The 56449-nt window shown below is 43.9% G+C and carries 63 protein-coding genes and 1 pseudogene (1 of these 64 cut by a window edge); 15 read left to right on the top strand and 49 right to left on the bottom strand.

Annotated elements, in window-relative coordinates; all coding sequences use genetic code 11:
- A protein-coding gene (locus ACIFOT_RS26505) for an SWIM zinc finger family protein (RefSeq protein ID WP_430070139.1) crosses the window boundary here: on the top strand, positions 1-144 show its 3' end. The gene continues 1497 nt to the left of window position 1, outside the view; the window shows 144 of its 1641 coding nt (coding positions 1498-1641); its start codon lies off the left edge, out of view; the stop codon is at positions 142-144.
- Between the two features lie 392 nt (positions 145-536).
- The gene (locus ACIFOT_RS26500) at positions 537-3440 is read left to right on the top strand and encodes a DEAD/DEAH box helicase (RefSeq protein ID WP_430070136.1); all 2904 of its coding nucleotides are present in this window, start codon (positions 537-539) and stop codon (positions 3438-3440) included.
- 32 nt (positions 3441-3472) lie between these two features.
- Here ACIFOT_RS26500 and ACIFOT_RS26495 read toward each other — a convergent pair whose 3' ends face one another.
- Positions 3473-4384 carry a DMT family transporter gene (locus ACIFOT_RS26495; protein ID WP_430070134.1) on the bottom strand — a complete coding sequence of 304 codons (912 nt, stop codon included), beginning with the start codon at positions 4382-4384 and terminating at the stop codon, positions 3473-3475.
- A 115-nt stretch (positions 4385-4499) separates the two neighbouring features.
- Between ACIFOT_RS26495 and ACIFOT_RS26490 the strand changes: the two genes are divergently transcribed.
- Positions 4500-5891, top strand: a complete 1392-nt coding sequence (locus ACIFOT_RS26490) for a PLP-dependent aminotransferase family protein (RefSeq protein ID WP_430070131.1) — start codon at positions 4500-4502, stop codon at positions 5889-5891.
- A 4-nt stretch (positions 5892-5895) separates the two neighbouring features.
- On the opposite strand, the gene ACIFOT_RS26485 is transcribed toward ACIFOT_RS26490, so the two are convergent.
- The 4 genes from ACIFOT_RS26485 to ACIFOT_RS26470 form a co-directional block, all read right to left on the bottom strand.
- Positions 5896-6384 carry a DinB family protein gene (locus tag ACIFOT_RS26485; RefSeq protein ID WP_430070129.1) on the bottom strand — a complete coding sequence of 163 codons (489 nt, stop codon included), beginning with the start codon at positions 6382-6384 and terminating at the stop codon, positions 5896-5898.
- A gap of 96 nt (positions 6385-6480) precedes the next feature.
- On the bottom strand, positions 6481-7254 hold the full coding sequence (locus tag ACIFOT_RS26480; protein WP_430070126.1) for a class I SAM-dependent methyltransferase: 774 nt from the start codon (positions 7252-7254) through the stop codon (positions 6481-6483).
- Positions 7255-7580: 326 nt separating this feature from the next.
- The gene (locus ACIFOT_RS26475) at positions 7581-8417 is read right to left on the bottom strand and encodes an aldo/keto reductase (protein ID WP_430070124.1); all 837 of its coding nucleotides are present in this window, start codon (positions 8415-8417) and stop codon (positions 7581-7583) included.
- Positions 8418-9626, bottom strand: a complete 1209-nt coding sequence (locus tag ACIFOT_RS26470; RefSeq protein WP_430070122.1) for an MFS transporter — start codon at positions 9624-9626, stop codon at positions 8418-8420.
- 153 nt (positions 9627-9779) lie between these two features.
- Between ACIFOT_RS26470 and ACIFOT_RS26465 the strand changes: the two genes are divergently transcribed.
- Positions 9780-10151: a winged helix-turn-helix transcriptional regulator gene (locus ACIFOT_RS26465; RefSeq protein ID WP_430070119.1), complete on the top strand. Its 372-nt coding sequence runs from the start codon at positions 9780-9782 to the stop codon at positions 10149-10151.
- Positions 10152-10300: 149 nt separating this feature from the next.
- Here the strand turns inward: ACIFOT_RS26465 and ACIFOT_RS26460 are convergent, their stop codons facing one another.
- The 4 genes and pseudogenes from ACIFOT_RS26460 to ssb all read right to left on the bottom strand — a co-directional run.
- Positions 10301-11413, bottom strand: coding sequence for a 3D domain-containing protein (locus tag ACIFOT_RS26460; RefSeq protein WP_430070116.1), 1113 nt, complete (start codon positions 11411-11413; stop codon positions 10301-10303).
- 151 nt (positions 11414-11564) lie between these two features.
- A complete protein-coding gene (locus ACIFOT_RS26455; RefSeq protein ID WP_430070113.1) occupies positions 11565-11993 on the bottom strand; it encodes a hypothetical protein in 429 nt (142 codons plus the stop codon).
- A 270-nt stretch (positions 11994-12263) separates the two neighbouring features.
- Complete coding sequence (locus ACIFOT_RS26450; RefSeq protein WP_430070110.1) at positions 12264-12491, bottom strand: hypothetical protein; 228 nt, start codon at positions 12489-12491, stop codon at positions 12264-12266.
- A 184-nt stretch (positions 12492-12675) separates the two neighbouring features.
- Positions 12676-12996 (bottom strand): annotated as a pseudogene (ssb, locus tag ACIFOT_RS26445) (single-stranded DNA-binding protein); the annotation flags it as partial.
- Positions 12997-13238: 242 nt separating this feature from the next.
- On the opposite strand from ssb, the gene ACIFOT_RS26440 reads away from it, so the two are divergent.
- Both ACIFOT_RS26440 and ACIFOT_RS26435 read left to right on the top strand, forming a co-directional pair.
- Positions 13239-13673, top strand: a complete 435-nt coding sequence (locus tag ACIFOT_RS26440) for a YwpF-like family protein (RefSeq protein WP_430070106.1) — start codon at positions 13239-13241, stop codon at positions 13671-13673.
- An 88-nt stretch (positions 13674-13761) separates the two neighbouring features.
- Positions 13762-14019: a hypothetical protein gene (locus ACIFOT_RS26435; RefSeq protein ID WP_430070103.1), complete on the top strand. Its 258-nt coding sequence runs from the start codon at positions 13762-13764 to the stop codon at positions 14017-14019.
- A gap of 33 nt (positions 14020-14052) precedes the next feature.
- On the opposite strand, the gene ACIFOT_RS26430 is transcribed toward ACIFOT_RS26435, so the two are convergent.
- From ACIFOT_RS26430 to spoIIID, 5 genes are all read right to left on the bottom strand, one after another.
- Positions 14053-14400 (bottom strand): hypothetical protein, encoded by a 348-nt coding sequence (locus tag ACIFOT_RS26430; RefSeq protein WP_430070101.1) that lies wholly within the window; start codon positions 14398-14400, stop codon positions 14053-14055.
- A 122-nt stretch (positions 14401-14522) separates the two neighbouring features.
- Positions 14523-14957 carry a 3-hydroxyacyl-ACP dehydratase FabZ gene (gene fabZ / locus ACIFOT_RS26425; RefSeq protein WP_223594799.1) on the bottom strand — a complete coding sequence of 145 codons (435 nt, stop codon included), beginning with the start codon at positions 14955-14957 and terminating at the stop codon, positions 14523-14525.
- A 93-nt stretch (positions 14958-15050) separates the two neighbouring features.
- A complete protein-coding gene (locus tag ACIFOT_RS26420) occupies positions 15051-15365 on the bottom strand; it encodes a DNA-directed RNA polymerase subunit beta (RefSeq protein WP_430070098.1) in 315 nt (104 codons plus the stop codon).
- Between the two features lie 270 nt (positions 15366-15635).
- Positions 15636-16637, bottom strand: a complete 1002-nt coding sequence (locus ACIFOT_RS26415; RefSeq protein WP_430070095.1) for a rod shape-determining protein — start codon at positions 16635-16637, stop codon at positions 15636-15638.
- Positions 16638-16911: 274 nt separating this feature from the next.
- Positions 16912-17184 carry a sporulation transcriptional regulator SpoIIID gene (spoIIID, locus tag ACIFOT_RS26410; protein ID WP_007086083.1) on the bottom strand — a complete coding sequence of 91 codons (273 nt, stop codon included), beginning with the start codon at positions 17182-17184 and terminating at the stop codon, positions 16912-16914.
- Between the two features lie 695 nt (positions 17185-17879).
- On the opposite strand from spoIIID, the gene ACIFOT_RS26405 reads away from it, so the two are divergent.
- Positions 17880-18194 carry an MGMT family protein gene (locus tag ACIFOT_RS26405; RefSeq protein WP_430070091.1) on the top strand — a complete coding sequence of 105 codons (315 nt, stop codon included), beginning with the start codon at positions 17880-17882 and terminating at the stop codon, positions 18192-18194.
- 122 nt (positions 18195-18316) lie between these two features.
- Here ACIFOT_RS26405 and ACIFOT_RS26400 read toward each other — a convergent pair whose 3' ends face one another.
- The 9 genes from ACIFOT_RS26400 to ACIFOT_RS26360 form a co-directional block, all read right to left on the bottom strand.
- Entirely contained in the window at positions 18317-20338 is a 2022-nt protein-coding gene (locus ACIFOT_RS26400) for a penicillin-binding transpeptidase domain-containing protein (RefSeq protein ID WP_430070088.1), read from the bottom strand.
- A 124-nt stretch (positions 20339-20462) separates the two neighbouring features.
- Entirely contained in the window at positions 20463-20918 is a 456-nt protein-coding gene (locus ACIFOT_RS26395; RefSeq protein ID WP_430070085.1) for a hypothetical protein, read from the bottom strand.
- Between the two features lie 114 nt (positions 20919-21032).
- Positions 21033-21866, bottom strand: a complete 834-nt coding sequence (locus ACIFOT_RS26390; protein ID WP_430070082.1) for a peptidoglycan DD-metalloendopeptidase family protein — start codon at positions 21864-21866, stop codon at positions 21033-21035.
- A gap of 306 nt (positions 21867-22172) precedes the next feature.
- Positions 22173-23210, bottom strand: a complete 1038-nt coding sequence (spoIID, locus tag ACIFOT_RS26385; protein WP_430070079.1) for a stage II sporulation protein D — start codon at positions 23208-23210, stop codon at positions 22173-22175.
- A gap of 323 nt (positions 23211-23533) precedes the next feature.
- Positions 23534-24844, bottom strand: coding sequence for a UDP-N-acetylglucosamine 1-carboxyvinyltransferase (gene murA / locus ACIFOT_RS26380; protein WP_430070076.1), 1311 nt, complete (start codon positions 24842-24844; stop codon positions 23534-23536).
- Positions 24845-24876: 32 nt separating this feature from the next.
- Positions 24877-25695: a YwmB family TATA-box binding protein gene (locus ACIFOT_RS26375; protein WP_430070073.1), complete on the bottom strand. Its 819-nt coding sequence runs from the start codon at positions 25693-25695 to the stop codon at positions 24877-24879.
- A 236-nt stretch (positions 25696-25931) separates the two neighbouring features.
- Positions 25932-26165: a DUF1146 family protein gene (locus tag ACIFOT_RS26370; protein ID WP_430070070.1), complete on the bottom strand. Its 234-nt coding sequence runs from the start codon at positions 26163-26165 to the stop codon at positions 25932-25934.
- A gap of 156 nt (positions 26166-26321) precedes the next feature.
- Positions 26322-26507: a hypothetical protein gene (locus tag ACIFOT_RS26365; RefSeq protein WP_430070067.1), complete on the bottom strand. Its 186-nt coding sequence runs from the start codon at positions 26505-26507 to the stop codon at positions 26322-26324.
- Positions 26508-26588: 81 nt separating this feature from the next.
- Positions 26589-26915 (bottom strand): general stress protein, encoded by a 327-nt coding sequence (locus tag ACIFOT_RS26360; protein ID WP_430070198.1) that lies wholly within the window; start codon positions 26913-26915, stop codon positions 26589-26591.
- A 183-nt stretch (positions 26916-27098) separates the two neighbouring features.
- On the opposite strand from ACIFOT_RS26360, the gene ACIFOT_RS26355 reads away from it, so the two are divergent.
- Both ACIFOT_RS26355 and ACIFOT_RS26350 read left to right on the top strand, forming a co-directional pair.
- On the top strand, positions 27099-27449 hold the full coding sequence (locus tag ACIFOT_RS26355) for an IDEAL domain-containing protein (protein ID WP_430070064.1): 351 nt from the start codon (positions 27099-27101) through the stop codon (positions 27447-27449).
- Between the two features lie 64 nt (positions 27450-27513).
- Positions 27514-27768 (top strand): GlsB/YeaQ/YmgE family stress response membrane protein, encoded by a 255-nt coding sequence (locus ACIFOT_RS26350; protein WP_430070061.1) that lies wholly within the window; start codon positions 27514-27516, stop codon positions 27766-27768.
- A 21-nt stretch (positions 27769-27789) separates the two neighbouring features.
- Here the strand turns inward: ACIFOT_RS26350 and ACIFOT_RS26345 are convergent, their stop codons facing one another.
- The 11 genes from ACIFOT_RS26345 to ACIFOT_RS26295 form a co-directional block, all read right to left on the bottom strand.
- On the bottom strand, positions 27790-28920 hold the full coding sequence (locus tag ACIFOT_RS26345; protein WP_430070058.1) for an AI-2E family transporter: 1131 nt from the start codon (positions 28918-28920) through the stop codon (positions 27790-27792).
- 62 nt (positions 28921-28982) lie between these two features.
- Positions 28983-29582 (bottom strand): PP2C family serine/threonine-protein phosphatase, encoded by a 600-nt coding sequence (locus ACIFOT_RS26340; protein WP_430070055.1) that lies wholly within the window; start codon positions 29580-29582, stop codon positions 28983-28985.
- Entirely contained in the window at positions 29569-30372 is an 804-nt protein-coding gene (gene sigB / locus ACIFOT_RS26335; protein WP_430070052.1) for an RNA polymerase sigma factor SigB, read from the bottom strand. The genes ACIFOT_RS26340 and sigB overlap by 14 nt, the downstream gene beginning before the upstream one ends.
- The gene (rsbW, locus tag ACIFOT_RS26330) at positions 30335-30820 is read right to left on the bottom strand and encodes an anti-sigma B factor RsbW (protein WP_430070049.1); all 486 of its coding nucleotides are present in this window, start codon (positions 30818-30820) and stop codon (positions 30335-30337) included. The genes sigB and rsbW overlap by 38 nt, the downstream gene beginning before the upstream one ends.
- Before the next feature lie 13 nt (positions 30821-30833).
- Positions 30834-31148, bottom strand: coding sequence for an anti-sigma factor antagonist (locus ACIFOT_RS26325; protein ID WP_430070046.1), 315 nt, complete (start codon positions 31146-31148; stop codon positions 30834-30836).
- 59 nt (positions 31149-31207) lie between these two features.
- The gene (locus ACIFOT_RS26320) at positions 31208-32215 is read right to left on the bottom strand and encodes a PP2C family protein-serine/threonine phosphatase (RefSeq protein ID WP_430070043.1); all 1008 of its coding nucleotides are present in this window, start codon (positions 32213-32215) and stop codon (positions 31208-31210) included.
- Positions 32216-32229: 14 nt separating this feature from the next.
- The gene (locus ACIFOT_RS26315; protein WP_430070040.1) at positions 32230-32631 is read right to left on the bottom strand and encodes an anti-sigma regulatory factor; all 402 of its coding nucleotides are present in this window, start codon (positions 32629-32631) and stop codon (positions 32230-32232) included.
- On the bottom strand, positions 32610-32996 hold the full coding sequence (locus ACIFOT_RS26310; protein WP_430070037.1) for an STAS domain-containing protein: 387 nt from the start codon (positions 32994-32996) through the stop codon (positions 32610-32612). Before ACIFOT_RS26310 ends, ACIFOT_RS26315 begins: the two co-directional genes overlap by 22 nt.
- Before the next feature lie 2 nt (positions 32997-32998).
- Positions 32999-33820: an STAS domain-containing protein gene (locus ACIFOT_RS26305; RefSeq protein WP_430070034.1), complete on the bottom strand. Its 822-nt coding sequence runs from the start codon at positions 33818-33820 to the stop codon at positions 32999-33001.
- A 197-nt stretch (positions 33821-34017) separates the two neighbouring features.
- Entirely contained in the window at positions 34018-34347 is a 330-nt protein-coding gene (locus ACIFOT_RS26300; protein WP_430070031.1) for a KGG domain-containing protein, read from the bottom strand.
- 100 nt (positions 34348-34447) lie between these two features.
- The gene (locus tag ACIFOT_RS26295; RefSeq protein ID WP_430070029.1) at positions 34448-35383 is read right to left on the bottom strand and encodes a magnesium transporter CorA family protein; all 936 of its coding nucleotides are present in this window, start codon (positions 35381-35383) and stop codon (positions 34448-34450) included.
- A gap of 130 nt (positions 35384-35513) precedes the next feature.
- On the opposite strand from ACIFOT_RS26295, the gene ACIFOT_RS26290 reads away from it, so the two are divergent.
- Positions 35514-35783 carry a hypothetical protein gene (locus ACIFOT_RS26290; RefSeq protein WP_430070026.1) on the top strand — a complete coding sequence of 90 codons (270 nt, stop codon included), beginning with the start codon at positions 35514-35516 and terminating at the stop codon, positions 35781-35783.
- A 50-nt stretch (positions 35784-35833) separates the two neighbouring features.
- Complete coding sequence (locus ACIFOT_RS26285; RefSeq protein WP_430070023.1) at positions 35834-36538, top strand: TrkA C-terminal domain-containing protein; 705 nt, start codon at positions 35834-35836, stop codon at positions 36536-36538.
- 22 nt (positions 36539-36560) lie between these two features.
- Here the strand turns inward: ACIFOT_RS26285 and ACIFOT_RS26280 are convergent, their stop codons facing one another.
- A complete protein-coding gene (locus tag ACIFOT_RS26280; RefSeq protein ID WP_430070020.1) occupies positions 36561-37841 on the bottom strand; it encodes a hemolysin family protein in 1281 nt (426 codons plus the stop codon).
- Between the two features lie 70 nt (positions 37842-37911).
- A complete protein-coding gene (locus tag ACIFOT_RS26275; RefSeq protein ID WP_430070017.1) occupies positions 37912-39411 on the bottom strand; it encodes a mechanosensitive ion channel in 1500 nt (499 codons plus the stop codon).
- 235 nt (positions 39412-39646) lie between these two features.
- On the opposite strand from ACIFOT_RS26275, the gene ACIFOT_RS26270 reads away from it, so the two are divergent.
- The 3 genes from ACIFOT_RS26270 to ACIFOT_RS26260 all read left to right on the top strand — a co-directional run bounded on the left by ACIFOT_RS26270 (position 39647) and on the right by ACIFOT_RS26260 (position 40817).
- A complete protein-coding gene (locus tag ACIFOT_RS26270) occupies positions 39647-39880 on the top strand; it encodes a hypothetical protein (RefSeq protein ID WP_430070014.1) in 234 nt (77 codons plus the stop codon).
- A gap of 66 nt (positions 39881-39946) precedes the next feature.
- Positions 39947-40117, top strand: a complete 171-nt coding sequence (locus ACIFOT_RS26265) for a CsbD family protein (RefSeq protein WP_430070011.1) — start codon at positions 39947-39949, stop codon at positions 40115-40117.
- A gap of 64 nt (positions 40118-40181) precedes the next feature.
- On the top strand, positions 40182-40817 hold the full coding sequence (locus ACIFOT_RS26260) for a general stress protein (RefSeq protein ID WP_430070008.1): 636 nt from the start codon (positions 40182-40184) through the stop codon (positions 40815-40817).
- An 88-nt stretch (positions 40818-40905) separates the two neighbouring features.
- Here ACIFOT_RS26260 and nuoN read toward each other — a convergent pair whose 3' ends face one another.
- The 13 genes from nuoN to ACIFOT_RS26195 form a co-directional block, all read right to left on the bottom strand.
- Entirely contained in the window at positions 40906-42417 is a 1512-nt protein-coding gene (nuoN, locus tag ACIFOT_RS26255) for an NADH-quinone oxidoreductase subunit NuoN (protein WP_430070005.1), read from the bottom strand.
- A gap of 6 nt (positions 42418-42423) precedes the next feature.
- Positions 42424-43929 (bottom strand): complex I subunit 4 family protein, encoded by a 1506-nt coding sequence (locus tag ACIFOT_RS26250; protein WP_430070002.1) that lies wholly within the window; start codon positions 43927-43929, stop codon positions 42424-42426.
- Entirely contained in the window at positions 43926-45797 is a 1872-nt protein-coding gene (gene nuoL / locus ACIFOT_RS26245) for an NADH-quinone oxidoreductase subunit L (RefSeq protein ID WP_430069999.1), read from the bottom strand. The genes ACIFOT_RS26250 and nuoL overlap by 4 nt, the downstream gene beginning before the upstream one ends.
- Before the next feature lie 75 nt (positions 45798-45872).
- Positions 45873-46187, bottom strand: coding sequence for an NADH-quinone oxidoreductase subunit NuoK (gene nuoK / locus ACIFOT_RS26240; protein WP_223594854.1), 315 nt, complete (start codon positions 46185-46187; stop codon positions 45873-45875).
- Positions 46184-46702, bottom strand: coding sequence for an NADH-quinone oxidoreductase subunit J (locus ACIFOT_RS26235; protein ID WP_430069996.1), 519 nt, complete (start codon positions 46700-46702; stop codon positions 46184-46186). The genes nuoK and ACIFOT_RS26235 overlap by 4 nt, the downstream gene beginning before the upstream one ends.
- On the bottom strand, positions 46699-47118 hold the full coding sequence (nuoI, locus tag ACIFOT_RS26230) for an NADH-quinone oxidoreductase subunit NuoI (RefSeq protein ID WP_223594858.1): 420 nt from the start codon (positions 47116-47118) through the stop codon (positions 46699-46701). The genes ACIFOT_RS26235 and nuoI overlap by 4 nt, the downstream gene beginning before the upstream one ends.
- 93 nt (positions 47119-47211) lie before the next feature.
- Entirely contained in the window at positions 47212-48216 is a 1005-nt protein-coding gene (gene nuoH / locus ACIFOT_RS26225; RefSeq protein WP_430069993.1) for an NADH-quinone oxidoreductase subunit NuoH, read from the bottom strand.
- The gene (locus ACIFOT_RS26220) at positions 48216-49316 is read right to left on the bottom strand and encodes an NADH-quinone oxidoreductase subunit D (protein WP_430069990.1); all 1101 of its coding nucleotides are present in this window, start codon (positions 49314-49316) and stop codon (positions 48216-48218) included. Before ACIFOT_RS26220 ends, nuoH begins: the two co-directional genes overlap by 1 nt.
- Positions 49317-49319: 3 nt before the next feature.
- Positions 49320-50720 (bottom strand): NADH-quinone oxidoreductase subunit C, encoded by a 1401-nt coding sequence (locus ACIFOT_RS26215; protein ID WP_430069987.1) that lies wholly within the window; start codon positions 50718-50720, stop codon positions 49320-49322.
- A gap of 3 nt (positions 50721-50723) precedes the next feature.
- Entirely contained in the window at positions 50724-51233 is a 510-nt protein-coding gene (locus ACIFOT_RS26210; protein WP_223594862.1) for a NuoB/complex I 20 kDa subunit family protein, read from the bottom strand.
- Entirely contained in the window at positions 51224-51598 is a 375-nt protein-coding gene (locus tag ACIFOT_RS26205; RefSeq protein ID WP_223594863.1) for an NADH-quinone oxidoreductase subunit A, read from the bottom strand. Before ACIFOT_RS26205 ends, ACIFOT_RS26210 begins: the two co-directional genes overlap by 10 nt.
- Before the next feature lie 444 nt (positions 51599-52042).
- Positions 52043-53464, bottom strand: a complete 1422-nt coding sequence (locus ACIFOT_RS26200) for an aldehyde dehydrogenase family protein (protein WP_430069982.1) — start codon at positions 53462-53464, stop codon at positions 52043-52045.
- A complete protein-coding gene (locus ACIFOT_RS26195) occupies positions 53461-54795 on the bottom strand; it encodes an aspartate aminotransferase family protein (protein WP_430069979.1) in 1335 nt (444 codons plus the stop codon). Before ACIFOT_RS26195 ends, ACIFOT_RS26200 begins: the two co-directional genes overlap by 4 nt.
- A gap of 182 nt (positions 54796-54977) precedes the next feature.
- Here ACIFOT_RS26195 and ACIFOT_RS26190 point away from each other — a divergent pair, with 182 nt between their 5' ends.
- Positions 54978-56372, top strand: coding sequence for a sigma-54 interaction domain-containing protein (locus tag ACIFOT_RS26190; RefSeq protein WP_430069976.1), 1395 nt, complete (start codon positions 54978-54980; stop codon positions 56370-56372).
- Positions 56373-56449 lie beyond the last annotated feature (77 nt).

The following is a 56449-nucleotide window of genomic DNA, read 5'->3' as shown; positions in this document are numbered from 1 at the left end:
AAACTCCGGACCCTATATAAAAAGCTGAAACGCGTCGACGACTGGCAATACTTTTTGGATACCCTGATGGAACGCACCAAAAGATTGCGGGCATTTCATGAAGAATGCCAGCGGAGCAAGTTAATTGAGGTTTCAACCGAATAGTGCCACGTGGTGTCAGGCACCGTTCGTGGACATTTTTGTCGTTTTGTCCGCGTGGAGTGGACATGATGAATAGATTATTTTGATTCGCAAAGAAGATACCCGAAGTCACCTATTTTTTATGAAAAAAGTAGTTTGGGGTGTGTTTCTAGAGGATTTTTCTACAAAACTTGGATAGATGATTTTTTACTTTATTGAGGTTTTGTCTATTTTTTGAAGGGTTTTGTCTATTTTTTCAGTGGTTTTGTCTATTTTTTTGGTGACTTTGTCTATTTTTTAATAGCTTTTGTCTATTTTTCAATGTGTTTTGTACATTTAGACATTATTTGGAAAATCCATCCCCTCCAAATAGCCGTCTATGATGTCCTTCCCAACTTAAAGGAGTTTACATATCGATGCTTAAAACAAGGTTTATGAAATTGCTGACAACTAAATTAGGTGAAGACCGATTTTTCCTTACGGCTCAGGATGAGCATGGCAACAACATGGACCCATCCATCTGGAAGAATCTCGTTTTCAGCAGCCATGCGGAAAGCTTCTTCGGAACACTCCTTGAGACTGAGACAGTTGACGATGCCCACGGTGTGGCGGTCAGCGGCTGGCAGCTGGTCTCCCTTTTTGCCAAGGAGTCGTTCAACCGCTTTATTGAATGGGACTGGAATGAGCAATCCGAGATTTGCCTGGCCGCGGCTCATTCCCTGCATGAAGGCATCTTGGAAAAAGACTGGCTCCCCGACTTCTCGGTCTGGGAGAACGGTGATTTCCGCTGGAAGCTGCCAGAACGGGTCCAGGATGAGTTTGATCCGTCTTTTTGGGAACAAGAGGTCGAACCAAATGCATCACAATCCACACGCACCTACATTTCTGATTTGTACAATAGCGCGCTCGATGCCTATCTCACTAGGAATTCAGCAATGAAAGAGCTATTCGGACCAAAGCTCGACCTCCTGAAAAAGCAAAATATCTCTGGCGGTGAGCTGGCCCGCTATTTTGATGAAGAAAGCTGGCTCGAGTGGGTGGGTATTAAGGAAAGCGACACCCCCTTCACCATCGGCCTCCGTCTGGATGAACCAATTGAAGGCGAAGGCGCCTGGACGCTGGATGTCTTTTTGCGCGGTAAGAAAAATACCGATGAGGTTTATGATATTGAAGGAGTCGCGAAAATCCCGGCGAAGTGGCGGCCATTTTTAGAAAAAGTGGACCGCGAACAAGGGCGCTGGATTAAGCTGATTCCATGGCTTAGCGAGGACGGTTATTTCAAAACACACCTTACCGAGGAAGAAGCGTGGATGTTTTTAACGGAGGCAAGTGAGACGCTGCTTGCGCTCGATGTCGAGATTCTCCTCCCTTCCTGGTGGCAGGCAATGAAAAATGCCAACCTCAAGGTGAAAGCGTCGCTGAAAGGAACGTCCAGCCACCGTCCTTCGTTCGTCGGGCTGCAGGCCATGCTTGACTTTAACTGGCGCTTTTCGATGAATGGAGTCGATCTGTCCGAAGAAGAGTTCGGCAAGCTGGTCGAGGAAAAAAGACGGCTCGTGTATATCCGCGGCCGCTGGGTGAAGCTCGATCCGCAGTTTATTCGCCAAATTCAAGATTTGATGAAACGGGCTGAAAAAGAAGGCCTGCATGTCCGCGATTTGCTGGAGCAAGAGCTGGTTGAAGCGGGTGAATCAGAGGATGAACTGGAAAATCCGAAGGCGTTTGCGAAAATTCAAATTGAGCTGAACCGTCAATGGAAACAAATGATGAAGCAGCTGTCCGAGGTGCACGAAATACCGCTTGTAGACGTGCCTGCCGGGCTGAACGGCGAGCTCCGCCCTTACCAGCAGCTCGGAATGAGCTGGCTTTGGTTTCTACGTCAATACGGATTTGGCGCCACTCTCGCCGACGACATGGGCCTCGGCAAAACCGTCCAGCTCATCTCCTATTTATTGAAAGTAAAGGATGAGGAGGCCGTGGTGCCTGACAAGCTTGACGCCGTTCCCACTGCACGGAGCAGAAAAACGAAGGACGAGGCACCTGCGAAAACTCCGACAAAGGCGGCGCTGATCATCTGTCCGACCTCTGTGCTTGGAAACTGGCAGAAGGAGCTCGAGCGCTTTGCTCCGGAGATGAACGTCTACCTCCACTACGGTTCGAATCGCCTGAAAGAGGAGGCTTTTTCCGAAAAAGTCCAAGATGCCGACGTCGTGCTCACTTCCTATGGTTTGAGCCACCTCGATTCCGAGGAGTTCGAGTCCCAGCAGTGGAGCTCCATTGCCATCGATGAAGCGCAGAACATCAAAAACGCGCAGACGAAACAATCGAAGGCGGTTCGCAAGCTGCGCGGCCGCCACCACATCGCATTGACGGGAACACCGATGGAAAACCGACTATCCGAGCTGTGGTCGATTTTTGATTTTACCAATCACGGCTATCTTGGCAGCCTGGGCCAATTCCAAAAGCGGTTCGTGATTCCGATTGAAAAAGATGAGAAAAAGGAAAAAGTGCAGCAGCTGCAATCGTTGATTCGGCCGTTCCTGCTGCGCCGCACGAAAAAGGATGAAGAGGTCGCCCTCAACCTCCCAGACAAACTCGAGCAGAAAGAATACTGCCCGCTCACGGCCGAGCAGGCCTCATTGTACGAGCAGCTCATCCATGACACCTTTGCGGAAATTGAAAAATTGTCCGGCTTCGAGCGCAAGGGGTTAATTTTACAAATGCTTAGCCGCTTAAAACAGCTGTGCAACCACCCTGCCCTTTATTTAAAAGAAAAATCGGCTGACAGGCAGCTCCTAGACCGCTCCAATAAAATGGAGAAGCTGGTCGAATTGATTGAGGCGGTACTCGAGCAAGGCGAAAGCTGTCTGATTTTCACGCAATACATTGAAATGGGTGAAATGATTCGAAGCACGTTGAAAAAGAACTTTGGCATCGAGGTGCCGTTCCTCAATGGCAGCGTATCGAAAACGCAGCGTGACGATATGATTGAACGATTCCAAAATGGCGAGTTCCCAGTATTCTTGCTGTCATTAAAAGCTGGCGGAACCGGCTTAAACCTAACGGCAGCGAATCACGTCATCCACTACGACCGCTGGTGGAATCCGGCCGTTGAGAACCAGGCCACCGACCGTGCCTACCGCATCGGCCAATCGCGTTTCGTCCACGTGCATAAGCTGATCTGCACCGGGACACTCGAGGAAAAAATCGACGCCATGCTCGAGAAGAAGCAATTTTTAAACGACCAAATTATTCAAAGCGAAAACTGGATCACCGAGCTGTCCACGGATGAACTAAAGGATTTGGTGAATTTAGGATAAAATAGGGACCCTATTCGAAAAGGGTCCCTTACCTATTTTTTAAAAGAAAAACTTCTAACGCCTCGAAAATCAGCCCATTTAAAATTAACTAACACCGTTCCAACAATAATCGTCAACGTCCCGAGCGCGGTCAGCCAAGAAATATATTCATCATAGAAAATCACGCCGAGGATCACGGCAATCAATGGTGAGATATACAGCCATGTCGAAGGAAAAACTGGATTGGTCCGTGAGACCAGCCAATAAAAAATGGTATGGCCGATCATCGAACCAAAAATCGTCAAATAAACAAGGGAGCCAATGGAAGCCGGACTTAACAGTTTTTCGGGCTGAATATCCTGGGTAAACAAAGACAACAGGATTAATAGGATCCCGCCATGCATCATTTGCGCTGCATTCAAGGCAATCGGCGATACCGTTTCAAATTTTTGGACGACCCGCTTTGTATAAATCGCCCCTGTTGCATAAAAAACCTCTCCAATTAAAATGGCGAAACAGCCAATCATCCAAAAGTGGTTTAATTCGATTGAAAAACTAGGCAGGATTAACAGCGTGACCCCCATTAGCCCCACCATACAGCCAATAAAGGATTGCCGGTTCCCTTTTTGTTTTAAAATCAAGGTCTGAATCACTAAAATCATCATCGGGCCTGTCGCCGATAAAACAGCAGCAATCCCAGATGTCACATATTGTTCTGCCCAATAAAGCGTTGCAAACGTCCCAAACGTTAAACAAATTCCGGTAAAAAACATTTCTTTCCGGAATAACAGCCGCAGCGATATTTTTTCTTTCCAAATCATGAAGCCAAACAGCAATAGGCCTGCCAGAAAGAAACGGAGGCCTGCTGATAAAAATGGAGGCACCCCTGCATCCACGCCAATTTTAATCCCCAGAAACGTCGTTCCAAAAATCAAACACATCAAAATATAATTCATTATAATCATTCCTGTAACTCCTCCTTTTTTTCTATCATAAAAGAAGGGCATTAGAACAGATGGAATCAAATAGAACAGATTGGCCGGAATCGTGGTACAATCGCATTACAGAGGAGGTGTAGATGTGAAGCCGCTTTTTCAAGAAGTTTATGATTATGTGCTGAACCGAATCGAACGCGGAGAATGGAAAGAACATGACAAACTGCCCTCCGTCCGAAAGTTAGCATCTGAAATGGATATTCACCGATTAACAGTCTTAAAGGCTTACCAATTACTGAAACAAGACGGCAAAGTATATGTAAAAGATAAAGCCGGCTATTTCGTTGAGCCGGATGGAACGGAAAACCTGGAACATTTCGATAACCCTATCGTTTCCGCCTATGTAAAAAAGAATCACTTGTCGGAAATCCACCAATCACCGGTTTCCTATCAATTTTCTCAGGCGTTGATTGATCCTAATCTTTTGCCGAATCATTTCCTTTCCGATTATGTGAAGCACGTGTTTGACCTTTATCCAAAGGTCCTTGCCACCTATTCGACTGTGCAGGGGGATTTAGTGCTGCGCGAGGTCCTTAGTCAATATTTCATCAGCCGCTATAAAACCCATCTCGTTGCCGATCATCTGTTAATCACTTCCGGCTCCCAGCAAGCGATTCATTTAGTTGCACAAGCTTTGATTAAGCCGGGGGACGTTGTACTGTTTGAACGTCCGAGTTATAGTGCGGCGATTGACCTTTTTCGAGCATATGGAGCAAAAATCGAAGCGGTGGATATCCATCCGGATGGGTACGATTTAGCGGAGGTTGAACTATTTTTAAAAAATAATAAACCGCGCCTGTTTTATCTCAACCCAACATTCCATAACCCGACCGGCTATACGGTTCCCGCCTGGCAGCGCAAAAAGTTGGTCGAATTGGCGGAACAATATCGCTGTCTTTTAATTGAGGACGATGCCTATCATGACATCTATTTCGACCAGGCCCCGCCGCCGCCCATTTACACATTTGATACGGCCGGGACAGTCATTTACATCCGAAGCTTTTGCAAGTATATTTCACCAGGTTTGCGAATTGCCGCGGTTATTTGCCAATCATCGTTAATGAAATCACTTATCACGGTAAAATCATTATCGGATAATGGCTCGCCGCTTCTTAATCAAAAAATATTCCTCCATTATTTTTCATCCGTAAGATTGCAGCAGCACTTGGAGAAACTCCGGATCGCCCTGCAAATTCGAAAAGAAATTATGGAGGAAGCTTTGAAGGCAACCGACTGGCACTGGATCAGTCCTAATGGCGGCCTGAATTTATGGGTGAAGCTGCCCAATCATCTTTCTACAGAACTACTATTGACCAAAAGTATTGAGCAATCGATTTCCTTTGTGCCGGGTCAAGTTTGTGATCCCTTAAAACAGCCATCCTCCTGGATTCGGTTAAGTTATTCTTACGTCAATGAAAAGCAGCTGCGTGAAGGTATAGGTAAGTTTGTGGAAGTGGCACAATCACTTTTGGAGTGATTCATCAATCTTCAGTCCCTAAAACATCTGTATTAGGCGATTCATAACCCATCTGGCGCATCATCGCGACAATTTGACCTTTATGATGGTATTCGTGTGTGATGGTATGCATAAGCAATTTGGCTGGCGTGATGGTGAGCGGTTCTGGTGTTTCTCTCCAAGGGATGTTCCTTTGTATCGGCTCATTCAATTGATTCCCGAGTAATTCTAATAACTCGTTGACATACGAATCAGCCTGTTCAAAGCGTGCTATTATTTCATTTACATTCATTTTTGACAAGTCTTCTTTTGAGGTTAACGGCTTTTTTGTTTTTAATAAAACAAATGAGCCAATCCATGCGTGATAGCAATCGGCTATATGTACCAATGTGTCTCTCACACTTTGAAAGCCAAATCCATTTTGGAGGGTAAAATCCTCGGGTTCCAGCTCCTTGCAAAAGTCGAGTAATATTTGCCGGGTCTGTTGGACCCAGGCATATTCGTTTTGATGCATAGGTACACCTGCTTTCTTAGAATGACTTTCTTTAACGTGTCTTTTTTTGTGGCCTGCTGTCCCAAAAAGGTCCTGATATTTTGAATCGGCGGCACATCATTCTTTTACTCCTACTACTCGAATTCTCTTATAATCGGCGTGCCATTGACCATTTTGGTATAAAACTTCTTTGAGAGCTTTTTCAACTCTGTTCATGATTAATGCTTTTGTTTCCGCTGATAAGCCTTCGAACATACTGAATGCGAACATTTCAATCCAATTTCTTAATCCATTCTCACCTTCCAGTGGTGTTGGTCGATCGTAATGCTGCGCCAGAGTTACTCGAAACCCAACCTGTTCCATAAGGGCTGCATATTCACCGATGCTTGGATAGTACCAAGGGAATTGGCCGCTCCTAAAATCAATCCCATAGATTCTTAATTGGTTGATGATTTCGTCTGTGATCGTTTGAACATTGCCCTTCCCCCCGAACTCCGCAACAAACCTTCCCCCCTGCTTTAAGGCATGATAGATACCTTGTAAGGCCGGTTTCGGCTCTTTTACCCAGTGAAGCGTTGCATTAGAAAAGACAGCATCAAATTCGTTGGTAAAAGGCAGGCTCACTGCATCCTCCACGTTAAAGATTATGTCTGGGTATTTATTTTGCGCCTGCTGGACCATATTCTCCGATTTATCAATGCCAATAATATGGACACCGATTTGATGCAGATTGTTCGCTAAATCCCCTGTACCGCAGCCTAGATCAAGGATGCTTTCACCTTGCTGAGGTGCGAGCAGTTTGACCAGGTCCTCACCATACTGAGAAACAAAAGCATGCTTACTGTCATATAAACTGGCATTCCAACTATCCGCTTTTACCGTTTCAGCCATTTCCCACTCCCCCAAATTCAAACAGATTTATCTCCAAACAAATATAACAGAAAATTAGAAAAATTACTCTCTTCAAGTTTGGTGTCAGGCACCATCTGTGGACATTTGTCCTTGTACGGTGAACACAAAAAAGGACCCGGCGATGGTTTCCGGAGTCCTTTTTTGTAGTTGTGATTTTTTGATTCCGCGAGTTTTAGGGTAATTTCCGCGGATTTTATTGTTTATCTCGCGGATTTTCAGTGGAATTCCGCGAACTTTTGTACTAATTCCGCGAAGTTCACAATTTATTCCGCCACTGTCACAATGAATAGAACCCAGTTTCCCCTTTAAAAATCAAAATTATCAGGATCTGGTCCGACACGGTGGTTTTGGTTTAATTCATCGATCCTTTGCATATCCTCATCCGAAAGTTCAAAGTCAAACACCTGCGAGTTTTCGATGATGCGGTGCTCCTTGACCGATTTTGGGATCGTGACGACGCCATTCTGCAGGTCCCAGCGCAAAATCACCTGTGCTGCCGATTTTCCGTATTTGCCTGCGATTTCCCCCAAAATTTCATTATCCAGCAGCCCACCTTGCATTAAAGGGGACCACGCTTCAAGCTGGATTCCGTGCTCCCGGCAAAACGCCTGGACTTCTTTTTGGGTTAAGCGCGGATGGTATTCCACCTGGTTTACCATTGGTTTAATCTCCGCATCGGCCATCAACTCTTCAAGATGGTGAACCTGGAAATTACTCACGCCTATCGCCCGAACCCGGCCGTCCTTATACAGCTTTTCCAATGCCCGCCAAGCTTCCTTGAATTTACCCTCAACCGGCCAGTGCACCAAGTATAAATCTAAATACTCTAACCCAAGCTTTTCCAGGCTTCTTTCGTATGCAGCAATGGTCGCTTCGTATCCAAGATCGGCATTCCAAACCTTAGAGGTGACAAATAATTCCTCGCGCGTAATCCCTGCCTCAGCAAGCCCCTCACGAATTCCTTCTCCTACTCCCGCTTCGTTTTCATAAATCGCTGCTGTATCGATGCTGCGATAGCCATGCTTGATCGCAGACTTCACTGAATTCACCAGAACAGGGCCTTCCTCCACTTTAAATACTCCTAAACCAAACCATGGCATTTTTACACCGTTATTTAGTATTGTTGTTGTTTGTAAGTTCATTTAACAAACCTCCTCTAATTTTGAAAAACTAAGGTCACGCCGCTCCAGGGAACGGCTCCAACCTGTTAAGATAACAGCCCCAAAAACCATCAATGCTCCGATCCATGTGGTATGGATGAGCCCGATAGAATCGGTGATTGCTCCTCCCAAGAAGGACCCAATCGCGATGCCTGCGTTAAATGCGGCAATGTTCAGGGCGGACGCCACATCAACAGCACTCGGCACGAAACGTTCCGCCAACATTACAACATAAACTTGCAGGCCTGGGACGTTCATAAAAGCAAGCAGTCCCATCAAAATAATCGTGATTAAGCCAGCAGTTTTAAATGGGGCTGTAAACATCAAGGCAAAAAGCACGAGGGCATGGACGATAAACATATAGAATAAGGCGCTGATTGGATTGCGGTTCGACAGCTTCCCGCCGACCATGTTTCCAATCGCAATGGCCACACCGTATACGAGTAAAATAACTGCAACGGTTCCTTCTTTAAAACCAGTTATATCCTGGAGCAATGGCGATAAATAGGTGAATACAACGAATGTCCCGCCATATCCAAGCGCCGTGATGCTGAAAAGTAATAAAAGCCGGCTATTGGTCAAGGGCTTGAACTGATTGCGAAGGCTTGTCTGAGTTCCTTTTTTCAAAAAAGAAGGAACGAGTGCAAGGTTCGCGACCAATCCGATGACGCCAACTGCCACAATCAGGACGAAAGCGAGCCTCCAGCCGAATTGCTGTCCGATGAAGGTTCCGAACGGCACGCCGGTCACAGTGGCAACGGTAAGGCCGGAGAACATGATCGAGATGGCGCTCGCACGTCGGTTTGCCGGAACAAGGTCCGCGGCGATGGTTGAGCCAATGGACATAAAGACGCCGTGCGACAGGGCTGAAATCACGCGTGCAGCCAGCAGAACGCTGATGGTGGTGGCGGTGGCGGCGATGCCGTTGCCGATGATAAAAATAATCATGATCCACAGCAGCAACGTTTTACGTGACATGCGTGATGTCAAAGATGTTAAGACCGGGGCGCCGAATGTGACCCCGAGTGCGTATAAGGAAACCGTCAGTCCTGCGGTGGTGACGGATATGTGTAAATCTTTGGCGATCAGCGGCAGAAGGCCGACGCTGATAAATTCGGTGGTTCCGATGGCAAAGGCACTCACAGCTAAGGCCAGCAGCGCCAACGTGCTTTGTTTTTTATTTAAAGGCATTGATGCTTCCTCCTCTTGCTTGTTTTTTAACTTACAAATGTTATTATGGGATATATGCAAGTAATAAGGAAGTACGCACTTTAAAGTGCTATAGATACCTTGAAGTAATATAGGTACTTTTTAGTGCCTATCAACTAGGAGGATGGACCGGCTATGGAAAAAAAGAAGTACAATATATCAGTTGAAGCGACGCTTGAGGTAATCGGGGGAAAATGGAAGTGCGTCATCCTTTGTCATTTAACGCACGGAAAAAAGCGAACCAGCGATTTGAAGCGGCTGATGCCGAACATTACGCAAAAAATGCTGACTCAGCAATTGCGGGAGCTGGAAGAGGACGGCGTAATCAATCGGATTGTTTATAATCAGGTTCCGCCAAAGGTGGAATACGAGTTGAGCGAATACGGCTCGAGCCTGGAGGGGATTCTGAATTCACTTTGCGACTGGGGCGAAAAGCACATCACCAAAGTCTACGGCGACAAATTCTCCGTCCTTGAGGACAACATCCTGAACCAGGACCTAAAGTAAATGATGCAGAAAGTGCAACCTATATCCATTCCACATGGACAAAATCGGATAAATGTCCACGATTGGTGCCTGATACCACGGGCAATGAACATCCAAATAACAAAAAAAGAGACCCACAACCCTAAAAGTTTGTGGATCTCTTCTGAATTCTATTGCATAATAATGACTTTTACTGTTTTTCTGCCCCATGCTAAAGCTTTAGATTGGGAAGGCATAAACACGTCGATTTTGTGTCCTTTGATAGCGCCGCCCGTATCGCCTGCAATGGCTTCACCATAGCCCTCTACCCACACTCTGCTTCCGAGCGGGATGACACTTGGGTCAACGGCAATTATTTTTAGATTTGGATTGGCCTTTAAATTGTAGCCCATAGTAGTTATACCTGAACATCCCGCGCAGGAAGCAGTATATGCGGATGCCGATACATACATCTCTTTACCCTTAACCCCTGCCGCTGGTTTGCTTTGAGCTGGAGCTGATACTGGTCGCGCTTTTACCGGTGCTGCTTCGCTGGCAATCTTCGCTTGGATGTCTTTCATCTGTGATTCAATGCCGGCCTTTTCCTGCTCGGCTAGTGCCATTTGCTGTACAATTTGACTTAATTTTTGCTGCATAGCAGTTAAGGCTTGCTGTCTCTTTTGAAGATTTTGATCAAGCTCTGCCTGCTGCTTCGCAAGTACGTTTTGATCTTCTTCTAATTTCTGTTCTTGTCTATCAATCTCTTTTTTATCGTCTTCAATCTTCTGAAGATCTTCTTTTTGTGCTGTTAAAATATCTTTATCCGCGTCCATTAAAGCAGATGCCGCACTTGCACGCTGAATGAATTCAGAGATGCTGTCAGATTCAAAGAAAAGGTTTATCACAAGGCTCACGCTATCGTTCTGCTGAAGCGCGACTGCCCTTTGTTTCATAATGCCTTTGCGGGCAAGGATTTTATCCTCTAGGGCGACGATTTCTTCTTTCTTCTTTTCAATCAACTGGTTGGTGGCATCTATTTTCTTTTGCGTATTAGCCATTGATTCTTTGTTTTGTGTAATAAATGTATATAGAGATTGTAATTCTTGCTGAATATTCTCGATTTCTTTATTAACGGTTTGTTTTTCTTGTGCTTTTTGCTCTACTAATCTTTGTTTTTCCTCAAGCTGCTGCTTAGCATTATGTAGGGCTTGGCTATTTGTTTGTGCATATGTAACCATTGTACCAGATTCACAAAACACAAGTGTAAGTAACACGAGAATGATACGCTTTATTGTCGTTTGCATACGTTTTCTCCCTTCCTTAGTACTATAGTTATACCAGAACAATGTACCAGTTATGTTACAAATAGATTAAAAGAGTATCACAAATTGTCATAATACAAAGGAAAGTGTCAATTCTGTGTCATAACAGTGTCAGTTTTTCGAACTCATCTTTTTAAATATATGTATCTTCGACTTCATCTTCCTCCAGTTCCTTTTCCTCCGACAAGACGCGCACCTTTTTTCTTTTTCGCGCACTTGTTTTTCCACTCGGGAAAAAGCTTAAGTAGGACACCTTGTCTCCTTCCTTGACGGCAAAGTTGTGAAAAAGGTCGAATACTTCTGTTTCAGTTAAATGGCGATGACTCGAAAAAATTTGCAGGGATTGCTTTTGGTAGATAAGATGAATGTTGGAATCATAGAAGTGGATTTGAATGTTTGCCTTGCTGTCAAGCGGGATTGATTGATAGGATGGGGTCTTAGGTGATTGCGGTGATTGACTTGAAAGTAAGATGGCATCGAAAAAGCTGGGCTTTCTTATGAACTTCAGGTTTTTCTTACACTTTTTTTCTCCAATAAAAATTAATGAATTTCTACTCTTCAAGCAAAATCCCCCTTAATATTACATTTATATACATTATTCGACGATAATTTAAATCTTTCCTTCCATGTAAAGAAAAAAAGTAACATCAAAGAAGCCGCTGACACGTGTTCAGCGGCTTCTTTTAAAAAAAACAGGGGGGTTTTTTATTTAGTTTGCCCAAAAGATTATTTTTTATACAAAAAAATTCCGGCAATCAACTGTTGCCGGAATCCAGAATTGGGGATGGTCTCGAAGACATGATTGATTTTCTTTTACTGGGGAAATCGTTGGTTAGCTTATGGGAAATGGAATGTTTTTCGAGCTTTTATGCGGGTAATTGGAGTGGATTCTAAGGGGGCCTCTTTCCCTGATTTCAAGCTGTTCCTCTAAAATGAGACATTCCAGCTGACTAACACGCTTTTGCAGGCTGTCGACATTGTGATTGGCTTTTCCAACCATTTTGATCAAACTTTCTAGCAGCTGCTCTAAGTTGGCAGTAACTTTATTGTTAAAATCCAATGGAGACTTCCTCCCTTCTTTGCTCTGGCGCAGAATCACGGCTTTGTTCTGGCACAAACTCATGTCTTGGCTCTGGGACTGGACCCCGTCCTAGCTCAGGAACAAACTCTTGTCTTGGCTTTGGAATTGGCTCGCGCCTAGGCTCCGGCACAGCTTCACGTCTCTGCTCTGGCACGATGTCGCGCTGCGGCTTGGCGCTTAGGAAGCGCACGGATTCCGCGATAACTTCAGTAACGTACACTCTCTTTCCCTCTTTTTCATAATGGCGGGTTTGCAGACGGCCAGTTACCCCCAGCACAGCTCCCTTTCGACAATATTTACACGTATTTTCGGCAGCATTCCGCCAAAGGGTGCATTGGACAAAATCAGCTTCGAACTCCCCATTGTGGTTGCGATAGTGGCGATTCACCGCTAAGGTAATGTGGGTTACATGGGTCCCTTCCGTCGTCGTCTTTAATTCCGGATCCCTCGTCAGCCTGCCGACAAGGGTGACTTGATTAATCATGTTTTCAACTCCTTCGCATTTGATGGTTTCATCATACGCTCCGGGCCCGCCGCCTGTAAAACCGCGTTAAGGTCTTTTTCGAGACTGTTTTTGCTCAAATAACTGTTTTTACAGGGGGTTTTTGTCAAGGCAAGCAGTTCGTTTTGCAACAAAAGCGGATATTCCTAATTTCGACAAATATTTTTCGACATTTGCTTTCTTTTAGCGTATGTTATAATTAGGTAAAATAAACACAGGAGGTTATGATGAAATCGTTTAAGTTATTCTCGTTGGAAGTTGTGGAAGATGACACTTCGGTTGAAGTCCCGTTAGAAGATGGCTTGATTCTCAATAAAGAAGACGAACGCTCCACCTGGCTGATGGAGGCTTATACTGATCTCTCCCTCTATGATTATTTCAAAAACATTTTCGAGCAAAAACGCGACATCATTGTCGAAGCGGTTATCACAAAAAAGGAGAACGCCCCTGCGTTTTTCCAAACGAAAATTAGCTCGTTAACGAAATTTGAAAAGCACATCAGCGTCTTATTTGAAGGCCATCTGCGCCGTAATAAAAGCGACTATTCCGAGCTCTTGCTCGAAAATCTGCTTCAAAAAGGACTCGAGGGTCCGGCCCTTCTTAACGAATTTAAGGAAAAAATGAAGAGCAAGCCAAAGCTTAAAGTGAAGAACACTTAGTCTAAGACCAGTCCCCGGACTGGTTTTATACATTGTTTCCCCATTCCTAAAACATACTAAGAATATAGGCCTAAAGGAGTGAAACGTTTTGAGTGGTACAATCAGTTTACTAATTGCAATTGCATTTGCGGTTTACTTGTTTATTGATGCTCCCAAGCATAATAAAAGTCGCTGGCTTTGGGCCATCTTAGGATTTATTTTTGGACCAATTGCTCTGGGGATTTACTTGATTCAAACTGGCCGTAAGGTGCTGGGCTGGATTATTACCATTGTCGTTGGATTGGGTTATATCTTAATGATTATATTGGTCGTTCTGGGCGCAGTTCTTTTTGCGAAAGGAATGTAAGAAGGGACAAGCCGCTCGGGCTGTCCCTTTTTCTTATTCGTCTTTATTATCCCGGTCGTTGCGGTCAATATCATCCTCGATTATTTCTTCTCGTGGAGTATTATTGTCCTTCGATGGGTCTTTATCCGTCGGTCTGTTTTTGTCCTCGGATTCCGGATAGTGGTCTCGGTCAATGAGATTATTATCGTTTAAATCATTGTTACGGTTATTCAAATTATTTTCGTATCTGTCATTAACCCCATCATTGTCCAAATCGTTATCAATTCTGTTATTGGTTGGCGGTGGAGGATTCTGATCATTATCATTATTACAACCAGCTAACCCTAACAGCATTGCGGATAATATTGACCCTGTAAACAAAAGCAGCAATCTTTTCTTCAAGGCGAATGGCCCCTTTCAACTAATATTTGACCTTGCCATGGTCTGATATTAGTTTCTCCAGCGCCTGAAAAATCTTTTATGGCATTTTTTTGAAAAAAAAAGACCAGGAACCAAGTCCCGGCCTATTCCTTTTTGTCCCCCAACGCAAAAGTGATTTCCGCTTCGCAGGCGACTTCGCCATCAACGGAGGCAACGGCTTTTCCTTTTCCGATTGGTCCGCGCAGACGAATGATTTCCACTTCAAGGCGAAGCTGGTCGCCAGGTTTTACCTGCTTTTTAAAGCGGCAGCCGTCTATTCCCGCAAAAAAGGCTAACCGGCCGCGGTTTTCTTCTTTTTTCAACATGGCCACTGCACCAACCTGTGCAAGTGCTTCGACGATTAATACACCAGGCATTACTGGATAATCGGGAAAATGGCCATTAAAAAATTCTTCATTGGCGGAAACATTTTTAATGCCTACCGCACGAACGCCTTCTTCCACTTCTAAAATGCGGTCAACCAATAAAAATGGGTATCTGTGCGGGATAATTTCTTTAATTTGATCGATATCAAGCATCGAATTAGTACCTCCTACTAGTATCTCGTATTTATTTCCTATTCTATACTTAAGGTACACAAAAAGGAAGGGAATTAGCTCCCTTCCTTCCATTTATTTTTTATCAATTAAATCGCGAATATGTGTCCAAGTGGATTCTTTAAAAACATCTGCGGCCTTCCCGCCTCCAAGTACTCCGTAGCCGACGACAGCTCCAGCCATTAGGCTGATAAAGACGAAAACGACCAACAAAACTAAACGTAGCCAAATCGGAATCAAACGGATCCTGACCCGTTCCTTTCCATTTTGGGCTGCAGCTTGTGTTTTCTGCGGTTTCACTTCTGCCTTTTCTTCCTTTACTTTTTGAACTGCTTTTTTATATTCTTCTCTCGTTCGCACTTGATGTTGGTTTAGATTATTAACAGACATGCTTTATTTCCCCTTTAACCGAATTCAGAAGTTGCCTTCGGAATCAGTGAGTTAATACATATTATGTCACATTTATTCTATTATAAAAAATTATTCATCATTACACATTAACTTTTTACAGAAAAAAGTCAATTCATGTTAAAAAACCGCGAAATATGGGGAATTTTTTTGCAAAATAAAAAAGTCCAATGAATGAGGCTTGTCCTTGCCTGCTACATTAGACTTTTTGTGGTTAGATGTCATACAACCTAATTCAGAAAAAAATACCAATTATCCAAACTTCCGGTTTGAAATCCGATCGATGTTATCAAGCATGATGCCTGTTCCGATTGCAACGCAGTCCATTGGATTTTCTGCCACAAGAACGGGAACCTTCAGTTCATCCGCAAGCAGCATATCGATGCCGTGCAGCAATGCTCCTCCGCCGGTCAGAATGACGCCGCGGTCAATGATGTCGGCAGAAAGCTCTGGCGGTGTGCGCTCAAGGACACTTTTGGCAGCCTGAACGATAACGGCCACGGATTCGCGCAGTGAGGCTTCGATTTCTTCGGAACGAACGGTAATCGTACGAGGCAGACCGCTCACCATGTCACGGCCGCGAATTTCCATTTCTTCCGAGCGTGAACCTGGGAATACAGTACCGATGTTGATTTTAATATTTTCAGATGTACGCTCACCAATCAACAGCTTGTACTCGCGCTTGATGTAGTTGAGGATTTCCATATCGAACTTGTCGCCGGCCATTTTGATGGAGGAAGAAGTCACGATATCGCCCATTGAAAGCACTGCAACATCTGTCGTTCCTCCCCCGATGTCCACTACCATATTGCCGCTTGGCTGGAAGATGTCCATGCCTGCGCCAATCGCCGCTACCTTTGGCTCCTCTTCAAGATAGACCTTTTTCCCGCCGCTCTTTTCGGCAGCTTCACGGATCGCTTTTTGCTCAACGCTTGTTATGTTCGTCGGGCAGCAAATCAAGATGCGCGGCTTGGATAAAAACCCTTTTACGTTAAGTTTATTTATAAAATGTTTTAACATTGCTTCTGTTACGTCAAAATCAGCGATAACGCCATCCTTTAGCGGGCGAATCGCGACAATATTTCCTGGTGTACGTCCGACCATGCGGCGGGCTTCTTCACCGACGGCAAGCACCTTGTTTGTATTTTTGTCAATGGCAACGACAGAAGGCTCGTTTAATACGATTCCACGGCCTTTTACGTGAATCAGCACGTTAGCCGTTCCTAAATCAATCCCAATATCCCTTGCAAACATTCTCTTTTCTTTCCTCCTCAGAGCGGAATTCCACATTCTTTTCCTAATTGTCTATTGTATCATATTCATTACAATTTCCATAACAATATAAAAAAATAACGTAGAATTTTGCAGAAGTATTACAGCTATGAGAAGAATACAAGAGAACACCTTGAAATACGTGCGTTTCTTGTGAAAATCTCGATAGAAAATTTAATCTCCTTTAAAACAAAAGTGATGTTTGAAACGAGGTTCAAACATCAAGAAATTAGCTATTTTCGAAAAGGATCATGGCTTACTTAACAGCCTCTCCTTCCTTTTCTTCTTTTTGATACTTCATTTTTGTCGCCTCGCCGCCCCTGAGATGACGAATCGATTTATGATAATCTAATATTTCCTTTACTTCGTTTGCCAGCTCTGGATTAATTTCAGGTAGTCTCTCTGTCAAATCCTTATGGACTGTACTTTTGGATACGCCAAACTCCTTCGCAATCACGCGAACCGTTTTCCTCGTCTCCACGATATACTTTCCAATCTTGATAGTTCTCTCTTTGATGTAATCGTGCACACTCTCGCCCTCCCTAAATTGGATGTGAGTAGTGTGAAATGAGACCCGCTTATCACTTCGACCAATTCTGCTTCCGCATGGAATGGATTGTTTTTTGTGGTGTCAGGCACCATAAAAAGACATTTTCGCCATTTTGTTCATCTGAGGTGGACACTCATTTTTTTGGAGTGGCACCATGCGGCAGAAAGTAATGTACCTTCTGATCATACAATGAATAATCATGTCCCCGGCTGAATTCCCGCTAACTTCAAACGACTCTTCACCTCAAACACTCTCTTTGTAAAGGTTTGTAACAGTTTATTAGCTTGGATACGGGTTTATGCACAAAATCCCGAATCGGGACAAGGCTTTTCGGAAATTTTTTGATAAATAGGACACCTTCCACTTTTTCGACAATCCTGTTGTATCGCCTAAAACCGCTTGTTATAAAGGTTTTTCCAGGAAATACAATCATTGTTAGCATTATTTCCTGAGAAATTTGTCGAGCAAAAAATTATTCAAAAATGGCAATTTTGTAGTCAGAAACGTCGTTAATCTCAAATTTTCTACCCCAAAATCCCTCATTTTTTTTGTTATCGTCTTCGACTACTTCGACCACGATGATAAAAACATATAAAATTTATAAAGGACAGGGGATAAGTATTTTTTCAAATCTTATATAATAAGCTTATGCAGCCTGAGAAAGGAATAATGCCGTGACTCTATTCACTGAAAATGTCATTGAAATCATTCGAAATATCCCTGCTGGAAAAGTTATGACCTATGGCCAAATCGCCGTGTTGGCCGGCAGTCCAAGAGCAGCTCGCCAAGTCGTCCGCATCCTTCATTCCATGAGTAAAAAACACCGCCTTCCCTGGCACCGTGTCATCAATGCCAAAGGGCAAATCGCCCTGCAGGACGAAGAATCCTACCAGGAGCAATTGTGGTCGCTGGAAGCCGAAGGGGTAGAAGTAGGCTTGAATGGAGTAATCGACTTGGAAAAATATCAATATAAGCCGTCTGAACTCTAGCCGAAAAAAATCACAAAAGTAGTTTCGCCGATATAATAATCGTTTCACTAAAACTAGAACTGGAACTGAACGGCACCGGCGTCAAAAAAAACCAACCCGAATCTCGGATTGGTTTAGTAACCTCACTTCATTTTCATAAAAATGTTTTTCACCTTTTTCACCGGTACCTGTGAACCGCCTCGGCCCTGCACTCCCTCGACCATCATCGCTACCATCAGGCTCGGAGAATTGGTGTTGTAGGCGATGAACCATCCGTTTTCGGTGCCGGTTTCGCCTTGCTTCTGCTTGATCTCCGCCGTGCCCGTTTTTCCAGCCAAAGGATAGTCAGCCATATCTGCAGCATGACCCGTACCTCCTGTATCGGCTACAACCTTCCTTAAATCAGCAGCGACCATCCCTGCATGCTCACTCGAGACCACCGCTTCACGCCATACCTGGCTCCGCTGCTCTTCGTCCAATAGAATCGGCTTAATCATATTGCCGTTATTCATAAATGGGGTATATGAAGCAAGCAAATGGACGATGCTCATTTGAATCTGCCCCTGTCCGTAGCCCGTATCGGCTAGCGATATGTCGCTTTCCAGAGCACCAATTCTCGAGGTTTCAAGCGGATACGGATACGTCAGCTCTTCCTCAAAGCCAAACTTCTTCAGCCCGTTAGCAAACGCGTCCTTGCCCGTCTTCAACGCTGCCTGCGCGAAATAAATATTGTCCGAAAACACGAACGCCTTCTCCAAATTAATCGGGCTGCCCTCATGCACCCGTGTCACGAAATAGCCGCCCCAAGAGGCATCCTTTTGCCATTTCTTCCCGAGGATTGGCACCGTATCGCCTGGCGATATAGCCCCGCTCTCAAGCCCCACAGAGGCGGTGATAGCCTTCATAACAGATCCAGGTGCATAATCTTGCTTAAACCGTGTCGTCAGCGGTTTTTTGGCATCTTCCTGCAGCGCCTTCCACTCATCCGCTGAGAACCCCAGCGCCGCTTGGTTCGGGTCAAACGACGGACTGCTGACAAGTGCCAGCGTCTCCCCGCTAACCGGATTCATCGCTGCTGCTGCTCCAGCCTCTCCGCCCATCTCGTCAAAGATCGCCTTCTGCATCCCGCCGTCGATCGTCAGCTTAACATTCTTCCCGTCCGCTACAGGCTTTTCCGCAAGCACTTCCTCTGATCCGGAGCCCGTATCGTTACCGCCAGCCTTCTTTTTAATCACAATTTTAACGCCGCTCGTGCCCTTCAACCGCTCATCCAGCACCTGCTCGAGCCCGCGCTTGCCGATTACATCACGACTTGTATAACCTTTGTCCTTTCTCTTATCCAGTTCATCTGCCGTAATCGGACCGACATACCCAATTAGTTGCGCGGCAGCCTGGCCAAAAGGATAAATCCTCGCCTCTACTTTCCGTGTTTTGACCGGCTCAAGTGCAACCAGTTGGGCAACCCGCTCCGTGTCATCCATTGAGACAGATTTCAGCGGTACGAACAACCCGGGCTTCACCCAGCTTGCACTCAAAGCCTTATTGATCTGCTCTGGCGTCATTTTCAACAGAGGAGCAAGCTGCGCCATCACCGGCTCATTTACCTCCCCGGCAATTACGCCCACCTCATACGCCTGTCCGTTCACCGCAAGCCCGTTGCCGTTCCGGTCAAGAATCTCCCCACGCTTCGGTGCAATCGTGTTCAGGCCAATCGTATCGCCCTCCTTTAATTTTGGAAAAATATACTCTGTATTCCAGTCTACATACCAGTTCGTTTTTTCGTTTTCGTTACGATCTTCCTTCAGCAACTTCGCTGTCTGGGTAAATTGAATAGGTCCGGCAATACTGCTCATTTTAGCGGTAAAAGAATATTGGGCCTTCTCCTTATCGGCCTGTTTATCCTCTTTTGGTTTTTTGAAGCTAATCTTGAGGTCTTTAATCTGAAGGTCTTGGTAGATTTTTTGATAGCGGCTTGTGAATTCATCTTTTGTGATTTTCTGTTTTGCATCGTTTGAAAGATAATCATACATCTTATCAAACCTTTGCTGATTCCAAAGAGCTATGTAGTCGGAGAATCTGTCCTGAGGCGTCGGTTCCTTGCTGCAGCCAGTGATAATTAAGGCAACGACCAATACTGCGAGCACGCCCCCCATTAATCTTTTCAAAAAAATCCCTCCTTTTACTACATTCTAACATGGTGTCAGGCACCACAAAAAGACATTTCTACTCATTTGTCCACCACTAGAGGACACACCTGTTCGTATGCTAACGCTGAGAAAAAAATCCAGTTTATTCACTGGATTTTGGTTTTGAGATGAATAGTTGAAATCCGTAGAGTGCGAGTGCAAAGCTTAGTGTCGTGTATAATAGCTGCTCTGGTGTGATTCTGGTTAATTTATACATGCCTAATTTTTCAAACATTTTATTGAGAGGATATAAGAGCATTGTATCCATGAAAAGATTAATCAAACAATATAGCCAAAATCTCCCGAAACTCAAATGGAATATCCATATCGTGCCGACAAAATATGGACCAAAAATAAAGCTAAAGTCATTAAAGATTTTTTTAGATACGCCGCCTCTGACTCTCCACCATTTAAACCGAAATGATAAGATACTTAGAACCAAGACCAGTAAAGACGAAAAAGTGGCCACCGGTGTATATTTTTTTACTGATTCTTTTGGTAGATAAATGATGGTCAGCCAAGAAATAATGAGTAAACCCAAACGAATAATTGCTGGCATGTTACTACCTCCATGAAGAAAGTCTTCCGAGAGGTTAGTTTTTCAAAAAGTTGCATTTTTATCCTTATAAACAAAAAAAAGAGGAGAGTTCCCTCTTCCCCCTTTATTACAAAATTAAGAGTTTTTCTTGTCTTTTGAATCAGTAGATTGGTCTTCTTTATCAGAAGGAGTGTCATCAGAAGCAGGATCGTCAATCATTTGTTCATCTTGCTTTTGTTTTGGCATTTCCACTGACTCTGTGCTATCGTTCGATTGTGTGTCTTCCTGTAAAGCACTCAACGATTTGTTAAAGTAGTTTGTTGGGTTTACAGCCACGCCATCTTTACGAATTTCAAAATGTACATGCGTTCCAGCTTTTTCATTGAACAAGCTTTGTCCAGCCTTGGCAAGAACTTGTCCTTGTTTTACTTCGTCGCCAACCTTGACCTTAATCTCTTTTAAGGATTGATATTGTGTCACAATCCCATTGTCGTGCTCGATTTCAATCACGTTACCGAGAACAGCATCCTCTTCAACACGAGTAACCTTTCCGCTTAGTGATGCCAAAACGTCAAACGTTTCGCCATTTTTCACGGTAATGTCGACACCTGTGCTTTGGTTATAGGTGTTATCGTAATATACTAAAGCTGCTTCCTGTTCTTCTGGTTTTGCATTGAAATCATAGAATTTCGTTTTGATAACTGGAGCTTTTTCCATTGCCACCGGCATTTTGAAGTTTTCTAAAGCTTTGTTAACCTCGACTGCTGGCGCCTGGTTCTTTTTACCAGCGATATCAGTAGACTTGTAGTCATACTTATCTGTTTTACTGCCGCTCGCTTGATACCAAAGAACTCCGGTTAAAATGATTGCTGCACTTGCGATATAGATGGCTGGAAAGACCCAACGCTTCTTAAAAAAGCGTTTTGCACTGGAACTTTGAGAAGATCGTTTGTTTTCTTCCTCTCTCATTTTCATCACCTCAGCAATCATTCTGAACAGATAAGTAGAATTATATACACTAGTCAGAAAAAATTTTTAAAACTTATTTTTCGACACTGAGGGAGTTTTTATGCATAAATGGAGAAAATTTTTTTTGGTGCAGTCATTCGTCTAGTTTTATTTAATAGAGTAGGAAGTAAATCGTAGATGGCTGGTCACTTATTAAAACTTATCGGTCACTTTCAACATTTTATTAGTCACTTCCCTATTTCGAGCAGTACATCTCCCGAATACGCCAGTAAAAAGACAAAAAGCCAGGCACGCCTGGCTTCAAATCTATTTCCGCGCCGTAATCGTCGCCAGCATGTTTTCTGCTGAGGTGATATCGACACCTTTGTAGTAATGCTTCACAATCTCCTTATAATCCGAACCTTCCTCCGCCATTCCGTTCGCACCGTACTGGCTCATCCCGACGCCATGGCCGAATCCCTTCGTGGTGATGACAATATTATTTCCCTTTCGCTCCCAGGCGAAATCGGAGGATCTTAAATCCAATTTGTCGCGAATTTCTTTCCCGCTGAAGACCTTGCCGTTAAAATTGACCTTGCCCACCCGTTTTCCTGTAGTCCGTTCCACAATTTTACCAATCGTCCCGCTTGAACCAATCTTTACCCCCAGTTTCGCTTCAAACTCCCGAACCGTCATTACCTTTTGGCTATTAAATTTAGGCGAATTTTTATCCCAAGGACTCGAAACACTTCTTAAATAAGGGATACTGCCGGACCAATAGTCTTCAGAGTTTTCCGTATAGCCATTACTGGTGGAGAAAAACAACGCATCAATTGGCTTGCCTTCGTAAGTTAGAATTTGCCCGCTCGTCGTCCGGACGGCCTCTAGAACCTTTTTCTTCTTCCAGTCATAGTCCTTGCCCCAAGAATTTCTTTGCTCATCATCATTCATGTACACTTGATGGTTTTGAGTGTCATTAACCTGAGCACCTTTTGGGACGCCGAGCGTATCTTTTGTTATTAATCTGTGAACGATATAGGTCCTTGCTGTCAGCGCCTGGGCCTTGAGCGCCTCCTCCTCGAAATCAGCAGGCATCTCAGCAGCAACAACCCCAACGAGATAATCCTCTAATTGGACCTTTTCAATCTTTGACTTTGAAAAACGAAAGACCGATACCTCCACCGCAGGATCTTTAGATGTGGACGTCACATCCGTGACCTTTGCCGAGGGCTTGGATAGATTCTCGCCTAATTTTCCACTTGCCTTATGTTCATCTGAAAAGGGTAATACAAGTACAGCGGGGATAATTAGAGTCAAGGCAATGAGGAATGCTGCTAGTACGATGAATGGTTTGATTTTTATCATGATTGTGCCTCCAGTTTGTAATTTGCAGCCGGACACACTGCCGGAATGCATCTCACTTAAACATATGGAAGCGGACAAGCATTTATTACAGATTTTTTTGGCGTTCTCGCATAGTGTACACCACAGAAAAACAATTGTACACGGATGGTGCCTGACACCATAGAATGACAAATGTCCACGAGCGGTGCCTGACACCTTTGACACCACAAACAAAATAAAAAACCGAAGATTGCCACGCTGGTCGGATATCAGACCACCGTATACCAATCTTCGGTTTCCACTAAACTCAAACTCAAACTCAAATTCAAACTAATATAATAAACTTAAGCATTCATATCTGAAACGTATTTCTCGACTTCGACGATGTTCTCGTCGATTTCTTTCACGCGCTCGATGTCTGCGCCTAACCCAGCTAATTTGCCGTGGAAATCCACGTAGCCGCGGTCTAAGTGCTTTAGCTCAGTCACACGTGTCACGCCTTCAGAAACCAAACCAGTTAAAATCAACGCAGCTGCAGCTCTTAAATCCGTTGCTGACACTTCTGCACCCTGTAAATTTGACGGGCCATTTAAAATAACAGAACGGCCTTCAATTTTAATATCAGCATTCATACGGCGGAATTCTTCAACGTGCATAAAACGATTCTCAAACACCGTTTCTGTAATCATCGAAGTTCCTTCTGCACGAAGTAATAAAGCCATCATTTGCGATTGCATATCTGTTGGGAAGCCAGGATGCGGCATCGTTTTAATATCAACGGCCTTCAAGCGATCAGGACCGATAACACGAACGCCATCCTCTTCCTCATGAATTTCTACACCCATTTCTTCCATCTTTGCAATTAAGGAAGACAAATGTTCCGGAACTGCGCCCTTTACCAACACATTTCCGCCCGTAATCGCTGAGGCAACCATGAAGGTACCTGCTTCAATCCGGTCAGGAATAATGTTATGGTCGGCACCGAATAATACATCGACACCCTCAATCCTTAATGTGCCTGTACCTGCGCCGCGTACCCGCGCACCCATTTTGTTCAGGAAGTTTGCAAGATCAACGATTTCTGGTTCTTTTGCGACGTTTTCGATGATAGTCGTTCCAACCGCCAGGGTTGCCGCCATCATAATGTTTTCCGTTGCACCAACACTTGGGAAATCCAAGTAAATCTTGGCACCTTTCAAGCGGCCGTCTACCTCCGCTTCGATAAAGCCATTCCCTACCTTCACTGTTGCACCCATGGCTTCAAAGCCCTTTAAGTGCTGGTCGATAGGACGAGATCCGATGGCACAACCGCCTGGAAGAGCTACACGAGCCCGGCCATTACGTGCCAATAGAGATCCCATGACAAGGACAGACGCGCGCATTTTACGAACGTATTCGAATGGCGCCTCATCTTTTAACTCTCTGGATGCATCAACAACAACTGTATTATTGTCAAATACCACTTCAGCATTTAAGTTGCGTAAAACTTCATTAATTGTGTATACATCGGAGAGTGTAGGTACATCACGAATTACACTTTTTCCATCACTTGCTAATAATGTTGCAGCGATAACAGGCAGGACGGCATTTTTTGCACCTTCTACTTTTACCGTTCCATTAAGCCTTTGTCCGCCGCGGACGATGATCTTTTCCAAGAGTATTCCCCTCCGCGTCCATTTTCTCTATATTAATATTCAATCGTAATGATTGGTGTGCCAACTACGATGGTAGTTCCTGCGCCCAATCCTTCGGAGCGTATGCCAATTTGTAAATTCATGTTATTTTCTTTATTATCTATGGAGCCTGTAAACATTGGCGATGATGCCGAAACAGACATGAAATTCTCCTCTTTTAACGCTTCGATCTCTTTTGCATTAAATCCTGACATTAACCTGCTAGCTACCTCAGGTAAAGCCGTATCAATCTTATCACTGAAAACGCCTTTCATACAAGAGAAAACTGTAGGTTTTCCTCGAAATATGTCAGATAGCCTATTTTTGAATTGCCCGGTAGTGAAAAAAGCCTCTGACAACTTATTCCAATCTCTCCCGCTGACTCTATAAACTATATACGCATCGATAGGTTGTTTTGTGTGGGTTGCCATAATTTGAAGCATTTCGTTGTGGTGTTTAGATGTTGGAGATACTGCTGTCACTTCCCGATATTCACTGGTGTTTTTCACAGACCACTCCCACTCGGGAAACTTTTTCTGAAGCTTTTCTACGTATTCCTGAACTTCCTTCTCACTTTTCAGGCCTGCGAGATGTTCTCGTGCATAATACGACCATTCATTGAGCAAAATATCTTCGGCTTGTAAAATAGAGCCGATTTTCGCTAAATCCTGTCCGCCGCTGTTTTGAAAAATTGACGCTCTCCCGTCGTCCATTTTTTCTTTATTAAAAAAATCCAGGCCGCCGTTTGCTTCAGTTGTTCGGTTCCCTATCACAACCAGGATAAAACATAAAATTGAAACCACGCCTAAAAGAATCTTACTGTTTCTCTTCATCTCTCGTCTCCCCCTTACTACCATTGTTTCCAAGGAAGAGCAGAGCATACTTGGGAAATGTCGTCACTTTTAGACAAGTTTCAATATTTATACGTGAAACAAAGTAGAAAAGTTTCAAGTTCACTTTTTCACATTAAATCACTGATAATATTTTTTCCACACAAAGAGAATTGTACTCAAAATATGGACAAATGGGAACATGTACGAAGACCTAAATTTTTACCAATTTGTCATTTTCATTGTAAAATCAACGGCAGCTGCTGGGACCATTGGAGATAATCAAGGAAAAAGTTACTAACAGATGAACCAATGAAAATGGCTAATAATATGTACAGTAACCGCGCCTGAAACACATGGTTTGGCCGCAGCAGCTTCTCAAGGCGGATCGCCTGCAAGGCCCACCACGAAAGCGCAATGAACACTAAATGAGAAATAATACTGACCAGCGCAATTTGCCCAAAATCATTCATTGGTACGCCTCCTTCATTCACTTTAAACATTCTAACACACAGGAGGACTAAATGGAAAAATTTTCTTTCGAAATGTAGGACAGCCCGTTTTGTATTTATAGCATAACACCGTTAAATAAGCTCATAACGATGCTATGCTACGGTACAAACCTTTTATTAGTAATCAAGTTGATTCCACAACTTGCCGAGATTTAATGGAACATATACTTTCTCTCCATGGATTTGCCTGTGGATGATTGGATTATCAAATGAATCATTGATTCCAATATCCACCTTCCTTTTACGTCTCGCAGGAATCCTTCCACCTAATAAATCCCCTAATTTTATATCAGAATATTTCATTTTCCCTTTCTCCCTTCATTTGTATTTTAGGAAGTTCGGAAACAAAGGAACTGCCTCCTTTGTTCCGATCCAATGTTCTTCTTAAGCAACTCCAGTGGCAATAACGACAACCCGTCCTTCATCTAATTCTTTTTCAAGATGCTGTGCTTCTAAATCTGATAAATTTAGAGCTCTCATTTTAGCTCGGAGCTTATCCCCGCGGGAACGGAATACATTGGCCATTGAATCAAAGACACCCTGCTCTTGAATCCCTATATCTTGGATATCGGTTGCCTCAGAAAGGTGCTCTGAGCGGTCTTTGTCATGTGCCAATAAATAAACTTCCTCCTTTGTGAATCCTTCGCTCATAAATTGGTCGATTGCCTTTTTTGCCTCTAAGCCGTTTTCTACTACTCTTACATGTTTCATCATCATACCTCCTGATATTGTGTTTTATCATTTCAGCTGAAGTTGAAATGTATAGTAGATATATAACCCCTTTTGAAAAACTGAAACCTATTATTCTAAAAAAATAAAAGTTTCATTCACCCAGCAAACGGGTATTTGAAAAATACTTCACTTTTTATTCATAAAATAGGAGGGCTCTATTATATGAAGGAACTGGTATGCAAAATGTGCGGAAATGACGAATTTATTTGGGGAGATTCAGAAAAAGTGGTCTGCAAATGTGGATTGGTTTTAAAAATCCCTTGTGAAAATGCGGCACAAGAAAAATTAATGAAAGCAAGTCAAAAACTAAAAACAGAAATCATTGTAAAAGTCAGCTTATTAACAAAGGAAATTGACAAATGCTTGGATGACCGTAATAAGAGACGATTCCACAAACTGTCTGCCGAATTAAAACAATATAACGAAATATTAAACACAGAGTTTCTTTTAATGGAGAAATATACAAAACTCAGGAAAAAGTTTGACTCCATTGTTTATGATCGAACGGTTTAAGAACAGAATTTCCGGGTATTCATTACTATAGCTTCACAACCAAAATCGAGAGGAGAGAATTTTCATGGGATTTATTTGGGCATTAATTATAGGAGGAATCATCGGCTGGTTAGCAGGACTGCTGATGGGACGTGATATACCTGGAGGTGTCATTGGTAATATCATTGCCGGATTTGTCGGAGCATGGCTGGGTTCCTTTATATTAGGTGATTGGGGTCCAGTCGTTGGCGACTTTTATATCATTCCAGCATTGATAGGGGCGATTGTTCTTGTCTTCATAGTCGGCTTCTTTATGAGAACAATGAGAAATAAATCGTAATAACCCAAAAGAGACTGCTTATCAAAAAGCAGTTTCTTTTTTGTGTGGCTCAGCATTGTTACCATTAATGATTTTTTCCTCTATCGATTGCTCTTTTCGAAGCTTCCACAACCGATAGCCATGGTGGGCAACCACCTTCAAGACGGCATACACCGGCACTGCTAAGATAAGTGCGAGCACACCTCCGATACTTCCGGCCGCGAGAAGCAGGGAGATAATCGTGAGCGGATGAATCTCCAGCTTTCTTCCCATGACCTGCGGTGAAATAATATGACCTTCAATTTGCTGGACAAGAATCATCACAAGCAGCACTTTGATAATCATCATCGGTGAATCGAGGCTGGCAATAACCAGGGCTGGAATAATCGCCATGATCGGCCCGAGAAACGGAACTACATTGGTAAACATCGCTACGATGGCAACCAGAAGAGAGTAGTCTAGGCCGATGAATGAGTATCCGATAAAAAGCATTCCACCGACACAAAAGCTAACAAGAATTTGTCCCTGAATATAGGAACTGAGTGCTTCGTCTAAATCCGCTAAAATCCTCCGGCCATTTACCTGCTGCCCCGGCGGCAATAAGCGGAGCAACAGTCTCGGTGCCTTTTCCCCTTCTTTTAACATGTAATATAAAATGAACGGGACGGTCACAAACACCGTCACAATCCCGGCAATCATCCCAATCAAATCGACTATTTTAGACCCAATCACAGACAGACCTGAAGATATATTTTTCGCTAACGTGTCTGAACTCTGCTCGTTTTCCTGTAAATGATCCAGCCATTTACTCTGCCCCAGGGGCTTTACTTTTTCGTGGACAAACTCGACGAAGGCTGGTGTATTATCGATTAAGCTTTTCGTTTGCTGCTGCAAAATCGGTCCGACGAGATAAACCAATAGACTCATTATAATGATGGCCAGCACATAAATCAGCAGGATCGAAAGCGCTCTCGGAACCATCTTCGACTGAAGAAAATAGACAATTGGGCGAAACAAGTAATATAACACTCCTGCGATTAAAAAGGGGAAAAAGAGGGCTTGGACTAAGATGACGACCGGCTGGAACACGAAATTGATTTTCATCCCTACAAAAATAATTAAGAACACAAGCAAAAGCCCGGCCCCAGCACGAAAGGCTTTTTTTTCTAACAAATCATCACCTCATTTTACAAACCTAGTATAAAAAAAATCGCATCCAACTGTGGTCAGATACGTTACAAAAGTTCCCCGACAACATAGGTTAAGTCATCCATGCGCGAGTTGGTATACAGCTCCAGTTGATTGGACATGTCTTCAATTGTTCGGCAGCTGCTTAACAATTGTTTCACTGAAGGGATCATCAACCCATCTGTATGAATGATAAACGTGGAGCCTCCCTCATACGAAAAAGTTTCACTCCGATGATTTTGCGGTTTGCCTGATAAAAATCCTAAGACAGGGAGCGGATAAATAAATCGTCCTGATGGGCAGTAAAGAACAAATCGAATGTTCCCAACTGAGCAATAAGAAAATGTTTGAAGGGAAAAATTTACTTTAAAAATTGATATGGTTGCCCCTCTTTTATTCTTTAGGGCCTGATTACAATAGTCGATTAATGCGTCCACATCTTCATGATGATACTTTTCCACCACTTCCCGAATGGCATTTGACGAGGCATGGGCGGCCGCACCGCTTCCTAGACCGTCTGCCACGGTGCAGATGAAGTACTCTTCCGTTGCCTTCATAAAATAGCTATCGCCGTTGCACCAATTTCCCCTTTTTTGAATTTGATACGCTAATGCCTGGATATGCTCATTTGCTTCACGTTCCAGCATTGGCTGCCCCAGTATAGACATCTCGATTAAGCGCCTTTCGCAATTTTTCAATCGCTCTTCGCTGCAGCCTCGAAACATGCATCTGTGAAATCCCTAAAAACTCACCTGTTTCCCTCTGGCTTTTATTGGCGATAAACGTGCAATAAATGATGTCTTTTTCTTTTTCTGATAGCACATGAAGAACGCTTTCAAGCAACAGCTTCTGATCCACTTTTTCAAATTCTTCATCTTGAGAGCCAATGATGTCGAGAGTTGTAACCGTACTGCCATCAGAGCTTGCTTCAATCGGCTGGTCCACGGACATAGCTTGATAGCTTTTCCCCATTTCCATTGCTTCCAATACTTCTTCCTCTGTCGCCTCCAAATACTCTGCAATTTCCGCTATTTTCGGTGAACGCTGATACTTATTGGTCAGTTCGTCCACAACCGGCTTTATTTTTGTCCATAATTCTTTAATCCTTCTAGGGACATGCACACTCCATGTTTTGTCTCTGAGGAAACGCTTGATTTCTCCAATAACGGTCGGAATCAGAAACGATTCAAAGGTTTTTCCAAACTCAGGATCAAATCTTCTGATCGCAGCTAATAAGCCAATCATTCCCACTTGCATGAGGTCTTCGTGGAATCCTCCGCCTCTGGAATACTTATGTACGAGGCTCGCCACTAAGGCCTTGTAATTTTCTACTAATAGGGTTTGGGCCGAGTTGCTCTCTGTTTGCTGCACTTCCAGAATCAGTGCATGGATTTCTTCTTTAGTTCTCTTCGTAACCTGAGCTGGTTGTTGCGTCATGATTTACACGCTCCCCACTTAAGTACTTAGCCATGAAGACCGTTACACCGGAATGAACGGATACACGGACCTCATCCATGAGCGTTTCCATCAAATAGAGACCGAGCCCTCCCTCTGAAAGTTGGTCGATGGAACTGGAGGCATCATAGGGACCTAGCTGACTCTTGGTCTGTTCAAAATTGAAACTCTTGCCATTATCCGCGATGACTATTTCTAATTTGTTTTCATAAATGCCGAAGCCGATGACAATTTCCCCGCCTTCATCCTGTTTGTACGCATGCTGAACGGCATTGGTACAGGCTTCACTGATGGCTATTTTCACATCCTCAATTTCTTCATATCCATAGCCCATCCGGCTGGCAATACCCGAAGTGGTTAATCTGATGATGCCAACGTACTCTGGCTTCGCCGGTATTTTCATTTCAATATAATCCATTAGTTGTTCCATTTTCCCCCACCCCTCAGTTAGTAGAAATATCGATGATGTTATCTAAACCTGTTATTTGGAAGAGTCGTTCCAAGCGATCGGACAGCTCCACCAGCTTTAATTTTCCATTATTTTTAGTTATTTGTTTGAATAGACCCACAAATACTCCTAAACCAGTACTATCTATATAGGATACGTCCTTTAAGCTGATAATCAGGAATTGATTCTCTGCACCGGCTAATGGCAGTAATTCCTCTTTTAGCTTTGGCGCAGTAAAGGCATCTATTTCTCCGCCAAGGGCAACAAAGGTTTTCTCCTTACTGTGATGTTTTTCAAAAACTAGATTCATAGATTATCACCTCTTTGGAATATATATAGTTGTTGCTATTTACCCCGATTATTCGAGTGTTAAACCTTTCTTTTTAAAATAATCAGGGTGAAATCATCTCTAATTTGAAAATTCTGTATTTTCTCGATATACCGATAGATTTCCTCTACCATTTCTTGGGCGGTCATATGCATATACTGGCGGATTAAATTCGTAATCACGGAACGTTCAATAAAACCCTCTTCGGTCCTTGATTCGGTCACCCCATCTGATACTAGGACGATGATATCTCCGGGTTCGACTTTTTTTTCATAATGCTCATATGTACTGTTCTGTTCTACCCCTAACACAAGACCTTTTGTCACAAGATCCTCAAAGGAATCATCACGGTATTGATAATAAAACCCCTGTTCGTGTCCTGCAGAAGCATAGGTAAAGGTTTGTTCTGTCGTATCGTAGACGCCATAAAACATGGTAATAAACATACTGGGATCGACATTATTTTCGACGACGCGATTTAAGTTTTCCAACACCTGCTGCGGATATTTTCTAGGCTTTGGCAAACTATCCATGGCATACTTGATCATCGACATACACATAGCGGCTGGGATCCCTTTTCCAATTACATCAGCAATGGCGACCCCGATACTATTTCCGTCTTGGATAAAGCGATGATAATCTCCATTCATTTGTTTGGCAGGGATACTAATGGCCCCAATATCTAAATCTTCATTTTGAGGAATAGGCGTTTCCAGGAGCGTTTCTTGAATGCTGGCAGCGATTTGGATTTCAGACTTTATTTCCAGCTGTTTATCGCGTAAGCTCTGATGCTCCTGGTAGGCTAAGCCATAATCCATCATAAATTGAATGAGAAAATCAAAGGAAGATAAGACCTCCTTTGGCATATCTGGAAAAATTTCATGCAAAACCTTACAATGAATGCCGATAATTTCCTCAGGGGATATGAATTGCTCAATCGATTTCCGGCTAAACATTTGTCCTTGATATAAAGCTGTTTCGGATGAATCCTCAAGATACCTGTTCAGTATTTCTCGATAACTTGATTCTAAAATCGCTTTAAAATCCATGATTGATCATCCTCCTAGCGAAGCCATTTCACGACCTGGATGGTCGTACCTACCCCAACCTCAGAGGTAAGATCGAAATCATCCATCAATCGTCTAACCCCCGGCAATCCTGCCCCTAAGCCGCCGGATGTGGTAAATCCATCCTCCATCACTCTTCTTATATCTTGAATTCCTGGACCCCGATCTGCCGCGATTACTTTAAGTCCACATTTCCCCATCTCATTAATGGGTTCAATCCGAATCTCTCCTTGCCCGGCATATAAATAGATATTGCGGGCAAGCTCAGAAATGGCTGTTGTGATTCTTGCTTGATCGACTATGCTAAAATCAAGCTCCTTGGCAGTGTTTCTTCCCATCTGCCTCGCTGCAACGATATCCCATTCTGTCATAATTTTTACACAGGATTCGCACTCCATGCTTTCTCCCCCAACTCCCGTTGTAGTGTTTCAATTCCCTTCTCTAAATCGAGTGCGGTTTGCACCTCTTGAAGGTGTATTCCTAGTTCCACTAATGTAATCGCTACAGCGGGCTGGATTCCGGTTAATACAACCTTTACCCCCATCAGTTTGGACATGCTGACGACATCACCAAGAACTTTTGCAATAAATGAGTCAATCACATCGACGGACGTTAAATCGATGACGACACCGCTCGCGTCTGTGGCATGAATTTTATTTAGCAGGTCTTCTTGAAATTGTAAGGCCGTTTGATCGTCAAGCTCCCACTGAATGGAAATAAGCAGGCAATTATATAATTTTAAAATGGGTATTCTTGCAACCATTTTTATTCCTCCGTTGGTATGATCTTTCGATTTGTCATTTCCAATGCCGCTTCAATTCCTTTTTGCAGGCTGTTTTTTGTGACGACTTGAGTGAGATTAATGCCTAAATTCACGATGGTTTGAGCAATCTCCGGACGAATTCCTACAATCAAGCATTTTGCCCCTACCAGCCGTACCGCTTCGGAAGCCTGAATAATATGATGAGCGACCATCGTATCGACCACTGGCACTCCCGTTATATCGATTAGCACTACCTCGGCCCGATGTTTGACCACCCCTTGCAGTAAATTTTCCATAATCCGTTTGGCGCGGTCGGTATCAATCGTTCCTACTAACGGCATGACAGTAATATTATCAAAGATGGGGATTAGCGGTGCGGAAAGCTCTTGAAGCGCGATTTTCTGCAAGGACACGGTTTTTTGCCAGGAGGAAGCATAGTGATTGAGCACCTCTTTATTTATCGGAGTGATCCACTTATCATACTCCCAGCCAAATTCAACCTGCTCTTTTTCGGGAGCACCCTTGGTCATATGAAAGAAAAGGATTTTTCCAAATTCGGCTAAAATGTCCAGGATAAATCCTAAATTCCAGCCTAGTTGGACCAATTTTTGCGAGAACTCACTGATTTTGCTCGTTTCTTGATGATTCGGATAATATGTAGTTAAGATATTCAAATATTCATGACATATATTCAGATAGACCTTTTCTGAAATAACATTCGTTACTTTCAGTTCATCCAGATCATTCAGTTTTTCTGTCCATTCGTTTAAAAGCAGTTCCCGGTTTGATTGAATGAAGTCAAAAAGCGGATTAGGTTCTTTCATCCTCATTACCCCCAACCTAGTTATTTTTATAAAGTTGTTTCTTTTGTGATATTATACCAAAATATTCTAAATTAAAAATCTACAAAAAGTTCCAGAACGATAGTCCCAGATAAATGTACATGGAAGAAGCTTGCACGAAATTGTGCAAGCTCTGTGTTTTGGGTCGTTTCCCTTGATTTGTCGTTGTTTCGATAAATTTATTCGTTGTCCCGCTGATAGTTCCGCGATTCTCCGCCCTTCTGGCCAATTTCTTGATAGAATTCTTTATCATGATTCTCGGAGGTCGCTTCTCCGCCTTTTCGACCAATCTCTTGGTAGAATTCCTTGTCATGATTCTGGGCTGTCGCCTCGCCGCCTTTTCTGCCAATCTCCTGATAAAATTCTTTGTCATGGTTCTCGGAGGTTGCTTCCCCGCCTTTTCGACCAATCTCTTGATAAAAATCTTTGTCATGATTCTCGGCTGTCGCTTGTCCACCTTTGCGTCCTCGTTCTTCCATGCTCATGTTCTGATCATTTTTGCGGTCCATCTTGAATTCCTCCTTCAGTTTTTGTTGTAAGGTTAACTTGTTGTAACCTTATGTTCATGTAGTACCACCATTTTTTTCGTTCAAAACCTTTTTTCTAAATTTATTTAAAAAATGAACCTCTTTTTCTTCCTTTTAAGAGATCTCCTGTCCAGCCTTTGACTTTCAAATACCCATAAAGCAAGACGGTCGAGACCATTATGATAATGATGGAAATGAGGTAGCCGTGCTTCCACTCGAGTTCCGGCATATACTTAAAATTCATGCCCCATAATGCCCCATACGCCATAATCGGAGTGAAAATGATGGTGATGACCGTTAGGGTTTTCATAATCTCGTTTCCCCGATGGGAGGAAATCACTTCTTCTAGATTAATGATAGAATCGACCTCATGTTCATATTCGTTGAGCAGCTCCATCGCCCGATCGATTCGCCTGCAAGTACGCGTAAAGATCTCCCCATTGGAGGTATCTTCAAAATTAGCTTCCTCTATGGCCATCCTTACTTCCTTTATGGGGATCAATAGACTTTTCCAAATTAATAGTTCATGCCTGCGTGCATACACTTTTTCGAGAATTCCCGTTTCATTTCTTTTTCGAATGCTCCAAATCAATGTTTTGAGCGCATCCTCAAACTGATCGATTTCTACTAACATCTCATTCATCAGTTCCCCGAGGAAAAATAAAAATCCATCTACGGCATTTTCCGTCCGATTAATTCGTTTAACAAGAGAATCAGAATTGATATGTTTAAGGGCCGAAAACTTAAGGTCCACCGTTATCATGCGATTGGCCGTAATATAAAAATGAAAGATATGATAGTCCTCTTCCACGTCAAAGTTCTGCTTATAAATAAGCGAGCCTTGGACGACTTTTCCGCCACTCTCATCCACTTTGATTCTGAGGCAATTTGTTCGATTATTCAGCAGCTGCCTTAACCACTCACCGTCGTCCTTTTTAATAAGCGGTCTGATTTGATCGATGTCGTTTGCGGAAAATTGATGCCATTCCCACTGTTTAAGGCGGTTATCGGTTTCCATAGATTCTCCTTCCCGTGACATGTTTTCCTATTTTGTTTCCCAATTTTGGAAAAAACAAAACATAGTAAGGATGTTTCAGGATGCCAGAAATGGGGTATTCAAAAGGTAAATAACCAAAGGAGGCATGATCATGAAAGCCACGTTACCGATTAAATCTATCATCGTTGTAGGATTAGGGGCATCTGCTGCTGTGTGGTTATCCTCTAAGCCAAACAGAATCAAAGCCGAGAGCAAACTTAGAGAATTAAAGTGGAAAATCAAACCAACTCCCTTTCATAAAAGCGAAAATCTCCCGATTGAAAAGGGTGGAAACCCTCATCCGCATGATTTAGAAGATCATAACATGGTCGATGAGGGTGCCTTGTATTCCGTGAAGTTTTTTAATGAAAAAATGCAGTAAATGGTGGTTGGGGCATAATTGCCCCGCCCCATTTTTTGTGAGGTGGAAAAATGAATTTATTCTTTTTATTCATCTATTTCATCATCATTACAGTGGTCATCGAAATTCATGTGATTTTATTTCAGTTAACTGGCCTTAAAGTAGAGGTCTCTAGGTTTCAGGTCATCTCGATGATGACAGGGACAGGCTTTACCACGGGGGAGTCTGAATTGATTTTAGGCCATCCGATACGCAGGAAACTGGCCGCTTTCCTCATCCTCTTTGGGGCCTTCTCCCTTGCCGTGATTATTTCTTCTATTAGTAATTTTCTAACGAACGAACTGAATATGAAAGAAGTATTATCTGTTGCCGGGTGCGTTTTGCTGACTTTCATTGTATTAAAACTGGCATGGGTGCAAAAGATTTTGTCCTTAATCTTTAACCGCAAGCTGGTGTACAATATTGAACTTGGCGACATGCCTGTGCGTGATGTATTTTTAACAGATAAACAAGATCATCTGCTAAATCTCCGAATCTATGAAGAATCTCGTCTGGTCTCGAAAACGCTTGGTCAATTTATTCACGGGTACGATCAAATGGATATTGCTGTCTTGTTTATCAAAAGAGGAGACTTGAAAATCAGGAGAAAACTATACGATACGAAGATACACGAAGGTGATCAGATATTCATATTCGGTGATAAACGGGCCATAATCGACCAATTTAAAGATGATATCAGCATTATGGAGGCAAAATTAAAGACAAAAACAATATAAAAAAAGCATTAGAGCGCATCCTCTAATGCTTTTTTACATTTAAATACAAAATCTGATACCCTTCCATCTCACTGACAGTAAACACATATCCACCTGCCTCCACCGCTTCCCCAACTTTAGCGTCATGATTCTGCGTAAGAAACCAGCCGCCGATGGTATCGATATCTGGATCAGATAGGTTGGTACCCAGTAATTTATTTACGTTTTCCACTAACACTTTCCCGGCTATTAAAAACTCATTATCCTTCATTTTTCGGATATCTGCCACTTCCTCGGCATCAAATTCATCTCGCACTTCACCAACGATTTCCTCCATAATATCTTCAACGGTCACTAACCCCGAAGTCCCTCCGTATTCATCGATGAGAATGGCCATATGAGAACGTTCTGTTTGCATTTTTACCAGTAAGTCATGAATAGGGATGGTTTCAATCACATGGATAGCGGGCTTCACAAGCTGTTCCAACCGCCATTCCTCCTTTTTCCCGGCAGTTAGCAAAGCTTTGACGTTAAGAATACCCAAAATGTTATCTTTATCCCCATCTACTACCGGATAGCGGCTAAATCTTTCCGCTCTCACTAGGTCGAACACCCTACCCAGTGGTTCGTCCACTGGTACACTGCTGATTTCCCTACGAGGCACCATGATTTCTTTGGCGATTCTTTCATCAAACTCAAATATATTGTTTACATATTGAAATTCATTCTGATTGATTTCTCCCTTTTGATAGCTTTCCGACAATAGCAAGCGAAGCTCTGCTTCAGAGTGAGCACCTTCATACTCTGATGCAGGTTTCAGGCCAAAGATACCCACAAGAAACCGTGCCGAGCTGTTTAACAACCAAATAAATGGATACATGATTTTGTTAAACCAGATGATTGGTACAGCGAATAGCAGCGCAATCGCCTCGGCTTTTTGAATCGCCACGGACTTAGGGGCTAATTCACCTACCACAACATGAAAAAACGTGACGGCTGCGAATGCAATCGTAACTGATAAAACACCGGCAAACGCGTCGTCCAGATGAAGCGCATGAAGCAATGGATGCAATAGTTTTTCCACTGTGGGTTCCCCCAGCCACCCAAGTCCAAGGGCCGTAACGGTAATCCCCAGCTGGCAGGCCGATAAATATTCATCCAGATGTGTAACGACCCTTTTAGCTGAAACCGCCCCCTTTTTCCCTTTCAGGATTAATTCATCAATTCTGGATGGACGAACTTTTACGATGGCAAATTCGATAGCGACAAAGAATCCCGTTAATCCGATTAGAAGGGCAATTACCAGTAGCTTTATGACCATCATAAGCGTCATCACCCCCTATTTTTTTAAAAATAACAATCCGAAATCTATTAAATTTCGGATTGTTACCAGCTTAAATTCTATTATTCTCATCTAATTTATTGTCGAGCTTACGTAAAGATTTGGAGGCAAAGTCTTTCCCTCCGAGACCGAAGGCCAGGCCAAACGCTAAAGCTAATCCGCCTAGGACAAGGATAAAGGCTGCATTGACGATTGAATGGGCGACACCCATTTGATCCAAGGCCATAAAGATGGTGATGGTGAAAATAGCATATTTAGCTACCGAGGCAAGTGTACTAGAGTAGCTCGTCTTTAAAATATTTCGCAAGAGACGTTCGGCTAAAATTCCGACATATAAACCAATCCCCAGAATCACTAGTGCCGCAAACAGCATTGGTAAATAGGCAATCACACCTGTGGCGAGTGAAACTAAGAACTCTAATCCCACAATTTGCAGGGCTTCCACTGTACATAATAAAACGACCACGATTTTTGCCAGCAAGCCAACAATTTGCGAAAGCGTGTATTTTGATTGTTCAGGAGTTAAGGATCCTATCCCCATCTGATGAAACAAACTATCAAACCGTAATCGCCATAGCATTTGTGCGACTAATTTTTCGACCCATTTTCCAAGCCAAACCCCTGCTAGAATCAAGAAAACCGCGACAGCGATGTTTGGAACCAGTGCTATGACGTTATGAAGCATCGCAACAGCTGGTCCGGAAACTCCTTTAAGATCCATTTTCTCTAATGCAGTGATGATGGTCGGTATTAAAATGAGGATAAACGCGATATTTCCGACAATACTTGAAAGGCTTGTCCCTTCCATTTTCATTCCAAAGCGATCACTAAGCTTCTCCGTCCCAATGCTCGTTAAGAAGTTTGTCAGGATATCGCGGACGATTTTTGCAATCAGCCAGCCGACAAAGACTATTAGAGCGGCTGCAAATAGTTTAGGTATAAAGGAAAGTAAACCAGTAAGGATACCTGTGACCGGCTCCGAAATCCCTTCCATATTTAAAGCTCCCAGCACTCCAGGCAGGAATAATAAAAGCACAAAGTAGAAAACAGCTTTAGCGATACTATTTATTTTCCTCACAGCATGATTTTCGTCTTTTGCCATACCCCATTGTACGAACATGCGTGCTAAATGGACCATGGAAGCCCCTTTCATAAAAAGCTTGCGAATGACGGTCGCCACCACCCAGGCCAGCAGTAAAATCAGTGCCGCTTTCAGCACGTTTGGAATAGCCCCCGTTATGGACGATAGCATTTGAACGAGCGGTGCCGCAATAAAGCTTAGGCTCAATATATTGAAAAAGATGGTCCAAACAATAACCAATAACAGATAGTAAACAATTTTTCCGACAATCATTTCAGATGGATATTTTCTTTTACCTATGTTTGAAAAAAACTTATCATCAAAGCTTGTTTTCTTTAAAGCCGCTTCCACAGCTTTTCCGATGCTTTTGGCGATTAACCATCCTATTAATAGTACTAGTAGAGCCAAGATTAAGTTGGGCAGCCGGTCTGTGTATATGTACCAGCCTGCCAAGATGTCATTCAGTCTCATATACCTCTCTCCTTTTCTCTCATTTAGTTTGCTAGAACTTGTCTTGCTGCTAGATATATAACCCTTTATGGAAAAATGAAACCATTTTTGTGTTAAACTCTGTTATTGATTTGCGCTCCAATCAATCTGTAAAAAAATGACCAATGGTTTTATTTTGAAAAAAATGAAGTTTGGATTTATTTTTAACCGGGAACATAGGATGTGTACGACAAAACTAACCGAAGGAGTGTTAAGGATGAGTCGGAATAAAACATTATTAGTGAGCGGACTTGCTGCTTTATTTACCTTTGGTGGATTGGCCGGGTGCGGTGATGGCGTGGACCAAGATAATGGGATAAGTGACGGAGAGCAAAAGGACCAGCTCGACATTGGAACGAAAAATGACATCAAATGGAAGATCAATGATGCGAAAAAAAATATAAAAGAAGGCTTGAATAATGTCGAGAAAAAACTCGATGAAGAATTATAGGATTAATAATTTCCCCTTAGGAGAAGCGAACCTATTGAGACAAAAAAATTCTAGGAGGCTATCAATATGAACAAAGATAAAATAAAAGGAAATTTTGATCAGGTAAAAGGAGAAGCGAAGGAGCAAATGGGCAGATTAACCGATGATCATTCCAAGGTGGCAGAAGGCAAGCTGGATAAGGCAAAAGGTAAATTACAAGAATCTTATGGGAAAGTTAAAGAAAATCTATCAAAATAATGTCAAAAGCAGCAGCTTCTTTCTAAGAATCTATATACACATTAATTTAGAGGAGGAACAAAACATGGACAGGCATGAAAAAAAGGTTGCAGGTGTTTACGCATCGGAACAAGAAGCGATTGAAGCTGTTGAGGATTTGATTGCGCAGGGATACCGTAAAGATGAAATCTCCGTGATCGGGAAAAATCTTAAACATGTGAATCATGTTACAGATGAAACAGGAGCAGCTGCTGAAGATGCGGCGGCCACTGGAGCCATTACAGGAGGCACCGTCGGCGGTGTAACAGGTTTATTAGTAGGAGTTGGTGCACTTGCTATCCCTGGTGTTGGCCCAATCATCGCGGCAGGTCCGCTGGCAGCAACCTTAATAGGGGCGTTAACAGGGGCTGGCCTTGGTGGAATAGCCGGAGCACTGGTAGGGCTGGGAATTCCGGACGATGAAGCAAAATACTATGGAAACTCCGTAGAAGAAGGAAAAATCTTGGTCTTGACTGAAAAAAGGCATACCTCTGATATCAATGATCGAAATTATCTCCCTGATAGAGAAATTGAGCATGCTTCGGCATTGAGGGAAGAAAAAAATGGGTCGATGGCACGTAACATGGAGGAAATGCGGAAGCTCGGCAAGGAAATGGACCAGTCACAATCAGAGACGGAGCTTAAGGAAGAAAATAAAACCCCAGATCCTATACAAAAATAAACATACGGCTTTCAGCCACAAAAAAAGAAGAGGCTCCCCAACCTCTTCTTTTTCAATAAATTACCCCTTATATTTAACCACCTAAACCTTAGCTAAAAAAATCAGCCAAGATGTCTAAGTTATTGTTCATAAAATCTAATGCGATGTTTGGCATAACGCCGAACAGCACGCTTCCTACGACAGCGACAATCAAGACAACAAGAATGCTTGCTGGAATCTTGAACTTGTCTTCACTTGCTGACGGGCGGAAGAAGATTTGTGTCATCACGCCGAAATAGTAGAAATAAGACACGACTGTTGTCGCAATCATGATAGACGCTAATACATAATGCGGAGTACCTGCAAACGCCCCGATAAAGATGTTCAATTTGCCGATAAAGCCGGCGGTTCCCGGGAAGCCTGCCAAGGAAATCAATAAGATCCCCATCACAACAGCCAAACCTGGAGAACGGCGGTATAAGCCTGCAAAATCCGTAATCTTAGCCGAGCCAGTCTTTTCTGTCACAATCTGGATTACCGCAAATGCTCCAAGGTTCATGAACAAGTAAGCAAGCAGGTAGAACCAGATGGAATAGAACATATTGGACGATAAGGACGTTAACGCCACTAGGATATAACCGGCATGGGCAATACTGGAGTAGGCAAACATTCGTTTAATGTTCGACTGCTTTAATGCCACCACGTTACCGATGATCATCGTAGCTCCCGCGATAAACGCGATATAATCCTGCATGTCGAGCAAAATTGGCATGGAGCCTGGACCCTTTGTTGTCGCAGCACCAAATACCGTTAACAGAATTCTGATGACAATCACAAAACCAGCCGTTTTGGAAACAACGCTTAGGAACGCAGTAACCGGTGTCGGCGCACCTTGGTAGACATCCGGTGCCCACATATGGAACGGCGCTGCAGCCAATTTAAACGCTAGACCCACGAAAATCATCAAAAATGATAAACCAAGCAAGTAAACATGCTGGCCGTCAGTTAGACCTGATAGGCTTTGCGCAATCGCCAGCAAATTTGTAGATCCGGTTAATCCGTACACATAGCTCATCCCGAACAACGTAATCGCAGTGGAAATTCCGCCGTTGATGACGTATTTCATCGCTGATTCGTTCGACTTCAGGTTATGCTTGCGGATGCCAGCTAAAATATAAGAAGAAACAGATAACAATTCTAGTCCGATAAATAACGTGATTAAATCACCGCTGGAGGCCATGAACATTGCACCGAGCAGCGCTGTTAAGAACAGATAGTAAAACTCGCCGCGGTACTCTTCCATGCCATCCTTCGCTTCATAGCTGACGGCAAGGAACATAACCAGTCCTGCACCGCCAAGGAGCAGCAATTTAAAGGCAATCGCAAAACTATCAAGGCGGAAGGTATCATCTAAAATTGAGACAACCGCACCGCCCGCTAAGCCTGCAACGGAAACGATTGCCGCCGCGATCGCAGCAATGCCAATCCAGCCGAGGATGCGCCGATCCTGCCCCTTCGGCATAAATAAATCCATAATGGTAAGAAGTGCAGCAACACCAAGGATGATGAACTCCGGCGTCATGACACTCCAGTTAAACTGACTCAATGTCTCAAAACTCATCCTTCATCACCCTCCCAGCCCTGGCATGATAGTCTCAAGTGTGGCTTGAAGCGGTGAGCTTAGAACACTTGGGTAAACACCGATTAACACGATTAACAACATAAGAACGACCACTGGCACGAATTCAACGCCTTTCAGGTCAACAACACCGGTAAATTCGCGGTGTGACTTGCCAAACGTCATGCCAAGCACAGCGCGAAGCAAGTACGCTGCCGTCATAATGATGCCGATTGTACCAACGGCCGCAAGCCAAGGCATTTCTTTGAAAAGCCCTAGGAACGCCATGAATTCGCTGACGAAGCCAGACATACCTGGAAGACCAAGTGAGGCCATTGCTCCTGCTAATAGGAAGCCCCCCGCTACCGGCATTCCCTTCGCCATTCCGCCAAGATTTCCAATCAAAGATGTATCGGTGCGTTCGTATAACACACCCACTAAGAAGAACAATAAGGCCGAAATCAAACCGTGTGAAATCACTTGGAAAATCGCTCCTTGAACCCCAGCCTCATTCATTGCCGCAAGTCCGATGAGTACGATTCCCATGTGAGAAATTGACGAGTAAGCCAAAACCATTTTAAAGTCTGTTTGAATGAACGCAAGGAACGCTCCGTAGAGAAGGTTAATCACTCCAAGGACCGCAATCAGCGTCGCAAGAGTATTAAACTGCTCGGGGAATAGCCCCATTCCAAAACGGATTAATCCGTACGCACCAATTTTTAAAAGAATACCAGAGTGAATCATGACGACTGGCGGCGGTGCCTGTACGTGCACACGCAGCATCCAGCTGTGCAATGGAAAAATCGGTAATTTTACTCCAAAAGCGACCAAGAGGGCAATCAGGAGGCCAAGCTTTAAGTCCCCAGAAACCGGTGCACTTGGGTCTGCCAGAATATCTTTTAAAATATTGATATTAGTTGTGCCTGTTTTGGCAAACAGAATCATGATCACGATTAGAAGGACCGCAGAGCCCAAACCGTTATAAATCAAGAAGCTGTAGGCCGCTTTTTCTTTTTCAAAATAACCCCATTTTCCGATTAAGAAGAACGTCGGAATGAGTGTAACCTCGAAGAAAATGAAGAATAGAATTAAGTTTTCCGCTGTGAACACGCCAAGCATGCCTACTTCTAATAGAAGGAACAGCATGAAGAAGCCTTTCCATTCTTTTTTCACATAACGGGCCGCAATCGACGCGAGCGTTGCCACTACCGCTGTAAGCACGACTAACAGCAGCTGGAAGCCACTTAACGCTAGCTCGTAGTTTACGGCGAAGTATGGCGCTTCGACATTCATGCCGCGGAAATGAATCCATTCCACTGACACGCTGAAATCACTCAAATGTTTACCGGCAAGATAGTGAGCATAAGCCGCTAGTGATAACAACAATGCCGGCAGGGTGGCCAAAAAGCCTACCAACTTGATCGATTTTTCCTGATCTTTTGGCATGAACGCTATAACGGCGATACCTAGTAAAGGGGAGAATACTAGGATTGAAAGAATAGCATGTAAGTTCATCGTAAGTACCCCCCTGTTAATGCATAGATGACGGCAAGTAACGCTAATCCGATAAACGCCACTGCTCCGTACGTCTGCACTTGGCCGGTCTGCATTTTTGAACCTGTTGCTCCAAGTCCTTGGACAAAGCCGGCGATTCCTTTGACGATGCCTTCAACAAGGAAGGTATCGATGAAACGCAGGAAGTAGCTGATTCCTTTTGTAATCGTGACAATTGTCAGTTGATAGAATTCGTCGACGTAATATTTGTTTAATAGAACGGTATGCAGCATATCGCCGCTTCCGCTCAGCCAATTGCGGGAAACGGAACGTTTTCCGTAAATTAACCATGCAAGGTAGATTCCGAGTAAGGAAACAACGGTTGCTAGAATCATAATCCAAACTGGACCTTCGTGATGGCCGTGGCTTGCAAGTGCATCATTGCCATCAACGAGCCAGTCGCCAAGGAAGGTTCCAAACCAAGGTGTGTTCACATAACCAGCAACCACAGCCAGAACGCCAAGGATGATCATTGGGAATGTCATCACAGATGGTGACTCGTGAACATTTTTCTGAGTGCCGCGTGCTTCACCAGTGAATACCATGAAGAACAGGCGGAACATATAGAATGCTGTAAAGAATGCCGCGACTAGAGCAAGGACGAAAAGAACCGGATGTCCGCCTTCCCAGGCCGCTGCTAAAATTTCGTCTTTACTGAAGAAACCGGATAATAACGGCACACCGCTGATCGCCAGTGTTCCAATTAGAAATAATGGTCCAGTGAGCTTAAGCTTTTTCCAAAGCCCGCCCATTTCTTCAATATCTTGTGTGTGTACCGCATGAATGACAGAACCAGCTGCCAAGAACAAGAGTGCCTTGAAGAACGCGTGCGTCATCAGGTGGAACACACCAGCCACATAACCAGCAGAACCAAGGGCGAGCATCATATAACCAAGCTGGCTGACAGTTGAATAAGCAAGTACTCGTTTAATATCAGTTTGCACAAGACCAATGCTTGCTGCAAAAATTGCAGTAAAGCCGCCGATGACGGCAACGGTCATAAGTGCGGTATGGCTTGCTGAGAACAATGGGAAAAGTGATGCAACCAAGTATACCCCGGCGGCAACCATTGTCGCTGCGTGGATTAACGCCGAAACTGGTGTTGGACCTTCCATCGCATCCGGAAGCCATGTATGGAGCGGGAACTGACCCGATTTACCAACTGCCCCAATGAAAATCAGGATCGCCGTCAACGTGATCATCGTGCCTGACACCTGACCAGCGTCGACCGCAGCAAAGATATCGCTGTATTCAAAGCTTTTTGTCTGCCAGAAGAGCAGCGCCATGCCGATAAATAGGCCAACATCCCCGATACGAGTCATGATAAACGCCTTTTTCGCGGCTGCCTTTGCTTCTTCTTTGTAGAAATAGAAACCGATTAATAGGAAGGAACCGACACCTACTAGTTCCCAGAAGATATACGTTTGCAGCAGGTTTGGCGAAATCACCAGACCAAGCATGGCAAAGGTAAATAATCCCAGGTAGGCATAAAATACATGAAAGCGCTCGTCCCCGTGCATATAACCTTTGGAATAGGTATGTACCAAGAAACTGACGAGCGATACGATAAACAGCATTAATGCATTTAATTGATTCACTTCAAAGCCCGCTGTTATATGAAAATCTCCTATCGTGAGCCAGTCAAACTTCGTGACGTAGGTTGGCTCTGAAAAGCGCTGAAATAACACTAAAATCGAATAAATAAGCGATGCCAGCGTAAGTAGAATCCCAACATACGCACTCGCTTCCTTCAATCGCTTACCGAATAGAAGAAGGATCAAAAACGATATTAGCGGGAAAAGCGGTATAAGCCATGCATTTTCCATCATTTTCTCCTATCCGTGCCTGTCACCACCCGAATTTTGTCTCATCTTCGAGGGAAAGCGACTGGCACCAAGGTTTTTTTAATTTTTCATTGTGTCCATTTCGTCGATGTTGACGGTTTTCTTAGTGCGGTATAGTGCGATAAGGATCGCAAGACCAACCGCTGCCTCCGCCGCGGCAACGCTAATCGCGAACAGGGCAAAGATTTGGCCTGTAATTGATGGCGCCATGCCGTATTTGCTGAAGGTTACCAGGTTAATATTCACGGCGTTCAGCATTAATTCGATCGAAATGAGAACGATAACCGTGTTTCTCTTTGTCAATGCACCGTATAAGCCGATGCAAAATAAAATCAGTGCTAGTGCCAGGAAGGCTGAAGCGGGAACTGAACTCATTCCTTATCCGCCTCCTTATCCTCTTTTTTCGCCAAGACAATGGAACCAACCAATGCAACTAAAAGTAAAACAGAGACTAACTCAAATGGAATAATATGTTTTGAGTACAGTGCCTGACCAATTTGCATTGTGTTGTTTTCATGCAATGTGGTCGGAACTTGATCAATATTGAAATTGTAGATGCCAAGGTAAACGGCAAAAGCAAAGCCCAGTATACCTAAAAACAAAAGGAACTTTCTCCATTTGCCTGCTTTTGATTCACTTTCATCGTTATGCCTCGTTAACATGATGCCAAACAGCATAATGATCGTAATGGCACCGGAATAAATTAAGATTTGCACAGCTGCGACAAATTCCGCGGACAGCAGCACATAAATTCCGGCAATAGCTACGAACGTGAAGATGAGGGCAACGACCATATGAACAACTTTGGTAAGGTTCAAAAGAAGCACGCCGCCGATGATCGCCACAAGTGCGAGTCCCATAAAAGCGAGAAATTCGCCTGAGAAGGTCATGCTTTATTCTCCTTCCGTATGTTTTCGTCGTTTTCATCCAACCATTCGAGGTTTTTAAATAACATATCGCGACTGTATTCAGCGAGCTCGAAATTATTCGTCATGATAATCGCTTCTGTCGGGCAAACCTCCGTACATAGGTCACAAAGGATGCAAATCTCGAAGTTGATGTCATACGTATCGATGATTTTCCCTTTTTTCGCCGGATCGGGATGTTTTTTACCTGTCAGGTTGATACATTCAGTCGGACAAATGTTCATACATTGATTGCACACAATACACTTTTCCGGATAAAACTTCTGAATCCCGCGGAAGCGGTCCGGCAGTGGAAGCGGCTTATTTGGATAGTCATAAGTGACTTTTTCACGCGATAATTGTTTTAGGGTATATTTCAAGCCTTTTGCTATTCCAAGCACGTTTTTCACCCCTTTTACCTTTTAAAAATTGTTATTGCAGCCAGTGTATCGCTAGGCGATACGACCTTTCGAACACAATCTAATGATTTCTTTTTAGAAAAATAATGATTTAATCAAGGCTGTCAGGAAGATGTTTCCTAGCGCCACTGGAAGCAGCACTTTCCAGCCGAACTCCATTAAACGGTCAACGCGGAAACGCGGCAGCGTACTGCGGAGCCACAAGTATACAAAGATGACCACACAGAACTTAAGTGAGAACCATACCGCACCTGGAATAAAGCCAAGGAACGCAAATGGCGGCAGCCAGCCTCCTAGGAAAATGACTGTAATCAGGGCCGACATGGCAAATAGATACACATACTCCGCCAGCATGAAGAAGGCAAAGCGGAAGCCGGAGTATTCAACGTGAAATCCTGCGACAAGCTCGGATTCCGCTTCCGGCAAGTCAAACGGCGTCCGGTTTAATTCGGCAACCGAAGCAATAAAAAACACAATAAAGCCAATCGGCTGCAACAGGATGAACCAGCCGCCCTTTTGCGCATGGACGATATCATTTAAATTTAAGCTTCCTGATAAAAGAATGACACCAAGAACGGACATAACAAGCGGGATTTCATATGAAATCATCTGAGCCGCTGCCCGCGCGCCGCCTAAAAGGGCGTATTTGTTATTGGAGCCCCAACCGCCAAGCAAGGCACCAAAAGTCGTCAAACCAGAAACCGCAATATAATAAAGCAAGCCCACCCCGATATCCGCAAATTGAAACTTATCAGTAAACGGAATCGTTGCCAGTACCATGAAGGACGGGGCAAAGGCAATGACTGGCGCCAGGATAAATAACGGACGGTCTGCCAGTTTCGGAATAATGTCTTCTTTCAGTAAAAGCTTCAAAACGTCAGCGACGGTCTGCAATAAGCCCCAGTTACCGCCAAGCTGGTTTGGACCGTGGCGGAGCTGCATGTAACCCATGACCTTCCGCTCGGCTAAAATCCCATATGTTACGAAGCCTAATACGACTAACAGCAAGACAACCCCTAGTAAAAAGAAGATTGCAAAGTTGGCTAAACCTGGACTCGAATGGAGTAGATCTTGTACCATTAACCGTCCACCTCCCCAAGGACAATATCAACTGCCCCTAATATAGCAATCAGGTTTGCAATATTTTCACCTACTAATAATTTCGGGAGAATTTGCAGATTATAGAATGATGGTCTTCTAAACTTCAGGCGATACGGTTCTTTTTTGCCGTCGCTTGAGATATAACAGCCAATTTCGCCGCGTGGTGATTCAATTCTGACAAACGCTTCACCTTTAGGCGCCTTAATGATTTTCGGTACTTTTGCTAAAATTTCACCTTCCGCAGGGAATTGTTCACAAGCCTGCTCAAGGATATTTAATGATTGTGAAACCTCGCCCATACGCACCTTATATCGTGCCAGGCAGTCGCCGCTTTCCTCGGTCACCACGTCAAAATCAAATCGGTCATAAATGGAATATGGCTCATCTTTACGGAGATCCCACTTCACGCCTGTACAGCGAAGGTTTGGACCGCTCAAGGAATAGTTAAGTGCGTCCTCTTTCGTGTATGTTCCTACACCCGTTACCCGGTCTAAAAAGATTTCATTTCCAGTAACAAGATCATGATAACCCTTTACTTGTTCGCGCATATACGGTACAAAATCCCGTACTTTTTCCACCCAGCCTTCCGGAGCATCCCACTTTACGCCGCCAACACGCATATAGTTGAAGGTCAAGCGCGCCCCTGAAAGTTCATTGAGCATATTGATAATCATTTCACGGTCGCGGAATGCATAGATGAACGGGCTCGTCGCACCAAGGTCCAGCAGATAGGTGCCCCATGCCACAAGATGGCTGGCGATACGTCCCAATTCCATTGCCATGACGCGAAGGAAGTCGGCGCGCTCCGGAACTTGGATCCCCATCATCGTTTCGACCGCATGACAGATCACATAGTTATTCGTCATCGCTGACAAATAGTCCATCCGGTCGGTATAAGGAATTATTTGTGTGTATTGCAAATTCTCGGCCAATTTTTCTGTACCGCGGTGTAAGTAACCGATGACAGGCTTTGCTTCCGTAATGATCTCGCCATCGATTTTAACTACAAGCCGGAATACTCCATGCGTACTCGGGTGCTGTGGACCGACGTTTAATAGCATTTCTTCTGTTCTGATCACCCGCTACACCTCCACATCATACGGTTCATAATCTTTACGCAGTGGATGGCCAACCCATTCTTCTCCAAGCAAAATCCGATGCAAATCCGGGTGTCCGGTAAACTTAATTCCTAATAAGTCATATGCCTCGCATTCAGGCCAGTTGGCGCCTGCCCAAATCGGCTGCAAGGATTCAATTGTTGGTTCATCACGGTCTATCTTCACTTTTAGCGCCACCGATTGGCGATTTTTGTATGAGAATAAGTGAACATATACTTCCATATGCGTCACAAAATCCGTTCCGTGCAGCTCAGAGAGATAATCAAATCCGAGAAGCTCATTATATTTTAAAAATTGAGCCAGCTTAAAATATGTATCACGCTTTGCCACAAGGGTCGGAACATCTTTGGATAGTTTATTAATATAAGAATCTTCTAAAGCATCAGCACCCAGATTTTCAATAATTACCTTCACATATTTATCTAAATATGGCTGATTGACTGAAGGTGCTTCGGTCTCTGATGCGGCTGGCGCTGTATCGCCCGCTTTCCCTGACGCTGCAGCTTTCGCTTTGGCTGCCGCCGCTGCTTTGGCCTTCGCTACAGCTGCTGCCTTGGCTTTCGCTTTTTCATCATCAGTTGCGTCCGCTCCTGTATCGCCACCCGATACGGCCGCTTTCGCCTTTGCCGCCGCTGCTGCCTTCGCTTTGGCTGCTGCCGCTGCTTTGGCTTTCGCTGCTGCTGCCGCCTTTGCTTTGGCTTTTTCATCATCAGTTGCGTCCGCTCCTGTATCGCCACCCGATACGGCCGCTGGGACCTCGCCGCCGGCTAGCTCCATCGCTTTTCGTTTCGCCGCTGCTGCCGCTTTGGCTTTCGCTACCGCAGCTGCTTTTTTCTTTGCTAAGTCGTCTTCGCCTGCATCGGCCGCGCTTTCTGCAGCTGGTGCTTCCGTTGCCGCCTGGGCTTCGCCGCTTGCCTTCTCCATCGCTTTCCGTTTCGCCGCTGCCGCTGCCTTGGCTTTTGCTACGGCTTCTGCTTTTCTTTTTGCAAGATCATCAGCTTCGTTCGATGAGCCCTGCGGTGCGGCCGTCACTTCTGCCGGAGCTTGTGCTTCTTTAACCGGTTCAGCTGGCTCATCCACAATGCCTTCTCGCTTCTTCTTCGCTAGTGCAGCCGCCTTCGCCTTCGCTGCCGCTGCTGCTTTTTTCTTCGCTAAATCATCGGCATTCCCGCCAGTTGAAGCTGTTACTGCTGCTTGAACCGGTTCAGCTGCTTTCGGTGCCTCTTCGTCCGGTGGCTTTGGCGCTTCGGCTGCTGGTTTCGGCGCCGCTTCGCCTGCCTTCGCCTGACGCTTCGCAAGTGCCGCAGCCTTCGCTTTCTCAGCTGCCTCTTTCTTTAATTGCTCGAGATCCTTTTCCCCGCTCATCGGTTAGATCACCTTCTTCCCAGTCTTCGCCTCATAGCGAATCTTTTCCTTTAATTTATTAATTCCATAAATTAATGCCGCTGGGTTCGGCGGGCAGCCTGGAATATACACATCAACAGGGACGATTTGGTCGACTCCCTTAACAACGGAATACGACTTGATATACGGTCCGCCTGCAGTTGCACATGACCCCATCGCAATAACCCACTTTGGCTCCGGCATTTGATCATATAAACGCTTTACAATCGGCGCCATTTTTTTCGTCACTGTACCAGACACAATCATGCAATCCGACTGTCTTGGCGACGTACGGAAAAAGGAACCAAAACGGTCCAAGTCATAATTCGCGCCGCCCACGCCCATCATCTCAATCGCACAACAAGCCAGACCAAATGTCATTGGCCACAAAGAATTACTTCGAGCCCATGCCTTAATTTGCTCCAGCGTCGCGAAAAATACATTACGTTCTAACTCTTTCATTTCCTCTGGTGAAAGGTCCAATTTTAAATCCATTTTAGCACCTTCTTTTTCCATGCGTAGATTAAGCCAATTACCAGCATAACCACGAAAATTAACATCTCGACTAATGCAAATAGTCCTAACTTATCATAGGCCACCGCCCATGGATATAAAAACACCGTCTCCACATCAAAAATAACAAACATTAGGGCAAAAATATAATAGCGGACATTGAACTGTACACGGGAATCGTGAAATGGCTCAATACCGCTCTCATATGTGGTATACTTCGCATCATCAGGCTTATGCGGACGCAGAAGCTTACCTAAATATAACGCCACCACCGGCAGCAACACCCCAAGACATAGGAACACAAAAACTATCAGATAATTATTCTGATATACATTCAAAAGTTCCATGTCTATCCCCTCCAATGTTGAAAATTTTCATACTTATGAATATTGTAACCGAATTCATTATAGCATTGTTACAAACCCCTGTCGACAAGCCTTATTGATAAAAATTGGTATTCTACCGCCGCGAAAATTTCCCAATTTAAAGCCTTGGGAGCTCGCTCACAGAAAGGCCTTAAATTGGGGAATTTTTGCAAGCTTTAGTGTCAGCGGAAGCGCATTGAAATTCGACAACAACACCTATTAAACACCAAAATAAGAATTTAATCAGTGAGATTTGTCATTAATTGTTCACCTTTTTTCAACCTTTTAAGAATAATCTCCACTCTGGCCAACCCTTCCCCTACAATCCTATTCCAAAAACTGCTTTTCATGCAGTTTTCAAGTCAACTTGTCTTTAAAAAGTAGAAAAAGGCCAGGCTAAACGCCCGGCCTGACACAATAAAATAATCAATTCCGATTAAATATAACCAGTTTCTTTTCCGTCATTTCCTCAATGGCATACCTCACGCCTTCGCGGCCCACTCCGCTTTCCTTTACTCCGCCGTACGGCATATGATCAACTCGGAAGGTTGGGATATCATTGATCAGCACTCCGCCGACATGAAGATTTTCTGCCGCATCAAGCGCCGTATGGATATTGTCTGTATAAATACCTGCCTGTAAGCCATAGCGGGAATCATTGACCAAGGAAATCGCCTCATCTACATCCTTCACCTTATTAATCAGAACAATCGGCGCAAACACTTCCTGGCAGGACACTTTTTGTGATGGATCAGCCTCTAAGAGAACTGTAGGCAGCAGGACATTGCCTTCTGCTTGACCTCCAAGCGCCACCCTGGCCCCTTGATGTACTGCTTCATCAATCCAGGACAGTGTCCGTTCTACGTCCTTCGGGTTGATTAAAGCAGAAATATCGGTTGAGGGCTCCAATGGACTCCCGATTTTCAAGCTTTTCGCTCTTTCCACAAATCGGGCGACAAACTCTTCATAAAGCTCTTCGACCACGTAAATCCGCTGCAAAGAAATACAGACCTGACCTTGGAAAGAATAGGCGCCCATGACACAGCGCGGGATGATCTTATCGAGATTTACCCCTTTGTCGATAATGACAGCGGCGTTGGACCCAAGCTCCAAGGTGACCCGCTTTAATCCAGCTTTGTTCCGGATGCCGATACCTACAGCAGGGCTCCCCGTAAAGGAAATTTTGCTGACCCTCTCATCTTTGACAATCATTTCGCCAATCAAGGAACCGCTTCCCGTCACTACATTCAGAGCGCCAGCAGGCAATCCTGCTTCCGCAAAAATTTGCGCGATAAAAAAAGCTGACAGCGGCGTTTGATTCGCAGGTTTCAGGACGACAGTGTTTCCAGCTGCCAAAGCAGGGCCTACTTTATGGGCGACTAGATTCATCGGAAAATTAAATGGGGTAATCGCTCCAATCACACCAATCGGCTCCAGAACCGTATAGGCAACACGGCCTTCCCCGCCAGGCGCGGCATCAAGCGGAAGCGTTTCACCATAAATCCTTTTTGCTTCTTCAGCAGCAAATTTATACGTTTGTATGGTCCGCTGAACCTCCCCCATTGCGGTCGTGACAGGCTTAGCCGCCTCCAGCGCAATCAACTCTGCAGCTTCCTGTGCCCGTTCCTCCAGCAAACTTGCTGCCTTTTCTAAAATCAAGGCACGCTGATGGCTCGGCATTTTCGCCATCGTTCTTCTTGCTTGATACGCAGCCTCTATAGCTTGATTTGCCTCCTCTTCATCTGCTGCCGGAACAAGGGCAATTTCTTCTCCGCTATAGGGCGATACCAATGACGTATACTTTTTGGCTTCTTTCCAATTCCCATTAATATATAAATCCTTTTTCATCCCCTCATCCCCTGCTTAATGGTGTTTTCCACTGCCAATATGGTCTCTGATAAAACCTTCATCATTTGTTCCATTTCTTCTTGGTTAATGATTAATGGCGGGGCAAATACAATCGTGTCCTGGCCATCAAAAACGACGGCACGGACTACCACTCCTCTTTTAGCCGCTTCCGAAACAATCAATGGAGCGAGCGGAGAGGCGAAACGTTCGTTTGTTTGCCGATCTTTCACAATTTCAATTGCCCCCATCAGACCAAGGGCTCTTACGTTTCCAATGATCCCATGTTTGCTTTGCAGCTGCTTAAATCCTGCCAGCATTTCCACACCCATTTGCTTGGCATTTTCAATCAGATTTTCGCGTTCCATGATTTCAAGATTTTTCAAAGCCACACTGCAAGCCATCGCATGGCCGCTGTAGGTGTACCCATGCAATAACGTGCCTGTAGAGAGCTCTTTAAAATCCTGGTGCATTTTTTCTGAAATCATCACACCTCCCAGCTGGGCATAGCCGCTTGTTACGCCTTTTGCAAAGCACATCATATCAGGCGCAACGTCATAATGCTCAATTCCAAAATAGGTGCCTGTCCGCCCAAATCCTGTTATGACTTCATCCGTAATCCATAATATTCCGTATTGGTCGCAAATCTCCCTGACTTCTTTGAAATAGTGTTCAGGTGCAATATGAACGCCGCCGGCACCCTGAACTGGTTCAGCAACAAAAGCGGCAATTGTGTCAGCGCCTTCTTGTTCGATTAACTCGCGTAATGCGGACGTTGAAAAATGATCTACATAATAAAAATCAGGTGCTAATGAATTCGTAAAATCCCGAAACGGCTTTAAACCGGTTGCGCTCGTTGCCCCCATCGCCACCCCGTGGTAGGATCTCGATCTTGTGATGATTTTCTTCTTTTCCGGCTGCCCCTTTAATATCCAATAATGCCGGGCAAGCTTATAAGCCGTATCATTCGATTCCGAACCTCCTGAAGTAAAAAACGTTGCCGTTAAATCCCCCGGTGCGATTTCTGCCAATTTCGCTGCCAAGCGGATGGCTGGTTCATTACTGTAGGTTGAAAAACATGAGTTAAACGCTAATTTTGACATTTGTTCCATCGCTGCTTTTCCAATTTCATCCCGGCCATGCCCAATGTTCACATTCCACAAAGAAGACATGCCATCTATAACCCTATTTCCTTTGATATCTTCCAAAAATACACCTTCACCCTTTGTAAAGATAAAGCCAGGGCCATCTGCCTGTTGCTGCTGGATCGGTGATGTCGGATGTAAAAAATGCTTTTTATCTAATTCTTCTAGTTCCTTGATGTATTTTTCCATGTTCTAAACTTCCTTCCCCAAAAAGTAGTTTTGCTATTTTACAATGCAAAAAGCATGCCAACTTTTTCGGTCCGAAAAATCGTTGTTTCAGGAAAGATTTGATTTAATTTTTAATCAATATTAATTTAATTATTGATTAATTGTCCGATTTGATTAAGAATTTAATCAAGGAGGTTTTTTGAATGAACGAAAAAGTAAAACTCGAGCTCGATAAGATCATTGAAACCTCAAACAACAACATTACGGTCACCGATGAGAAGGGCATCATTTTGCGCTCCAATCCGGAGCATTGGGTCATGTATGGGTTAGAACCCGGGTCCTACATCGGAAGGTCTGTCTATGATTTGGAAAAAGAAGGAATTCTCTCCCCTTCGATTAATGCCCTTGTGTTAAAAGAGAAAAAAATTGTCCGCATTCTGCAGCATACCAAATCAGGAAAAGTGGTCATGTCGGCGGGTTACCCTGTTTTTGATCAGGAAGGGTACCTAATCAGAGTCATCAGCTACAGCCAGGACCAAACAGAGATTGTCAAATTGCAGGAACAATACAGCCAGCTCGAGGCAAAAATTGCGGGGTTTCAAACAGAAGTAGAGGTGCTGCGCGAAAAAGATGCCAGTGACCGGCCTATTCTTTTTAGAAGCACCAGCATGCAGCAAATATTTAAAACACTCCAGCGGGTAGCCGCAACTGATGCTGCGATTTTATTTTTAGGAGAATCAGGTGTCGGGAAGAGTACGCTGGCCCACTATATTCATGACCAAAGCAATCGTCATAAGGAACCTTTTATTGAGGTAAATTGCAGCACCATCCCTGAATCTTTATTTGAATCGGAGATGTTCGGCTATGAGCCAGGTTCCTTTACGGGAGCACAAAAAGCAGGAAAACAAGGCTTGATTGAGCAAGCAGACCAAGGGACTCTTTTTTTAGATGAAATTGGCGAGCTTCCGCTGAACATGCAGGTAAAATTACTTAAAGTCCTTCAAGAGAGAAAGTTCATGCGCATTGGCGGAAAAAAAGAGATTCAGGTCAATTTCCGGCTGATAACGGCCACGAATCAAAACTTAAAACGGATGGTGGACGAAGGCAAATTCAGACTGGACTTGTACTATCGATTAAATGTCATTCCCATTCACATTCCTTCGTTAAAGGAAAGAAAAGATGACATAACGATTTTGTTAAAGCATTACCTGGAATTACTGAATGCCAAGTACAACGAGTCTAAAAAATTGCACGCATCCACGTATGACTTGTTAATTGATTATGAATGGCCGGGAAATGTCCGGGAAATGGAGAATTTACTGGAACGGATGATCCTGACGATTGAGGATGATATGATTTTGCCCGAACATCTTCCTTTTGACTTTAAGAAAAATATGAAGGATTCCACATGGGTTTTTGCGAAGGATAGTATCGAAAAAAGGAATTTAAAAGAAGTGCTGGAGGAAGTAGAAATCGAGTTATTATCAAAAGCTTACAGAGAGTGCAACACCACCTACGAAATGGCGGAATATTTAGGCCTCAGCCAGCCTACTATTATTTATAAATTAAAAAAGTATAAAGATAAGCTTTCTATTTAATATAAAGGCTCTGTTAACTTTGGCTGTTGATTTCCGCTCCAGGCGCTCGCTTTCCACGGGCGTGCCGGTGAGCCTCC

Source organism: Neobacillus sp. NRS-1170, from assembly GCF_050468025.1.
This window is presented reverse-complemented; position numbering and strand designations above follow the sequence as displayed.

What these genes read in the sequence shown, in the direction of transcription:
- ACIFOT_RS26460 (WP_430070116.1), bottom strand. Translation starts at nt 11,413, where the DNA reads ATGCAAACGACAATAAAGCGTATCATTCTCGTGTTACTTACACTTGTG.
- ACIFOT_RS26195 (WP_430069979.1), bottom strand. Translation starts at nt 54,795, where the DNA reads ATGGAAAAATACATCAAGGAACTAGAAGAATTAGATAAAAAGCATTTT.
- nuoN (WP_430070005.1), bottom strand. Translation starts at nt 42,417, where the DNA reads ATGAGTTTTGAGACATTGAGTCAGTTTAACTGGAGTGTCATGACGCCG.
- ACIFOT_RS26300 (WP_430070031.1), bottom strand. Translation starts at nt 34,347, where the DNA reads ATGGACCGCAAAAATGATCAGAACATGAGCATGGAAGAACGAGGACGC.
- ACIFOT_RS26205 (WP_223594863.1), bottom strand. Translation starts at nt 51,598, where the DNA reads ATGGAACTTTTGAATGTATATCAGAATAATTATCTGATAGTTTTTGTG.
- ACIFOT_RS26290 (WP_430070026.1), top strand. Translation starts at nt 35,514, where the DNA reads ATGAAAGCCACGTTACCGATTAAATCTATCATCGTTGTAGGATTAGGG.
- nuoK (WP_223594854.1), bottom strand. Translation starts at nt 46,187, where the DNA reads ATGAGTTCAGTTCCCGCTTCAGCCTTCCTGGCACTAGCACTGATTTTA.
- nuoH (WP_430069993.1), bottom strand. Translation starts at nt 48,216, where the DNA reads ATGGTACAAGATCTACTCCATTCGAGTCCAGGTTTAGCCAACTTTGCA.
- spoIID (WP_430070079.1), bottom strand. Translation starts at nt 23,210, where the DNA reads ATGATAAAAATCAAACCATTCATCGTACTAGCAGCATTCCTCATTGCC.
- ACIFOT_RS26500 (WP_430070136.1), top strand. Translation starts at nt 537, where the DNA reads ATGCTTAAAACAAGGTTTATGAAATTGCTGACAACTAAATTAGGTGAA.
- ACIFOT_RS26440 (WP_430070106.1), top strand. Translation starts at nt 13,239, where the DNA reads ATGATGAAATCGTTTAAGTTATTCTCGTTGGAAGTTGTGGAAGATGAC.
- ACIFOT_RS26295 (WP_430070029.1), bottom strand. Translation starts at nt 35,383, where the DNA reads ATGGAAACCGATAACCGCCTTAAACAGTGGGAATGGCATCAATTTTCC.
- ACIFOT_RS26280 (WP_430070020.1), bottom strand. Translation starts at nt 37,841, where the DNA reads ATGATGGTCATAAAGCTACTGGTAATTGCCCTTCTAATCGGATTAACG.
- ACIFOT_RS26235 (WP_430069996.1), bottom strand. Translation starts at nt 46,702, where the DNA reads ATGACCTTCTCAGGCGAATTTCTCGCTTTTATGGGACTCGCACTTGTG.
- ACIFOT_RS26365 (WP_430070067.1), bottom strand. Translation starts at nt 26,507, where the DNA reads ATGAAATATTCTGATATAAAATTAGGGGATTTATTAGGTGGAAGGATT.
- ACIFOT_RS26320 (WP_430070043.1), bottom strand. Translation starts at nt 32,215, where the DNA reads ATGGATTTTAAAGCGATTTTAGAATCAAGTTATCGAGAAATACTGAAC.
- ACIFOT_RS26390 (WP_430070082.1), bottom strand. Translation starts at nt 21,866, where the DNA reads ATGAGAGAGGAAGAAAACAAACGATCTTCTCAAAGTTCCAGTGCAAAA.
- ACIFOT_RS26350 (WP_430070061.1), top strand. Translation starts at nt 27,514, where the DNA reads ATGGGATTTATTTGGGCATTAATTATAGGAGGAATCATCGGCTGGTTA.
- nuoL (WP_430069999.1), bottom strand. Translation starts at nt 45,797, where the DNA reads ATGATGGAAAATGCATGGCTTATACCGCTTTTCCCGCTAATATCGTTT.
- ACIFOT_RS26395 (WP_430070085.1), bottom strand. Translation starts at nt 20,918, where the DNA reads ATGCCAGCAATTATTCGTTTGGGTTTACTCATTATTTCTTGGCTGACC.
- ACIFOT_RS26210 (WP_223594862.1), bottom strand. Translation starts at nt 51,233, where the DNA reads ATGGATTTAAAATTGGACCTTTCACCAGAGGAAATGAAAGAGTTAGAA.
- ACIFOT_RS26370 (WP_430070070.1), bottom strand. Translation starts at nt 26,165, where the DNA reads ATGAATGATTTTGGGCAAATTGCGCTGGTCAGTATTATTTCTCATTTA.
- fabZ (WP_223594799.1), bottom strand. Translation starts at nt 14,957, where the DNA reads ATGCTTGATATCGATCAAATTAAAGAAATTATCCCGCACAGATACCCA.
- ACIFOT_RS26495 (WP_430070134.1), bottom strand. Translation starts at nt 4,384, where the DNA reads ATGATTATAATGAATTATATTTTGATGTGTTTGATTTTTGGAACGACG.
- ACIFOT_RS26475 (WP_430070124.1), bottom strand. Translation starts at nt 8,417, where the DNA reads ATGAACTTACAAACAACAACAATACTAAATAACGGTGTAAAAATGCCA.
- ACIFOT_RS26190 (WP_430069976.1), top strand. Translation starts at nt 54,978, where the DNA reads ATGAACGAAAAAGTAAAACTCGAGCTCGATAAGATCATTGAAACCTCA.
- ACIFOT_RS26480 (WP_430070126.1), bottom strand. Translation starts at nt 7,254, where the DNA reads ATGGCTGAAACGGTAAAAGCGGATAGTTGGAATGCCAGTTTATATGAC.
- ACIFOT_RS26275 (WP_430070017.1), bottom strand. Translation starts at nt 39,411, where the DNA reads ATGAGACTGAATGACATCTTGGCAGGCTGGTACATATACACAGACCGG.
- ACIFOT_RS26470 (WP_430070122.1), bottom strand. Translation starts at nt 9,626, where the DNA reads ATGCCTTTAAATAAAAAACAAAGCACGTTGGCGCTGCTGGCCTTAGCT.
- ACIFOT_RS26420 (WP_430070098.1), bottom strand. Translation starts at nt 15,365, where the DNA reads ATGTCTGTTAATAATCTAAACCAACATCAAGTGCGAACGAGAGAAGAA.
- ACIFOT_RS26260 (WP_430070008.1), top strand. Translation starts at nt 40,182, where the DNA reads ATGGACAGGCATGAAAAAAAGGTTGCAGGTGTTTACGCATCGGAACAA.
- ACIFOT_RS26485 (WP_430070129.1), bottom strand. Translation starts at nt 6,384, where the DNA reads ATGCATCAAAACGAATATGCCTGGGTCCAACAGACCCGGCAAATATTA.
- ACIFOT_RS26465 (WP_430070119.1), top strand. Translation starts at nt 9,780, where the DNA reads ATGGAAAAAAAGAAGTACAATATATCAGTTGAAGCGACGCTTGAGGTA.
- ACIFOT_RS26200 (WP_430069982.1), bottom strand. Translation starts at nt 53,464, where the DNA reads ATGAAAAAGGATTTATATATTAATGGGAATTGGAAAGAAGCCAAAAAG.
- ACIFOT_RS26325 (WP_430070046.1), bottom strand. Translation starts at nt 31,148, where the DNA reads ATGAATCTAGTTTTTGAAAAACATCACAGTAAGGAGAAAACCTTTGTT.
- ACIFOT_RS26215 (WP_430069987.1), bottom strand. Translation starts at nt 50,720, where the DNA reads ATGAGCGGGGAAAAGGATCTCGAGCAATTAAAGAAAGAGGCAGCTGAG.
- ACIFOT_RS26265 (WP_430070011.1), top strand. Translation starts at nt 39,947, where the DNA reads ATGAACAAAGATAAAATAAAAGGAAATTTTGATCAGGTAAAAGGAGAA.
- ACIFOT_RS26285 (WP_430070023.1), top strand. Translation starts at nt 35,834, where the DNA reads ATGAATTTATTCTTTTTATTCATCTATTTCATCATCATTACAGTGGTC.
- sigB (WP_430070052.1), bottom strand. Translation starts at nt 30,372, where the DNA reads ATGACGCAACAACCAGCTCAGGTTACGAAGAGAACTAAAGAAGAAATC.
- ACIFOT_RS26355 (WP_430070064.1), top strand. Translation starts at nt 27,099, where the DNA reads ATGAAGGAACTGGTATGCAAAATGTGCGGAAATGACGAATTTATTTGG.
- ACIFOT_RS26305 (WP_430070034.1), bottom strand. Translation starts at nt 33,820, where the DNA reads ATGAAAGAACCTAATCCGCTTTTTGACTTCATTCAATCAAACCGGGAA.
- ACIFOT_RS26360 (WP_430070198.1), bottom strand. Translation starts at nt 26,915, where the DNA reads ATGAAACATGTAAGAGTAGTAGAAAACGGCTTAGAGGCAAAAAAGGCA.
- ACIFOT_RS26375 (WP_430070073.1), bottom strand. Translation starts at nt 25,695, where the DNA reads ATGAAGAGAAACAGTAAGATTCTTTTAGGCGTGGTTTCAATTTTATGT.
- ACIFOT_RS26270 (WP_430070014.1), top strand. Translation starts at nt 39,647, where the DNA reads ATGAGTCGGAATAAAACATTATTAGTGAGCGGACTTGCTGCTTTATTT.
- ACIFOT_RS26415 (WP_430070095.1), bottom strand. Translation starts at nt 16,637, where the DNA reads ATGTTTGCAAGGGATATTGGGATTGATTTAGGAACGGCTAACGTGCTG.
- ACIFOT_RS26310 (WP_430070037.1), bottom strand. Translation starts at nt 32,996, where the DNA reads ATGGTTGCAAGAATACCCATTTTAAAATTATATAATTGCCTGCTTATT.
- ACIFOT_RS26315 (WP_430070040.1), bottom strand. Translation starts at nt 32,631, where the DNA reads ATGGAGTGCGAATCCTGTGTAAAAATTATGACAGAATGGGATATCGTT.
- ACIFOT_RS26340 (WP_430070055.1), bottom strand. Translation starts at nt 29,582, where the DNA reads ATGCTGGAACGTGAAGCAAATGAGCATATCCAGGCATTAGCGTATCAA.
- rsbW (WP_430070049.1), bottom strand. Translation starts at nt 30,820, where the DNA reads ATGGAACAACTAATGGATTATATTGAAATGAAAATACCGGCGAAGCCA.
- ACIFOT_RS26250 (WP_430070002.1), bottom strand. Translation starts at nt 43,929, where the DNA reads ATGAACTTACATGCTATTCTTTCAATCCTAGTATTCTCCCCTTTACTA.